The sequence below is a fragment of the Rhodococcus sp. LMD genome (assembly GCF_056108245.1).
In genome coordinates this window covers 5,305,954-5,363,624 of record NZ_CM148557.1, presented here as the reverse complement: position 1 = coordinate 5,363,624, position 57,671 = coordinate 5,305,954, and the positions used below count along the sequence as shown (strand labels likewise).

Sequence of the window (57,671 nt, the reverse complement as noted above, 5' to 3'; positions counted from 1 at the left end):
AGTCCGGCGCCGAGCGGGGGACCGAGCGGCCGGGACGCGCGGGCACCTCGTCCCCGTCCGCCCCGGACGTCCGGAAAAGCAGTTTCCCACAAGATATCCGGTCCGGGACCTTGGTCCCGGCCGACGTCCGGCGCTCAGTCGTCGAACACGACGACCTGACGTACGGCCAGGCCGTCGGCGAGCTGGTCCATGGCCTCGTTGATGCGCGAGAGGGGGATCCGGGAGGAGATCAGTTCCTCCACCGGCAGCCGGCCCTCGCGCCACAGGCGCGCGTACTCGGGGATGTCGCGGCGCGGCACGGCCGAGCCCAGGTAGCTGCCGACGATCGTGCGGGCCTCCGCGGTCACCGTCAACGGGGAGATCACGGCCGTCGCCGTCGGGGCGGGCAGGCCGACCGTCACGGTCGTGCCGCCGGGTGCCGTGAGGGCGAACGCGGTTTCGAACGCGCGTGCGCTGCCGGCACATTCGACGACGTACCGGGCTGCGACGCCCCGCTCGAGCGCCTCGCCCGGGGTGTAGGTCTCGTGCGCCCCCAGTTCACGGGCGCGGGCGAGCTTGTCGTCGAGAGTGTCGATCGCGACGATGCGCGAGATCCCCTGCGCGACGGCCGTCAGGAGAGCGGCCATGCCGACCCCACCGAGGCCGACGATCGCGATGCTGTCCTGCGGCCGCGGCCGGGCCGCATTGAGGACGGCACCCCCACCGGTGAGCACGGCACAGCCGAGCACCGCGGCGACGTCGGGCGGCACGTCGTCGTCGACCGCGACGGCCGACGCGCGGTCGATCACCGCGTGCGTCGCGAAACCCGAGACCCCGAGATGGTGGTGCACCGGGTGACCGTCGCGGTGCAGGCGCCGGCCGCCGTGCAGGAGTTCGCCGGCGTTGTTGGCGGCGGACCCGGCGGTGCAGGGCAACCGGCCGTCCTCGGCGCAGTTGTCGCACGCCTCGCACCGCGGCAGGAACGACATGACCACCCGCTGCCCCACCCGGAAGTCGTCGACGGCCGAACCGACCTCGACGATCCGTCCGGCCGCCTCGTGTCCGAGCAGCATCGGCACCGGACGAACCCGGTTGCCGTCCACGACGCTCAGATCGGAGTGACACACCCCGGCCGCCTCGATCCGTACCAGGAGCTCGGTCGGTCCCGGCGGATCGAGCTCGAGTTCGGACACGCTGATCGGCTTCGACTCGGCGAACGGCCGCGGCCGGCCGATCTCCTCCAGGACTGCGCCGGTGATCCTCATCTGCCGCTGCTCCTCGGGTCCGTCGGACGGTTTCCCCGACCACGGTATGGCCTGCGCGGGCCGGCGGAAAACACCACCGTCGGCCCGCGTCACCCGACCGGTCGGGAAACGAGTGCCGCCGCGAGCCAGTACCGGGCCGCGCCCGGGTCGTCGGCGGTGCCGCCGTCCAGGCCGAAGGCGAGTGCGCGCCCCACGTCCTCCGGTCCTCGCAGCGGCCAGCCGTGCATCTCGTAGCCCAGGCCCCGGACGCGGTCGACCAGGGCGGCGGTCAGGCCGTCCCAGCCGCAGAAGAAGGCGCTGCACCCGGTCTCGGCCAGCACGGCCTCGATCCCGCCCGGATGCCGCTGCGCGTCCGGGTAGCCGAGCGTGATCAGCCCGCGCGGCACGGTCGGGGCATGCTCGGCCAGCAGCCGCAGGTCCTCCGGTCGAAAGCTGGTGAAGCGGACACGGGCGGTGTCGGCGGGCCGGGCGGCGACGATGCGTGCCACCTCGGGCACCACGGCGGGTGTCTTGATCTCGACCTGCAGGGTCACCGTGGTGGCGTCGAGCGCCTCGTCGAACGTGAGGACCGGATGCCCGGAGTCGAGCTGCACGGCGCGCAGCCGGTCGAGGTCCAGGTCCGCGACCGGGCCGAGACCACGCCCCGACTCGTCGGCGGCGACCCGGTCCAGCGTCGCGTCGTGCAGCACGATCGCGGCGCCGTCGGCGGTGAGGCGGACGTCGAGCTCGATCTCGTCGGCGCCGAGTTCCTCGGCGAGCAGGAACGACTCGACACTGTTCTCGGGGGCGTGCGCCATCGCGCCGCGATGCCCGACGATCGTGAAGGGGCGGGCGGGTTCGGGCGCGGGCATCAGGCGACCATCTCCTCGTACCGGGGGCGAAGGATGTCGGCCTCGACGCGCAGCTTCTCGGCGGTCTGCCGCAGGGTCGTCGCCGCGTCGGCGTTCTCGGTGTAGAGCTTCTGGATGGCGGTGCGCATCTCGACTATGGCGCTCGAGACGTAGCGGCGAACGGCGTCGGGCTGCCGGGCGATGTCGAGTTGTTCGACGGCGAGCCGGTAGTACGGATTCTCGGCCATGCGCTGCTGCACGGTGGCGGATTCGGCCGCGCCGATCGTCGCCGGGAGGTAGCCGGTGCCGACGGTCCAGTCGGCCGACGGTTGCGGCCGGGACAGGTATGCGAGGACCTTCGCGGCAGCCTCCTTCCGTTCGGGGGCGGAATGTTTCATGATCGACAGTCCGCCGCCGCCGGTGGGTACCCCGGTGGTGGTGGCCGTGGGCAGGAAGCCGGCGCCCACCTCGAAGTCCGCCCCGGAGATCAGGCCGGTGAGCGAGCCGGTGGAGTTGGTGATCGTGGCGACGAGACCGTTGGTGAAGTCGTTGTTCATGCTCTGCGCGAGGTAGCCGATCCGGTCGTCGTTGACGATCGCACGGTCGAACTCGGCGGCCGTGATGCTCTCCGGCGTGTCGAGCACCACGTCGAGACCCTCGGAGATGCCGCCGCCGAAGTTCCACAGCAGGCCCTGGAAGTACCAGTCGTCGGTGCCGGTATAGGCGCGCATCTGCAGTCGGTTGCCCCGGTAGTCGCGACCGGTGATCTCCTTGCCCCAACCGCGGAACTCCTCCCAGGTGGCCGGTGCCCGGTCGGGCAGACCGGCCGCGGCGAAGACCTCCTTGTTGTAGTAGAACAGCGGTGTCGAGCGGCCGTAGGGCACCCAGAACGACTGTCCGCGCACGACGCCCTCGTCGAACAACCGCGTGTGGAAGGTGGCGGGTCCGAAGTCGTCGGTGAAGTATCCGTCGAGGGGTTCGAGGCTGCCGTTGAGGAAGAAGATGTTCCAGTGCACATCGGAGAACACGGCGATGTCGGGAATCTGCCTGGCCTGCAGGCCCGCGGCGAGCTTCTCGGACACCCCGTCGTAGCCGTTGAACGTCTGGATCTCGGCGTAGATCTCGGACTGGGAGTCGTTGAAGTCCTTGATGATCGTGGCGAGCCGGTCGCCGTTGTTGCCGGTCCACGGACTCCACATCACCACGTTGGTGCGGCCGGCGTATTCGGCCGGCGGTGCGACCTCGGGTTGGCCGAACGAGGCCGAGGATCCGGCAGTGGGGCTTCCGCAGGCCGACAGGATCGGCACGGCGGCGGAGGCCATCGCGGCGACGGTGAGGAACCGGCGCCGGCTCAGGCGTGCCGAGGTGAGCGGCGAGGGGCGGGAAATCGGGGACATGATCTCTCCTGGAGGGGTTTTCGTGATGCGGAAGAAGGGTGAGGTCAGCGGCGGACGGCGGCGCCGGCCATTCCGCTGATGATGTAGCGCTGGGCGAGCAGGAACAGCAGCAGCATCGGCACGACGACGAACGTGGTGCCGGCCATGATCGAGCCCCACTGGTCGACGCCTTCGGTCTCCTTCAGATACATCAGGCCGATCGGCAGCGTGCGCATCTGCACGGAATTGGTCACCAGTAGCGGCCAGATGAAGTCGTTCCACTCGTCGATGACGGCGATCAGTGCGACGGTGATCACCGCCGGCAGCGACATGGGCAGCACGAAGTGCACCAGCCGGCGCAGGTGCCCGGCGCCGTCGAGCTCAGCGGCCTCGAGGACCTCCGGGGCGATCCCGCGGAAATGCTGACGCAGCAGGAAGGTTCCGAACGCACTTGCCAGCCCAGGTAATACGATGCCGGCATAGGTGTTGATCAAACCGAGGTTGCCGACGGTGATGTAGTTGATCAGCAGGGTCACGTGGCCGGGTACCATCAACGCACCGAGCACCGCCACGAAGAGCAGGTTCCGTCCGGGGAAGGACAGGAACGCGAACGCGTAGGCGCCGAAGACGGCCAGGACCACCTTGAGCGTGGCGCCGACGGCGGTGACGACGAGCGAGTTGATCAGGAACCGGTCGAACGGGGCGGCCTCCCAGGCGCGGGCGAAGTTGTCGAGGACGAACTCGCTCGGGAGCCACTGCAGCGGCCACCGGTAGATCTCGGCCTCCGGCTTGAAGGCCGAGCTGAGCATCCACAGGAAGGGAGCGGCGAACACCAGGCCCGTCACGACGAGCGCGGGCAGCGACCGCAGTCGCGCGATGCGGCGGGGAACGAGGGTGGCCATCAGTAGTGCACCTTCTTCTCGACGTAGCGCATCTGGAACACCGTCGTCGCCATCAGCACCACGAACATGATCATCGAGCCGGCCGCGGCCGACCCGGCGTCGAACTCGCGGAATCCCTGCTGGTAGATGAACCAGCTGAGGGTCGTCGTGGCGCCGGCCGGCCCGCCTCCGGTCATCATCGCGATCAGGTCGAACGACTGGAATGCGGCGATGACCTGGGTGACGAGCAGGAAGAACGTCGTGGGTGAGAGCAGCGGAAGGACGATGTGCCGCAGCGACTGCCACCGGCCGGCGCCGTCGAGCCGGGCCGCCTCGAGTACTTCGGACGGAATGGACTGCAGGGCAGCGAGGTAGACGATGGCGACGAAGCCGACACCCTTCCACACCGCGACGATGATCAGGGCCGGCAGGGCCCACCGCCCGGACGTCGTCCAGTGCGGAGAGTCCGCGCCGACGACGGAGAACAGGACGCGGGACAGACCGTAGTTGGGGTCGAACATGAACAGCCAGATCGCGGCGACGGCGGCCCCGGAGAGGATGTGCGGGGAGAACGCCAGTGCGGTGACGGCGCCGCGGCCGGGCAGGCGCACGTTGAACAGCAGGCCGAGCGCCAGTCCTCCGCACAGGCTGGTGCCGACCACGCAGACCACCCAGATGCCGGTCAACCGGAGCACCCGCAGGAACGCGGGGTCGGTGAACAGAGCGAGGTAGTTGTCGAGACCGACGAACAACGGTTGCGGGGCGATCATGTCCCACCGGGTCAGGCTCAGATAGGCGTTGCCGACGATCGGCCAGTAGGCGAATACGACGATCAGCGCGAGGTTGGGCAGCGCGAACAGCGCGAACAACAGTCGCTCGCGGCGCCTGCGCCGGGTGCGGCCCGGCCGAGGTGCCGAGGCCGGGATGTCCGGGGAGCGGACCGCCGGGTCCGTCTCGCGCCGGGTCAGTGTCACGGACACGTCCACCGTCCTTGTCGAAATAACATCGAGTAGTTAAGAACCGAAGCGGCCGGGACGATGGTGGCACCGGTTCCGGCGCCCGGTCAAAACGGGCCGGAAGGTCTCCGGTACGCGGTCGCGGAATCCAAAAGTGCGCGAAAAAATCTGCAAAGCAATGTTTTTGGATCTCCAAGTCGGGGAGGGTTCCCGTCCGGGTTGCTTGCGGTTGGTGGCCCGTCGGCCATCATTTCCCGGTCCGTTCACGCGGAGTTAATAACACGACTGGTGATATAAAGTCCGTGTCGATCATCAGAACGAGAGGAGGTGATGCGCGATGTCCAGAGCGAGCCGCAACCCCCGCCAGGAAAGGCTCGACGCGATCCTCGAATCGCTGCTGGCGGACGAACGTGCCACGGCCCAGGCCCTTGCCGAGCGGTTCGGTGTGTCGCTGATGACGGTGCACCGCGACCTCGACGAACTGCAGCGCCGCGGCGTCGTCCGCAAGTTCCGCGGCGGTGTCAGCATCGAGCGCACCGGCACCTACGAGATCGCCGCGGCGGTCCGGCGCCGCCTCGCGCTGCCGCAGAAACTGGCGCTCGGCGCCGCCGCGGCGCAGACCGTCGCCCCCGGCACGTCGATCATGCTCGACGACTCGACCACCGTCGCGACGATGATCGACCACCTGGCTGGTGCCGAAGACCTGCGGGTGGTCACCAACTATCTGCCGGGCCTCGCCGCCCTCGCCCGTCACGCCGCTGTCGAGACCGTGGCTCTCGGCGGCACATACGACGTCGGGCACGAGTCGTTCCTGGGCGCCGGAGCGCTCGCCGCCGTCCGCGGCGTGCGGGTGGACACCCTGTTCCTGTCCACCACCACCGCGGACGCGGACGGGCTGTACCACCAGGAGGATTCGATCGTCTCGCTCAAGGCCGAGATGCTGCGCGTCGCCGACCGGCGCGTCCTGCTGCTCGATTCCGGAAAGATCGGCCGCCGATCCTTCCATCTCGTCGCCGGCTGGGACGCGATCGACGACGCGATCGTCGACGACGCCGCACCGGCCCACTTCGTCGACGCTCTGCGCACCCGCGGAATCCGGGTCCAGGTCGTCCGCGTACCGCCCACCCCGAACCCGGATCAGGAGTAGCCCCGAATGCACACATCCCCCGCCGTCCACGCGGTGCTCTGGGACATGGATGGCACCCTCGTCGACACCGAGCCCTACTGGTTCCGCGCCGAGCGGGAACTACTGGCCGCGTTCTCGATCCCGTGGAGCGACGGGCAGGCAGCCGAACTCGTCGGCTGCGCGCTGCCCGAGACCGCCCGGGTGCTGCAACGTGCCGGGGCGGACCTGCCCGTCCGCGCCATCGTCGACGGGCTCGTCGACTCGGTCGTGACCCAGGTGCGGCAGGCGGTCCCGTGGCGGCCGGGTGCGCGGGAACTGCTCGGCGAGCTCGCCGCGGCGGATGTGCCGTGCGCGCTCGTCACGATGAGCGAACGGCCCCTCGCCGACGAGATCGACCGCCTGCTGCCCACCGGCACGTTCCGGTTCCTGGTCACCGGCGACATGGTGAGCAACGGCAAGCCTCACCCCGAGCCGTACCTGCGGGCCGTCGAGGCGCTCGGTGACGACCTGGGCGCACCGCTCGACCCCGCACGCATCGTCGCGATCGAGGACTCGTTGCCGGGACTGGCGTCGGCCCGCGCCGCCGGCGTCGTGACGCTGGGGGTACCGAACGTGGTTCCGCTGCCCGAGAACCCGGGGCACACCCTGTGGCCCACCCTGGCGGGACGCTCGATCGCGGACCTGAACGACCTCGTCTGCCCGAACTGAGCGGACCGAACCGGTGGCGGAGCGAGCCCGTTCCTGCTCCGCCACCGCACGAGTCAGGCGCTCAACCGCATACCGGTTTCGGCGTCGAACACGTGCACCCGCGCCGGGTCCGGTTGCAGTCGCACCACCGTGCCCGCCGGCGGCGGGTTGTGTCCGTCGGTGCGGAACACCACATCGCGGCGGTCGCCCTCGACCGCGGCGCCACCGTAGACGTAGGCGTCCGCCCCGAGTTCCTCGACCATGTCGACGGTCACGTCGAATCCGGAGTCGCCCGCGGACAACGCCAGGTGCTCCGGGCGAAGGCCGATCGTCACCGTGGCACCCCGCGCGGCGGCGAGCACGTGCCGCGGCACGGGCACGAGGTGCCCGCCGATCCGCACCCCGCCGTCGGCGATCGGCGCCTCGAACAGGCTCATCGCCGGAGAGCCGATGAAGCCGGCGACGAAGGCGTTCGCCGGCCGGTCGTACAGCGCCCGCGGCGTGTCCACCTGCTGGAGCCGGCCTCCGTCGAGCACGGCGACCCGGTCCCCCATGGTCATGGCCTCGACCTGGTCGTGCGTGACGTACACCGTGGTCACGCCGAGCCGCCGGGTCAGGCGCGCAATCTGGTTACGGGTCTGCACGCGCAGCTTCGCGTCGAGGTTGGACAGCGGTTCGTCCATCAGGAAAACCTGCGGGCTGCGCACGATGGCCCGGCCCATCGCCACCCGCTGCCGCTGCCCGCCCGACAGGGCCTTCGGCTTGCGGTCCAGGTAGGCCGTGAGATCGAGCATCGCCGCGGCCTCCCGCACGCGGGCGACGCGCTCGTCCTTCGGGACCCCGGCGATCTTCAGCGCGAAGCCCATGTTCTCCGCGACGCTCATGTGCGGGTACAGGGCGTAGTTCTGGAACACCATCGCGATGTCGCGGTGGCGCGGTTCGACGTCGGTGACGTCGCCGGCGCCGATGAGCAGCCGCCCGGAGTCGACGTCCTCGAGCCCGGCGAGCATCCGCAGCGAGGTCGACTTGCCACACCCGGAGGGGCCGACGAGGACGAGGAACTCGCCGTCGGCGATGCGCAGGTCCAGCGCATCCACTGCCGGGGACTCGGCCCCCGCGTAGTGCCGGGTGGCGTGGTCGAAGGTCACTGAAGCCATTGTCTCGAAATCCCTTCACGGGCAGGAACGTGCCCGACGATCCGTGGTGAACGGACGAATGTCCACCGGCCAGTCCACCCGGTACAGGTGACGGTCCGGTACCGCCCGGGCCAACGGGTGGTGTCCGCTCGGCGTCCGGGACCGCGCCCCGACGCGCGCCGAGGGCCGGGCGGTCGCACAATGATGCGATGCCGGACCGCGGATTCACCCACACCCAGCTCGCCGCGCGGGCTGCCTATCTGCTGCGCGGCAACGACCTCGGCACGATGACCAGCGCCGCCCCGAAGCTGTACCCGCACATGTGGAGCTGGGACGCGGCGTTCGTCGCGGTGGGGCTGGCCCCGTTGAGCGTCGAGCGGGCCGTCGTCGAACTCGACACCCTGCTCTCCGCGCAGTGGCGAAACGGCATGATCCCGCACATCGTGTTCGCGAGCGGGGTGGACGGCTACTTTCCGGGACCGGCGCGGTGGGCCTGCACCGACCTGGCCGCCGCTGCCCCGCAGGGGCCGCAGACCTCCGGCATCACCCAGCCACCCGTGCACGCCATCGCGGTGCAGCGGATCCTCGACCACAGCCGACGGCACGGGCGCACCACCCGTGCCGTCGCCGAGGAGTTCCTGGACCGTCGCTGGCCCGACCTGGTGCGCTGGCACCGGTGGCTGGCCCGGGCCCGCGACCTCGACGGCAACGGCCGCATCGCGCTCTACCACGGCTGGGAATCCGGCATGGACAACTCGCCCCGGTGGGACGCGGCGTACGCCAACGTCGTCGCGGGGGCGGTGCCGACGTTCCGGCGCGAGGACCTCGCCCATGTCGGCGACGCGAGTCAGCGGCCCACCGACGCCGAGTACGCCCGCTACCTGTGGCTGCTCGAGGAGATGAAGGAGGTGCGCTACGACGACGACGCCCTGGCCACGGCCATGAGCTTCGCCGTCGAGGACGTGTTCGTCAGTGCCGTGTTCGCGCTGGCGTGCGAGGTGCTCGCCGTCATCGGGGAGGAGCATTCGCGCCCGAATGCGGACGTGCGTGAGCTGCACGAGTACGCGGACCGGTTCCGTCGCGGCGTGCTCGACACCACCGATCCGCGTACCGGCGCCGCCAAGGACTTCGACCTGCGCAGCGGCCGCTGGATGGCCACCGACACGATCGCGATGTTCGCGCCGTTGCTGTGCGGGGGTCTGCCCCGCGGCACCGAACGGGCCCTGTTGCGCACCTTCGAGGGCCCGAAGTTCTGCGGGCACCCCGACCTGCGCTACGCCGTGCCACCTTCGACGTCCCCCGTCTCCCGGGACTTCCGTCCGCGCGAGTACTGGCGGGGACCGGTGTGGCCGGTGATGACGTGGCTGTTCTCGTGGACGTTCGCCCGCCGCGGCTGGGCGGAGCGCGCCCATCTGCTGCGAGCGGAGGGCTTGCGGCAGGCGAGCGACGGCTCGTTCGCGGAGTACTACGAGCCGTTCACCGGCGAGCCGCTCGGCAGCATGCAGCAGTCGTGGACCGCGGCCGCGGTGCTGGACTGGCTGGGCTGAGCCGCCCGGGCCGGCAGCCGCGCGCCCGCCGGTCGGCCGCGTGGGCACTCGACGCGGCGAACGACCGAGGGTTGCGCGGCTGCCGGACGGATCACCGGTCGCTCACAACGCCCCCAGTGCCTCGCAGGCCTTGCGAACTCCCTCACCGTAGGCCGGATCGGCCTGCGTGCAGTTGGCGATGTGCCGTTCGATCGTCGTCACCGATGCCCCGGTGATCGCGCGCGCGGTGTTCTCGAACAGCACGGTCTGCTGCTCGGCGGTCATGGCGCGGAACAGGATCCCGGGCTGCTCGAAATAGTTGTCGTCGTCTGCGCGGTAGTCGAACCGGTCCGCGACGGCACCGACGGTCAGCGCCGGGTCGGCGTACCCGCGTTGCTCCTGGAATCGGCCGTACGAGTTCGGCTCGATGCTCGGGACGCTGCCCTGGTTGCCGTCCACCCGCATCGCGCCGTCGCGGTGGAAGGAGTTCACGTGGGCGGCGGCCCGGGGGCAGTTCACCGGGATCTGGTGGTGGTTGACGCCGAGCCGGTAGCGTGCGGCGTCCCCGTACGAGAAGAGCCGGCCCTGCAGCATCCGGTCGGGCGAGAACCCGATGCCCGGGACGACGTTCGCAGGGGAGAACGCGGCCTGCTCGACGTCGGCGTGGTAGTTGTCCGGGTTGCGGTTCAGCTCCAGCTCCCCCACCTCGAGGAGCGGATAGTCCTTCTTGGACCACACCTTGGTCAGGTCGAACGGGTGGTAGCGGTAGGTCGCCGCGTCGGCCTCGGGCATGATCTGCACGTACAGCGTCCATTTCGGGTGGTTCCCGGCCTCGATCGCCTCGTACAGGTCCCGCTGGGCGGATTCGCGGTCGCCGGCGATCACGGCCGCAGCCTCCTCGTCGGTGAGGTTCCGGATGCCCTGCTGGGTGCGGAAGTGGAACTTCACCCACGACCGGGCGCCCGCGGCATCGACGAACGAGAAAGTGTGCGAACCGAATCCGTGCATGTGCCGGTAGCCGTCGGGGATGCCGCGGTCGGACATCACGATCGTGATCTGGTGCAGGGCTTCCGGCAGATTGGTCCAGAAGTCCCAGTTGTTCTCGGGGTCGCGAAGGTTGGTCCGCGGATCGCGCTTCACGGCATGGTTGAGGTCGGGGAACTTGAGCGGATCGCGGAAGAAGAACACCGGGGTGTTGTTGCCGACGATGTCCCAGTTGCCCTCCTCGGTGTAGAAGCGGACGGCGAAGCCGCGGATGTCGCGTTCCGCGTCGGCGGCGCCGCGCTCGCCGGCGACGGTGGAGAACCGGACGAACACCTCGGTCTGCTTGCCGATCTCGGAGAACAGCGCGGCCCGGGTGTGCCGCGTGATGTCGTGGGTGACGCGGAAGGTGCCGAACGCACCGGAACCCTTTGCATGCATGCGCCGTTCGGGGATCACCTCACGGTCGAAGTGCGCGAGCTTCTCGAGGAACCACACGTCCTGGAGGAGCATGGGTCCGCGGGCCCCGGCCGTGAGACTGTTCTGGTTGTCCGGCACAGGTGCGCCGGCAGCGGTGGTGAGTCCGTTGTGGTCGGTCATCGATCACTCCTGTCTGGTCACCCCGGTGGGGTGAACGTCTCTGCGCTCAGCAGTGTTTCGTGCGGAGCAGTGTCCCGTCGTCTCAATTTGACACGCACACTCGGAATCAGAGGGTGATGCCGAATTCTCGGATCTTGCGGTAGATCGTCGCCCGCGACATGCCGAGGGCCTTCGCGGCGGCCACCTTGTCGCCGCCGTGCAGCGCCAGCGCCTCCACGATCGCGTCCCGCTCGAGGGACTCGAGCCGGGTCAGACTCCGGCGGGTCGTCGCCCGGCACTCGGCGGGCAGGTCGGCCGGCTCGACGGTCCCGGATCGCCGCCGCCGGCAGAGCTCGTCGAGGACGCCGCGCAGATGGGTCACGTTGCCGCTCCACGACAGCCGCATGAGCTGGTTCGCCGCGGCCGGGGAGAGCGTGAGGCCGGAGGCGCCGGCGGCGTCGAGCAGGAACCGGACCAGGTCGGGCACGTCCTCGAGTCGATGCCGCAGCGGGGGAACGGAGATCGTCTTCGGGAAGAGGCGGAGCAGCGCGTGGGTGTCGCTCTGCCCCTGCGGCGGCTGCATGGTCAGGGCGACCCACGGCGCGGGCGCGCGCGTGTCCTGGGCGACGGCCTGCAGGAACGACTCGAGCGCCGCGAACTGGTCGTCGCCGAGGACGTGGGCGTGCAGCACGGCGAGGTCGCCACCGTCGTCGAGGGTCGCAGCCGCGCGTTCGGGCAGCTCGTCGCCGTCGAGCTGGACCGCGTCGAGGACCGTCAGGGCGTGCCCGGACCGGACGTGGTCGTGCGCCGCCTGGATCAGGGCGGCCTTCCCGACGCCCGGCTCACCGTCGAGGACGAGCCATTCGCCGCGCCGGCACGCCTCGACGACGCCTTCGACGGTGCGCTGCCACTGGGCGCTGCGGCCGGCCAGGGCGCGCGGCGCGGGTGGGGCGACGGCCCGGGTGGACCGGCTCCGGGCGACCTGTTCCTTGATCCGCACGACCCCGCCGGCGAGCCGGTCGTCGACGAAGGTGGGCTGGTAGGACAGCCGGGCCGTGGTCCCGCTCGGCAGGTCGGCGAGCAGGGTGAACGGCTCGTGCCGTCCCCGCGCGTCGCGGGTCCGGTCGATGATCGCGGCCTGGTCGCGCGAGTCGAACCGCTGCTGGGTGAGGGCGTTCATCATCAGGACCTCGTCGCCGATCGCGATGACCGGACGGCCCGAGTGCTGGCATGCCGCGTGGTAGTCGTGCAGCAGCGCCCGGTCCAGCTCGTTGGCGTCCTCGAGGATCCGCTCCCGGATGCGGGTGGCGGCGAGCTTGGCGAACGAGAGCAGCAGCGAGTTCGTGTTCTCGGCCTCGGTGGTCAGGTCCACCACGCCGAGCAGGGCCCCGGTGACGGGATGGGTCACGAGTGCGCCCGCGCAGGAGAACTTGCGCAGATGCCCGCTGTAGTGCTCGTCGCCCCGGATGAGCAGCGGCGCGCCGACCTCGAGCGCGGTGCCGATGCCGTTGGTGCCGACCTGGGACTCGGAGTACCGGAACCCCGGTGCGAGGTGGACCCGGTCCAGCGCGCCGAGCAGGCGACGGTCGCCGCCGTAACGGCTGAGCACGGTGCCCTTGCCGTCGGTGAGGATCAGGCTCACCGGTTCGTTCTCGATCTCCGCCGCCAACGCGCGCAGCACCGGCCGGGCCGCCCGGGTGAGGACGGTGTCGGTGGGAAGGGCTTCGACGTAGTCCGCGGCCGGGCGATCGGCGTCGACCTTGGCCTCCCGGGAACGCACCCAGGACACCCGCAGCCAGTTGCGGACCCGCCGATCGCCGAGATCGGGGAAGTCGCCCGCACGGACCGATTCGCCCGATTCCTGAAGCGAATGCCCGTCCCGGGACCCGCTCCGGTTGTGTTCACCCACCTCGATCTCCCGGTCGTCCGGAGTTGTCACGCCACCTTCTCCTCGGATCTCGCAAGAGCAAAGGTAATCACATCGATTGTGACCTGAGTCTCACATTGAGACAGATCGGGGTTGCACACCGGGGTTGTATCGGCACCCACACCCCACCGTCCACGGCTGGCACAGAGCCGGCTCCCGATCCAGGAGGCGCACATTGAGTAGGCAGAGCCTGACCAAGGCCCATGCAAAGATCACCGAGCTGACGTGGGAACCGACGTTCGCGACGCCGGCCACCCGCTTCGGCACCGACTACACGTTCGAGAAGGCCCCCAAGAAGGACCCTCTCAAGCAGATCATGCGGTCCTACTTCCCCATGGAGGAGGAGAAGGACAACCGGGTCTACGGCGCGATGGACGGCGCGATCCGCGGCAACATGTTCCGCCAGGTCCAGCAGCGCTGGCTGGAGTGGCAGAAGCTGTTCCTCTCGATCATCCCGTTCCCGGAGATCTCCGCGGCCCGCGCGATGCCGATGGCCATCGACGCGGTGCCCAACCCCGAGATCCACAACGGTCTCGCGGTGCAGATGATCGACGAGGTCCGGCACTCGACGATCCAGATGAACCTCAAGAAGCTCTACATGAACAACTACATCGATCCCGCCGGGTTCGACATGACCGAGAAGGCGTTCGCGAACAACTACGCGGGCACCATCGGCCGGCAGTTCGGGGAGGGCTTCATCACCGGTGACGCGATCACCGCGGCCAACATCTACCTGACCGTGGTCGCGGAGACCGCCTTCACGAACACCCTGTTCGTGGCGATGCCCGACGAGGCCGCCGCCAACGGTGACTACCTGCTGCCCACCGTGTTCCACTCGGTGCAGTCCGACGAGTCGCGCCACATCTCCAACGGCTACTCGATCCTGCTCATGGCCCTGGCCGACGAGCGGAACCGGCCGCTGCTCGAACGCGACCTGCGCTACGCCTGGTGGAACAACCACTGCGTGGTCGACGCCGCGATCGGCACGTTCATCGAATACGGCACCAAGGACCGCCGCAAGGACCGCGAGAGCTACGCCGAGATGTGGCGGCGGTGGATCTACGACGACTACTACCGCAGCTACCTGCTCCCCCTCGAGAAGTACGGGCTCACCATTCCGCACGATCTCGTCGAGGAGGCGTGGAAGCGCATCACCGAGAAGGGTTACGTCCACGAGGTGGCCCGGTTCTTCGCCACGGGCTGGCCGGTGAACTACTGGCGGATCGACGCCATGACCGACGCGGACTTCGAGTGGTTCGAGGAGAAGTACCCCGGCTGGTACTCCAAGTTCGGCAAGTGGTGGGAGAACTACAACCGCCTCGCCTACCCCGGCCGCAACAAGCCGATCGCGTTCGAGGAAGTCGGATACCAGTACCCGCACCGCTGCTGGACCTGCATGGTGCCGGCCCTGGTCCGCGAGGACATGGTCGTGGAGAAGGTCGACGACCAGTGGCGGACCTACTGCTCGGAGACGTGCTACTGGACCGACGCGGTCGCCTTCCGCGGTGAGTACGAGGGCCGGCCCACGCCGAACATGGGCCGTCTCACCGGTTTCCGGGAATGGGAGACCCTGCACCACGACAAGGATCTCGCCGACATCGTGCAGGACCTCGGGTATGTGCGCGACGACGGCAAGACCCTCGTCGGCCAGCCGCACCTCGATCTCGACCCGAAGAAGATGTGGACCCTCGACGACGTGCGGGGCAACACCTTCCAGAGCCCGAACGTCCTGCTGAACCAGATGACGGACGAGGAGCGCGCAGCGCACATCGCGGAGTACCGCGCCGGCGCCACGCCGCTCTGACACCGGGCCCGGCGGGCGGCGCCGCACCACATCCGGCGCCGCCCGCCGACACCACCAGCACAGAAATTCACGAGCCCAGGAGACACCCCCGTGGCCGACACGCACCGTATCAACTTCGAGCCCGTCGACATCGAGATGGAGGTCGGCGAGGACGAGTACATCCTCGACGCCGCCTTCCGGCAGGGCATCCACCTGATGCACGGCTGCCGCGAGGGTCGCTGCTCGGCCTGCAAGTCCTTCGTCCTCGACGGCGACATCCAGATGGAGGACTACTCGACGTTCGCCTGCAACGACGCCGAGACCGACGAGGGGCACGTGCTGCTCTGCCGTTCGACGGCCTACAGCGACTGCACCATCGAACTGCTCAACTTCGACGAGGACGAACTCCTGGGTGGTATCCCCATCCAGGAGGTGCGCACCCGGATCACCGCGATCGAGCCGATGACCAAGGACATCGTGTCGCTGCAACTGCAGCCCGTCGAACCCACGGAGTACGACTTCAAACCGGGTCAGTACTCGGACCTGCAGATACCGGGAACCGAGGAACATCGGTCGTTCTCCATGGCGACGACCCGATCGACGCCGGGACACGTCGAGTTCCTCGTCAAGAAGTACCCCGGCGGAAAGTTCGCCGGCCTGCTCGAGGACGGTATCGCGGTGGGCGACGAGATCGCGCTCACCGGGCCCTACGGATCCTTCACCATCAAGGACGGTCACGTCCTGCCGATCGTCTTCGTCGGCGGCGGCGCCGGCATGGCCCCGATCCTCTCGCTCCTGCGGCACCTGAGCGAGACCGGCAGCACGCGACCCGTCCGGTTCTACTACGGTGCCCGCACGCCGGCCGATCTGTTCTACCTCGACGAGATCCTCGAACTGGGAAAGACGCTGACGGACTTCGTGTTCACGCCCTGCCTCTCGGAGTCGTCGGAGCCGGCACCGTCCGGCCTGCCGGACGTCGAGGAGGGCAACGTCACCGACGTCGTGGGCCGCCGCGAACCGGAGATCCACCGGTGCGAGGTCTACCTGTGCGGGCCACCGCCCATGGTCGACGCGGCTCTGGAACTGCTCGAGGTGCACAACACCCCGAAGGACCAGATCTTCTACGACAAGTTCACCAGCCCGGCCTTCGAGTAGGCGCCGTAGGAAACCACACCGCTCCTTCACCGACAGAAGTGAGATACGAGATGACCGCAACCACCGAGTCCAAGCAACGCAGTTTCCCGAAGATCGAGTTCACCGACTCCGAGGCCGGCGCGCTGGAGTTCCCCAGCTCCCGCAGCCGCACCTTCACCTACTACACGCCCGCCAAGAAGCGCTCGACGATGTACGAGGACGTCACCGTCGACGTGCAGCCCGATCCCGAACGGCACCTGTCGCAGGGCTGGATCTACGGCTTCGGCGACGGGCCGGGCGGATACCCCAAGGAATGGACGACCGCGAAGTCGTCGAACTGGCACGCCTTCCTCGACCCCAACGAGGAATGGGACCAGACGATCTACCGCAACAACGCGGCGGTCGTGCGCCAGGTGGACCTGTGCCTGCAGAACGCCAAGCGTGCCCGCGCCTACGACGGCTGGAACACTCCGTGGCTGAAGTTCATCGAGCGCAATCTCGGCGCCTGGATGCACGCGGAGAACGGTCTGGCGCTGCACGTGTTCACCTCCATCCAGCGCTCCGGCCCCACGAACATGATCAACACCGCGGTGGCGGTCAACGCGGCGCACAAGATGCGGTTCGCGCAGGACCTGGCGCTGTTCAACCTCGACCTGTCCGAGGCCGGGATCCCGTTCGAGGGGGCCGCCCACCGGGAGGTCTGGCAGTCCGCACCGGAATGGCAGCCCACCCGCGAGGTCGTCGAGCGGCTGACCGCGGTGCCGGACTGGTGCGAGCTGCTCTTCGCCACCAACATCGTCTTCGAGCAGCTCGTCGGCTCGCTGTTCCGCACCGAACTGATCATGCAGATCGCCGCCCGCAACGGCGACTACATCACGCCGACGATCGTCGGCACCGGAGAGCACGACTACGACCGGGATCTCGCCTACACGCGCAACCTCTTCCGGATGCTCGTCCGCGACGAGCAGCACGGGGAGTCGAACAAGGAGTTGTTCGGGACATGGCTGGCGACGTGGGTGCCGCGCTGCCTCGACGCGGCCCGCGCCCTGCAGCCGATCTGGTCCCAGCCGGCGGACAAGGCGGTCACGTTCGCCTCCAGCCTCGACGCCGCCGAGGCGAAGTTCCGTTCCCTGCTCGAGGATCTCGGGCTCGACATCCCGAAGGAGTTGGACCAGTGAGCATGCAATTCGGATCGGCCACCGAGTTCTCCAACATGTGTGGCGTCACCCTGATGAACACCCCGATCGGACGCGTCGTCGCCGACGTCATGGGCGCCAAGGAGGGAGTGGAGCTGACGGAGTACCCGTCGATGATCCGCGTCGACGGCGTGAACCGCCTCGAATTCGACTACGCCGAGCTCACCGACGCCCTCGGTGAGGACTTCGACGGATCGATCTTCGAGGAGATCAGCTCCACCCACTACGGGCGCATGGTGCATCTCGACGACAAGACCATGCTCTTCGCCAGTCCCGAGGACGCCGCCGAGTACATCGGATTCGATCTCACGGCGCACTGACCGCAGCCGTCCGGGCCCGCCCGCCGGGCCCGGACGGCTCCCGATCCACCACCGGCACACGACAGAACGAGGGAAGCGATGTACGAGAAGGACGGCCAGCAGTACTTCATCGTGGACGGCCACGTGCACATCTGGGACGGCCGCGAGTCGAACCAGAAGAACGTGCACGGACGGCAGTTCATCGACTGCTTCTACGACTACCACAAGAACCTCAGCCCCGAGGAGGAGGTGTGGGACTACGACACCTACACCTACTACGGTGGCGAACGCCTCATGAAGGACCTCTTCGTGGACGGGCACGTGGATCATGCGATCTTCCAGGCCACCCTGCTGAGCGAATTCTACCACAACGGGTTCGGGCAGACCGAGGAGGCGTTCGAGCTCACCCGCAAGCACCCGGACAAGCTCACCTACAACCATGCCTACGACCCCCGCCACGGCGAGGCCGGACTCGAGCAGCTGCGCCGGGACGCCGAGCGGATGAACCTTCAGGGCGTCAAGCTGTACACCGCCGAATGGCACGGTGACTCCCGCGGATACAAGCTCGACGACCCGTGGTCGAGGCGTTACCTCGAGGAGTGCATCGAGCTGGGCATCAAGAACATCCACGTGCACAAGGGCCCGACCATCCGCCCGCTCGACCGGGACGCCTTCGACGTCGCCGACGTGGACAAGGTCGCCACCGACTACCTCGAGCTGCGGTTCGTCGTCGAGCACGTGGGCCTGCCCCGGCTCGAGGACTTCTGCTGGATCGCGACCCAGGAATCGAACGTGTACGGCGGTCTGGCCGTGGCGATTCCGTTCATCCACACCCGCCCCCGGTACTTCGCCCAGATCATCGGCGAACTGCTCTACTGGCTCGGCGAGGACAAGATCCTGTTCTCCAGCGACTACGCGCTGTGGACACCGAAGTGGCTGATCGAGAAGTTCGTGGACTTCCAGATCCCCGAGGACATGACCGAATACGCGCCGATCACGATCGAGCAGAAGAAGAAGATCCTCGGTCTCAACGCCGCGGCGCTCTACGACATCGACGTTCCGGAACACCTGCGGCTGCCCGAGCCCGCCGGACAGGAGGGCGTGGAGGTGGCGGCGGGAGCTCGAGAGGCGGTGTCGTCGTGACGGCCGCACCGGTGTCGGGCAGCGATGTGCTCGCCGCGCTCGGCACCGTGGTCGACCCCGAACTGGACGAGCCGATCACCGATCTCGGTTTCGTGCGGTCGGTGGTGCTCGACGACGACGGGGTCACCGTGCACCTGCGGCTGCCCACCGCGTTCTGTTCACCGAACTTCGCGTACCTCATGGCCTCCGACGCCCAGGACGCGCTGCGCGCGATCGAGGGCATCGGCGAGGTGCGGATCCTGCTGGACGACCACCACGACAGCGCCAAGATCAACGCGGGGCTCGCCGCCGACGCCGGCTACCGGGGCACCTTCGGGTCCGAGGCGGAGGAGAACCTCGACGAGCTGCGCCGCACGTTCCGGCGCAAGGCGCACCTCGCCGCGCTGGAGCGCTGCCTCGAATCCCTGTTGCAGCACTCGTCCCTCACCGTCGACGACATCCCGTCGCTCACCCTGAGCGACCTGCCGCCGGGCCGGCACAAGTCGGCGCTGATGCGGCGACGGTTCGACATCGGCCTGAGCCTGTGCCCGGCCGGCCGGGTGTTCGTCGACGACGACGGGCGGCCGATCCCCCACGAGGCGGTGCCGATGCGGCTGCGTTTCGCGAAGTCCGTGCGGATCTCCATGGAGGGGAACGCGCATTTCTGCCGGGGCCTGCTGGCCACCCGGTACGCCGACGACGGCGAATCGGCAGCGCCCCGGGTCGCCGACGTCCGTTGTTCCGAAATCGTCAGGAGAGTGTCATGAAGGCCGTGCAGGTCGTGGGTTACCACACCAAGCTTCAACTCGACGACATCCCCGAGCCGAAGGTCGAAGGCCCGCTCGACGTCATCGTCCGCATCGGCGGGGCGGGGGTGTGCCGCACCGACATCCACATCCTCGAGGGGCAGTGGGCCGAGAAGAGCGGCGTCGTCCTGCCGTACACCATCGGCCACGAGAACGCCGGCTGGGTGCATGCCGTCGGCGACGCGGTCACCAACGTCGCCGTCGGTGACAAGGTCATCCTCCACCCCCTCATCACGTGCGGGCTCTGCCGCGCGTGCCGGTTCGGCGACGACGTGCACTGCGAGAACAGCCAGTTCCCCGGCATCGACACCCACGGCGGCTACGCCGAGTACCTGCGCACCACCGCGCGCAGCGTGGTCCGGATCGACGACTCGCTCGAGCCGTCCGACGTCGCGGCGCTCGCCGACGCCGGGCTCACGGCCTACCACGCCGTCGCGAAGGCGGCGCGTGCGACGCGGCCCGGCGACGTGTGCGTCATGATCGGCGCCGGCGGTCTCGGCCACATCGGCATCCAGGTGCTCAAGGCGATCTCCGCGGCCACCCTGATCGTGGTGGACCGCAATCCGGCCGCGGTCGCCCTGGCCGTCGAGATCGGCGCCGACCACGGCATCGTCGCCGACGGCACCCACGTGCAGCAGATCCTGGAACTGACCGGCGGGCGCGGCGCCGAAGCCGTCGTGGACTTCGTCGGGGAGGGCGGCGCCACGAAGGACGGTGTCGCGATGCTGCGCCGCGCCGGCAACTACTACGTCGTCGGCTACGGCGAGAACATCGACGTGCCCACGATCGACGTGATCTCCACCGAGATCAACTTCGTCGGCAACCTCGTCGGCTCCTACAACGACCTGCAGGAGCTCATGGTCCTCGCCGCGCAGGGCAAGGTCGCGCTGCACACGACCAAGTACCCGCTCGAGCAGTTCCAGCAGGCGATCGAAGACCTCGACGCGGGACGGGTCCGCGGCCGCGCGATCCTGGTCCCCTGAACCGCATCCACCGGTCGGCACGAAAGGAAACCCAGTCATGGCAAAGGATCTGCGGTTCGCTCAGGAAGCACGCACCCTGCTCGAGTACGGCGTCAACGCCCTCGCCGACGCGGTCAAGGTGACGCTCGGTCCGAAGGGCCGCAACGCGGTGCTCGAAAAGCTCACCGGCCCACCCACCATCACCAACGACGGCGTCACGATCGCCCGGGAGATCCAGCTGCGGGACCCGTTCGCCAACATGGGTGCGCAGCTGGTCAAGGAAGTGGCGATGAAGACCAACGGCGTGGTCGGTGACGGCACCACCACCGCGACGGTGCTCGCGCAGGCCATGGTCCGCGAGGGCCTGCGCGCCGTCGACGCCGGCGCGAACCCGATGCGGGTGCGCCGCGGCATCGAACGCACCGTTCCCGTCGTCGTCGAGGCGCTGCGCGACCGGTCCGTGCCGGTGGAGGACCGCGCGGACCTGCGGCGCGTCGCGACGCTGGCCGCCAGCGACGACGAGTCCATCGGCGAGGCCATCGCCGAGGCCGTCTCGTACGTCGGCAGGTCCGGCATCGTCACCACCGAGGAGAGCGACACCCTCGGGATGTCGGTGAGCGTCGTCGACGGCATCGAATTCGACCACGGCTACATCTCCGGCTACATGGTCACCGACCCGGAACGCATGGAAGCGGTCCACGACAATCCGCTGATCCTGCTCACCAACAAGAAGATCAGCCAGGTGCAGGACATCATGCCGAGCATCGAGGCCGCCAAACGCGCCGACCGGCCCCTCGTCGTGCTCGCCGAGGACGTCGACGGCCCCGCCCTGCAGCTCCTCGTCGGCGGCAACATGCACAAGACGATGCAGTCCGTCGTCGTACGCGCGCCCGGATTCGGTCACCGGCGGGTCGCCGAGTTGCAGGACCTCGCGGTGGCGCTGGGCGGGCACGTGATCGCCAAGGACACCGGCGTCGAGCTGTCCGAGGTGACACGCGAGCATCTCGGGTCCTGCGACCGCATCACCGTCACCGAGAACGAGACCACCATCGTCGGCGGCCACGGCGACGCGAAGCTGCTCGAGGCCCGGATCGCGCAGCTCGAGACGCAGCTGGACCGCGCCCGGATCGACGCCGACCAGGACAGCCTCCAGCTGCGCATCGCCCGGCTCACCGGGCGGGTCGCGGTCATCCGGGTGGGCGGCGCCACGAGCGTCGAACTCAAGGAGCGCATGCTGCGCGTCGAGGACGCCCTCGCCGCCACCCGGGCCGCCCTCGAGGACGGCATCGTCGCCGGCGGCGGCACCGCGCTCGGTCAGGCGCACCGCGCGCTGGCCGATCTCGAGTTGCCCGGAGACGAGGCCATCGGCCGGGACGTCGTGCGGCGGGCCCTGCCCGAGCCGCTGCGGTGGATCGCGGTCAATGCCGGCTTCGACGGTGACGAGGTCGTCGAGGTCGTCGCGGGCCTGCCGTCGGGGCACGGCTTCGACGCCCTGACCGGTGAGTACGGCGACATGTTCGACGAGGGCATCGTCGACCCCCTCAAGGTCACGCGCGCCGCGCTCGAGAGCGCCGCGTCCATCGCGGCGCTGCTCATCACCACCGAGACCGCGATCGTGGAGGAGGTCGTCGGCAATCCCGGCGCTATCCACGCGCCCGGCTTCGGGGACCTGGCCGAGGGCATGGTCCGCCCGTCCAACATCTACTGAGCGCGGGGGGACGGTCTCGGCGGCGGCCGGGCCCCGTCGGTCGCTTCCCTCCGGGGCGACCGGCCGCCGCCGTGTCCACCCGGCAGAATCGGAGTACGCAATGATCTTCATCGTGGTCAAGTTCCGGGTCCGTCCCGAGTACCGGGACGACTGGCTTTCGCTCACAAGGGAATTCACCGAGGCGACCCGGGCCGAACCCGGAAACCTGTGGTTCGAGTGGTCCCGCAGCGTGGACGATCCGTCCGAGTACGTGCTCGTCGAGGCGTTCCGCGACGGCGAGGCCGGCGCCGCGCACGTCGGTGCCGACCACTTCCGCAAGGGACTCGACGCCATGCGCCCCGCGCTGAGCGAGACGCCGAGGATCCTCAACACCGAGCTCCCCGGCGTCGAGTGGGCCCGCATGGGTGAACTCGAGATGGCCGGCTGAGGCGGTCACCGCTCCGTCGCGCGCACGAGCAGGCGCAGTTCCGCGCCGAGGGTGCACGCCCGCGGCAGATCGACGGGCCCGTTCTCACGCAGCTCGGTGGTCAGGCGCGTGACCCGGGCGATCGCGTCCGGGACTCGCGCCTGCCACCGCGCCAGGACCTCGTCGACGTCCGCCGGGCCGGTCGGCGCGCCGTCCCGGCGCAGGATCGCGGCGACGAGACCGTGGTGGCGATCGGCGAGTTCGTCCCGCGCGGTGGCGATCGCCGTGCTGTCCCACCAGGTGTGGGATCCGGTGGACAGGTCCGGTGACATCCCCTCGATCCCGAGCAGCGATCCCGTGGCGGCGTGCACCCGGGCGACGAGGCGGGCCGGGCAGTCCAGCGTGTGCGCGGTGTCGACCAGGGCCGGGCACTCGGCGAGAAACCCGAAGTCGGGGCCGTCGCCCGGCGCGGCGTCTGCGAGCAGATCCTCGACCCCGGCACGCAGCCGCGCGATCTCGGCGGTCACGTCGAGCGGCGACGGCCGCAGCCGCAGGATCCACGAGGCCGCATGCTCGACGAATCCCTGCACGGCGCCGAGCCGCTCCCAGCGGTCGGCGCCGTCGCGTGCCTCGGCCCACCACCGGTCGGTGTCGAACACCGCCCGGATCACCGCGTACGCCCGGGCGACCGCCGGGGTGCGCACCCCGAGCCGTTCCTCGAGCTGATAGATCATCCCCGGACCGACGTGGTCGACGAGATCGGAGGCGATCCGGGTCGCGACGATCTCGCGGCGCAGGGGATGGTCCCGGATCTCGTCCCGCAGCACGGCGCGCATGCCGGCGGGGAAGTACTCGAGGGCGACGTCGGCGAAGACGGGGTCGTCGGGCACGTCCGACTCGAGCAGATCCCGGCACACGACGTTCTTCGACCGGGCGAGCAGCACCGCGATCTCCGGCCTGGTCAACCCGCGGCCGGCGCCGGCGCGGGCGGCCAGTTCCTGCACGGTGGGCAGCACCTCGGTGCTGCGCCGGAGTCCGCCGCCGGTCTCGAGGTGGATGATGAGCCGCTCGTGCCTGCCGAGCAGCCGGGCCGCGCGCGAGACGGCGAGTCCGAGCGCCACCGCCTGGTCCCGGTTCGTGCGCAGCACCGTCCGGGCCACCTCGTCGCGGGCGTCGTCGAGCAGCCGGTTGCGTTCCTCGAGGGTCAGACCTCCCCTGCGCCGGGCGGATTCGAGGGCGATCTTCAGGTTCACCTCGGCGTCGGAGGTGGCCACGCCGGCCGCGTTGTCGATGAAGTCCGCATTGACGCGCCCGCCCGCGGCCGCGAATTCGATGCGGGCCCGCTGCGTGAAACCGAGGTTCCCGCCCTCGCCGACGACGCGGCACCGCAGCTGCGAGGCGTCGACACGGACGGGGTCGTTTGCCGGATCCGCTGCTTCGGTGTGGCTTTCGGAGGATGCCTTGACGTAGGTGCCGACGCCGCCGTTCCAGAGCAGATCCACCGGGGCCGTCAGCAGCGCCTTGATCAACTCGTCCGGGGTGGTGGTCGGGTGGGACAGTCCGAGCAGGCGCCGTGCCGGTTCCGGGACGGTGACGGACTTCGCGGAGCGCGGCCACACGCCGCCCCCGGCGGAGAGGGCGTCGCGGTCGAAGTCGTCCCAGCTCGATCCGGGAAGCTCGAACAGCCGCCGGCGCTCCGCGTAGGCACGGGCGGTGTCCGGGTCGGGGTCGAGGAAGATGTGCCGGTGGTCGAAGGCGCCGACGAGGCGCAGGTGCGGCGAGAGCAGCATCCCGTTGCCGAACACGTCGCCGGACATGTCCCCGATCCCCACCGCCGTCACCTCGGTGGTCTCGACGTCGATGCCGAGGTCGGTGAAGTGCTCGCGGACCGCGACCCACGCGCCGCGCGCGGTGATGCCCATCGCCTTGTGGTCGTATCCGCTCGATCCGCCCGAGGCGAAGGCGTCGCCGAGCCAGTAGTCGTACTCCGCGGCGATGGAGTTCGCCAGGTCGGAGAACCGGGCCGTGCCCTTGTCCGCGGCCACCACCAGATAGGCGTCGTCCCCGCCGTGGACGACGGTGCGGTCCGGATGCACGATCCGACCGTCGACGATGTTGTCGGCGAGGTCGAGCATTCCCCGGACGAACGTCGAATATGCCTGGGCGGGAGAAGTATCCGGGTTTCTGCGGACGAACGCGCCCTTGGCGCCGACGGGGACGATGGGGGCGTTCTTCACGACCTGGGTCTTCATCAGGCCGAGGACCTCGGTGCGGTAGTCCTCCGGACGGTCCGAGAACCGCAGCCCCCCGCGGGCGACGGTGCCGCTCCGCACGTGGATGCCCTCCACGTCGTCCGAGTGGACGAAGATCTCGCGGTGCGGAACGACCGGTCCGGGGTCGGCCAGACGAGCGGAATCGAGCATGAATGCCCCGTACGGTTTCGCCGCACCGCGATCGTCGCGCTGGTACCAGTTGGTGCGCACGGTGGCGGTGACGAACGACTCGAGGCTGCGCAGGATGCGGTCCTCGTCGAGGCTTTCCGCCGCGCCGCGCCGTTCGGCGAGCGCCTGTCCGGCGGCGACGTCCCGATCGTGCCGGTCCGGGTCGAAGCGCGCGGCGAAGCAGGCGACGAGTGCCTCGACGAATCCGGCATGCCGGCAGAGCGTGTCGACGACGTACCGTTCCGACATGATCAGTCCCGCCTGGCGGGCGAAGCGGGCGGCGGCGCGGACCAGGGCGATGTCCCGCACGCCCACCTCGGCGACGACGGCGAGGCGGGAGTACCCGTCGACGACGGTGCGGCCCTGTGCGTGGGCGTCGAAGACCGCCGCCACCCGGCGCGGCGAACCCGGTTCCCACTCCGGGGGCGTGACGAACGCGAATCGATGCACCCGGCGGTCCGCGTCGCCGGTGGTCAGGAGTTCGTGATCGTCGATCCGCAGGCCGAAGTGCTCGAACGTGTGGACGGAGTCGGCGAGCAGCGGGTCCCGGCCCGGCCATCGCATGACGGCACAGGCGGTGCCGTCGGAGGACGAGTCCTCCACGAACAGCAGTGCCGGTCCGGCATCCTGTGCGCGCGCGAGGCGCCGCGCGGCCCCGGCGACGTCGGTGGGCGCCGGTTCGTACGGGTGCGTGGGGGCGGTGGTCATCGGTATGTCCTTTCGGTCACCCGGTGTGGGCCGTGGTGTGCCGCCAGTCTGCGGCGGACCGCCGAGAACGGACATGTACTCGATGTCCATGCAGACGGCTGAACTTGTACTCGAGGTCCATCAGAAACCCGGGTCTGCGCTCCTACAGTTCGAGGAAACCGACGAAGGGAGAAGGACATGACCGCAGTCGAACTCGTACGGGGTGGCCCCGGGCTCGAGCAGGCACGTCGCATCGTGACGGAGATCCCGGGACCCCGGTCCCGCGAGCTGGCGCAGCGCCGCGCCGCCGCGCTGCCGGCGGGCCTGGCCAGCGGCGCCGAGATCTACGCGGCCGCCGGGGGCGGGGGTGTGCTCGTCGACGTGGACGGGAACTCCTTCATCGACCTCGGCTCCGGCATCGCCGTCACCACCGTCGGCAACTCCGCGCCGCGGGTCGTCGAACGCGCCACCGCACAACTGCAGCAGTTCACCCACACCTGCTTCCTCGCCACCCCCTACGAGCCGTACATCGAGGTCGCCGAGACCCTCAACCGGCTGACCCCGGGCACGCACGCCAAGCGCACGGCCCTGTTCAACACCGGCAGCGAGGCCGTCGAGAACGCCGTGAAGTACGCCCGCGCGGCGACCGGCCGGTCCGCCGTGGTCACGTTCGACCACGCCTTCCACGGCCGCACGCTGATGACGATGACCATGACGGCGAAGAACCAGCCCTACAAGCACTCCTTCGGCCCGTTCGCCCCGGAGGTCTACCGCGCGCCGATGGCCTACCCCTACCGGTGGCCGAGCGGGCCCGACCGCGCCGCGGACGAGGCGTTCGAGCAGTTCCGGCTGCTCGTCGACGCCCAGATCGGCGCGGACCAGGTGGCGTGCGTCGTCGTCGAACCCATCCAGGGCGAGGGTGGGTTCATCGTCCCCGCCGACGGCTTCCTGCGGCGCGTCGCCGACTTCTGCCGGGACCGCGGCATCCTCGTCGTCGCCGACGAGGTCCAGACCGGAATCGCCCGCACCGGAGCGTGGTTCGCGTGTGAGCACGAGGGCCTCGTGCCGGATCTGATCGTCACGGCGAAGGGACTCGCCGGCGGGCTCCCGCTCGCGGCCGTCACCGGCCGAGCCGAGATCATGGACCGTGCCCATCCGGGCGGCATCGGCGGCACCTACAGCGGCAACCCCGCCGCGTGTGCCGCGGCGCTCGGCGTCTTCGAGACGATCGAGGCCGAGCATCTGCTCGACCGCGCCCAGGAGATCGGCGCGCTGATGCTGCGGGAACTGCGCGAGATCGGCACCCGTCACCCCGCCGTCGGCGACGTCCGTGGCCGCGGCGCCATGGTCGCCGTCGAACTCGTCGAGCCCGGTACGACCACCCCCAACCGCGAAGCCGTCGCGGAGATCGCCCGGTACTGCCAGGCCCACGGAGTCCTCACCCTGACGGCCGGCACCTTCGGGAACGTGCTCCGGTTCCTGCCGCCGCTGTCGATCTCCGACGCACTGCTCACCGAGGCGTTCTCGGTGCTGCGCGACGCATTCGCCGCCCTCTGACCACCCCTACTTCCCCCCGAGGACCAGCACATGACCACCACCGCACCCGCACGCACGACCGGACCCCTGCGGCCGCTCGAACTCCTCGGCGCCGACACCCTGCTCGACGCCGACGAACGCGACATCGCCGCCACCGTCCGGCGCTTCGTCGAGACCCGGCTCGCACCCGAGGTCGGCAACTGGTTCGAATCCGCCACGCTGCCCAAGGAACTGGCGAAGGAGTTCGGCGCCCTCGGCGTCCTCGGCATGCACCTGGACGGATACGGGTGCGCCGGCACCAACGCCGTCAGCTACGGCCTGGCCTGCCTGGAACTCGAGGCCGGCGACAGCGGATTCCGCAGCTTCGTCTCGGTGCAGGGCTCGCTGTCGATGTTCTCGATCCACCGCTACGGCTCCGACGAACAGAAGGAGCACTGGCTGCCCCGGCTCGCCTCCGGCGACGCCATCGGATGCTTCGGCCTGACGGAACCCGACTTCGGTTCCAACCCCGGGGGAATGCGCACCCGCGCCCGCCGGGACGGGTCGGACTGGATCCTCACCGGCACCAAGATGTGGATCACCAACGGTAATCTCGCGGACGTCGCCACCGTGTGGGCCCAGACCGACGAGGGCGTGCGCGGGTTCGTCGTGCCCACCGACACCCCCGGCTTCACCGCCAACCCGATCCACCGGAAGCTGTCGCTGCGGGCCTCGGTGACCTCCGAACTGGTGCTCGACAACGTGCGTCTGCCGGCATCGGCCGAGCTGCCGCTCGCCCGCGGACTCGGCGCTCCCCTGTCCTGCCTCAACGAGGCCCGGTTCGGCATCGTGTTCGGCGCGCTCGGCGCCGCCCGCAACAGCCTCGAGACCGCGTTGGACTACGCCGCCTCCCGGGAGGTCTTCGATCGGCCGCTCGCCTCCTACCAGCTCACCCAGGAGAAGCTGGCCGACATGACACTCGAGCTCGGCAAGGGCTTCCTGCTCGCGCTGCACCTCGGCCGCCTCAAGGACGAGTCCGGGGTCACTCCCGAGCAGATCAGCCTCGGCAAGCTCAACAACGTGCGCGAGGCCCTGGCCATCGCCCGCGAATGCCGGACCATTCTCGGCGCCAGCGGAATCACGCTCGAGTACTCGCCGCTGCGGCATGCCAACAACCTCGAGTCGGTGCTGACCTACGAGGGCACCAGCGAGATGCACCTGCTCTCGATCGGCCGCGCCCTGACCGGTCACGCCGCATTCCGCTGACCCGCACCGTCGACGCGTCGAAGGGACACACGATGACGACACCCGTTCTGCTGCAGCACTACATCGACGGCGAGTGGTTCGACGGCGAGGCCGATGCCCTGGTGAGCATCAGCCCCGCCGAGCCGGACGTCACCGTCGCGCACGGCCGCGCGGCCACCGGCGACGACGTCGACCGGGCCGTCGCCGCCGCGCGGGCCGCGGCCCGGCACTGGGCGCGGACCCCGGCGCACGAGCGCGGTGCCGTCCTGGCCCGGGCGGCCGCCGTCGTCGAATCGTCCGCGTCACGGTGGGGTGCGGAGCTCGCCCGGGAGGAGGGCAAGACGCGGGGCGAGGGCGTCGCCGAGGTGCTCCGCGCGGCCCAGATCCTGCGCTTCTACGGCGGCGAGGGCGACCGGGAGGCCGGCGAGGTGTTCGCCTCCCCGCGCCGGGGGGAGCAGATCCTGGTCGCGCGCAAGCCCGTCGGCGTGGTGGGGGTCGTCACCCCCTTCAACTTCCCCATCGCCATCCCCGCCTGGAAGATCGCCCCGGCACTGACCTACGGCAACACCGTGGTGTGGAAGCCGGCAGGCACCGTGCCGCTGCTGGCGATGCGGCTCGTGCAGGCCCTCGCCGATGCGGGCCTGCCGCCGGGGGTGCTCAACCTCGTCATCGGCGGCCGGGAGGTCGGCGCCGGCATCGCCGACCATCCGGGGATCGACGCGCTGACCTTCACCGGTTCGACCGCGGTCGGCCGGAGCCTCGCGGCGGCCGGGGCCGCGCGGGGCGTGCCCGTGCAGGCGGAGATGGGCGGCAAGAACGCGGCCGTCGTGCTCGGCGACGCGGACCTCGATCTCGCCGCCGAACAGGTGCTCCTCGGCGCGTTCCGGTCGTCGGGGCAGAAGTGCACGGCGACCTCCCGGCTGATCGTCACCGACGACGTCGCCGACGAGTTCGTCGGTGAACTCGTTGCCCGGATCGGCAAGTGGACCGTCGGCAATCCCCTCGACGAGCACGTCCACATGGGTCCGGTGGTCGATGCCGCGGCGCGGACCTCGATCCAGGCAGGTGTCGACGAGGCGGTCCGGCAGGGTGCCCGCGTGCTGTGCGGCGGCCGGCCGTACGAGGACGGTGCACTCGCAGCCGGGTTCTACGTGCCGCCCACCGTGCTCGAACTGCCCGGCACCGGGCTCGACGTGTGGCGGGAGGAGTTGTTCGGACCCGTCCTGGCCGTGTGCCGCGCGGCGGACGCCGAGGCGGCGTTCGCGCTCGCCGACGACAGCGACTACGGCTTGTCGGCGGCCGTGTTCACCCAGGACCTCACCCGCGCGCTCGGGGCGCTCGAGGACCTGGACGTGGGCATCCTGCACATCAACTCCGAATCCGCCGGCGCCGATCCGCACGTCCCGTTCGGCGGCGCGAAGAAGAGCGGCTACGGCCCGAAGGAACAGGGCCGCGCCGCGCGGGAGTTCTTCACCCACACCACGACCGTCTACCTCCGCGGCGGGAGGCCGATCGCATGAGCCAGGGCGCACTCGACGGCATCGTCGTCGCCGATTTCACCCGGGTCCTCGCCGGCCCCTACGCCACGATGATGCTCGCGGACATGGGCGCCGAGGTCGTCAAGATCGAACGTCCCGGCACCGGCGACGACACCCGCGCGTGGGGACCGCCCTACGACGACGCGGGCTCGGCCACGTACTTCAACTCGGTCAACCGCAACAAGACCTCCGTGGTCCTCGACCTCGCGTCGGAGCAGGGCCGGGCCGAGGCCCGCCGGATTGTCGCGCGCGCGGACATCGTGGTCGAGAACTTCCGCGCGGGCACCATGGAGCGGCTCGGCCTGGGCTACGACGACCTGCTCGACGTCAACCCGGGGCTGATCTACTGCTCCGTCACCGGGTTCGGGAGCGGCGACGGAGCGGCCCTGCCGGGTTACGACCTGCTCGTGCAGGCCGTCGGCGGGCTCATGAGCATCACCGGACCCGAGGCCGGCACGCCGACGAAGGTGGGCGTCGCGGTCGTCGACGTGCTCACGGGCCTGCACGCCCTCGCCGGGATCCTCGCTGCGCTGCACCACCGGCAGCGCACCGGCGAGGGGCAGCGCGTCGAGACCAATCTCCTTGCCGCGCTGCTGTCGTCGCTCGTCAACCAGGGCTCGGCGTACCTCGGTGCCGGGGTGGTGCCGGGGATTCTCGGCAACCGGCACCCCAGCATCGCCCCGTACGAGGTGTTCCCGACCAAGGACCGGCCGCTGGCGCTGGCGGTGGGCAACGACAAGCAGTTCACCCGGCTCGCCGAGACGATCGGCGCGCCGGAACTGGCCACCGACCCGCGGTTCTGCAGCAACCCGCTGCGGGTCGCACACCGCGAGGAACTGTGCGAGGAGATCACCTCGATCCTCGCGACGGCCGGGGCCGACCACTGGTACGACGAACTCGCCCGCGTGGGTGTTCCGGCCGGACCCATCAACGACGTCGCCGAGGCCTTCGAGTTCGCGCGGCGACTCGGTCTCGACGCCGTCGTGTCGGTGCCCGGAAGTGCCACACCACAGGTCGGAAACCCGTTGACCTTCTCCAGGACTCCGGTCCGGTACCGGTCGGCTCCGCCACCCCTGGGTGGAGCCGCGGACTGACCGGAGCGGCCCGGAGGAGTGCCCGTCCCGTCGCGTCCGGCCGCGGCGGGACGGGCGTCGCGCGCCGACGGGACCGCCGCCGGATCAGGGATGCGCGACGGCGCGATCCTCGGGCGCGGGAACGGCGGGCCGGCGGATCCCGAAGGACTCGAAACCGACGACGTACAGAAGAGTCACCAACGCGAACAGGTCCATGAACCCGAGGGCATTGCCGTGCAGGCCGTCGGCGACGGCCGGTTCGTGCAGCACGATCTCGGCGACCACGTAGTAGTACAGGACGAACGTGGTCACGGCGAGGGCGAACGTGATCGCCGCGCGGGACACCAGATTCGCTACGGCCCCGGCTGCCGTCGGCTTGTTACCGAAGGCGTTGGCCCACAGAATCATCCAGGCGACCCAGCACACGCCCAGCTGGGCCGGGAACTGATCGAGCGGGAAGCCCGGGTCGGCGGCCGTGCCGGAGCCGACGAGCACCGCACACACGGCGCGCAGTGCCACGAACAACACGGTGCCGAGCGCGATGTTGCCGATCGTCGAGACCAGCGCGACCCGCATGCGGCTCCCGGCCAGTCGCCACGGCCAGTTCTCCAGGGTCTGCCCGGTGAGCACGATCGCGACGATGATCGAGTAGTACCAGCCGAGCAGTGTGTCGACGTCGAGCAGTGCTGTGCCCTCCCGAACCGTCTCCGAGACCGCGGGTACCCCCAGTACGAAATAGAGCAGTGCGGTGGGGACGAGGAGGGTGACGATCTCGCAGGCACCGACCCACGGCTGTTTCAGGCCCAGATCGGTCCACGGCCAGTGCCCCCAGTTGAGCACCACCAGAACCCACGTGGAGAAGCCGAACAGGACGAACAGCGCGCCCGTGAAGTAGCCCAGGCCGTCGGGACGGTCGGCCGCGTAGTCGGGATACAGGTGGCCGATCCCGCTCGCCAGGACGTAGGTGACGACGACGGCGAAAACCGAGGTGGCGCCGAGGAACACCAGTCCGCGCCACGGCTGCCGTAGCCGGTCGAATCCCCAGAACTCGAGGTTGAATCCGGCCCACACGACGAACAGGAGCGCCCAGAACAGGAGGGCATTGAACGGTAGCGGATACAGGTCGAACGGACTGAACTGCGGGTCGGCGAGCAGATACCACGCCGCGACGGAGACGGTGAGGACCACGGCGGTGTTGACGACACCGAATCCGAGCCACCCCGGGGACGTGTCGGCGTGCGAGCGTTCGGGCATGGGATACCGGAACCTTCTGTGATGCCCTCGAATCGAGGGGTGAGGGGAACGTCGGCCGAGGAGATCGGTGAGTGGCGTGGTGGCCGGAGCCGGCTGCCGGATCGCGGACCGTGTCCTCGACGGTTCTTCGTCAGCTCCGGCGGCGCAGTTCGGGACCGGCCGTGGGAGCGTGGAGCATCGGAGTGTCCTTCCCGTGAGGATGCGACTCGTGAGAATGTGACTCGGAGCACACTCGAAACGATCACGCGTCACAACCGTTGCGCCGCGTTGCATTCCCCGCCCGGGTCCGGATCGTCCGCCACCGCCGGCATCTGCCGGACCTCGACGGCCGCTCACCACTCCGTCGGGGTGTGGATCGCGTCGAGTTCCCGGCCACATCGTTCGCGGTGTGCGCGCTGTCGGTCACCCCGGACAACTCCCACTCTCACCTCACTAACAGCGCGATACACTGTTAGTGACTGTTAGGAGGTGGTGGGGATGGCCGACACGGAAGACCGCTACCTGGCCGGTGACGTCGACTTCGAAAGCGCCGCCGCCGACGCGCTCGGCACCCCGAGCATCGATCGCCGCGATCTGTTGCCCCTGTTGCGTGCGCTGCGGGCCGCGAAGCGTCCCGCAGCGTCCCTGCCCGCCCATGAAGCCGACCTCCTCGACGCCGGCGACGCACCCGAATCGCTCCTCGCCCTCGCCACCGCCGTCGCCGACCGGACCGCACGGATGCGCCGTCTGCTCGAGAACACCCTGACCGTCGAGCAGGCCGCCGAACGACTCGGCGGTGTCGGCCCCTCGCGCGTCCGACAGCGCGTCGGCGACCGCAGCCTGTGGGCGCTCAAGCGAGCGAACCGACTGCTGCTCCCCGCCGTGCAGTTCACCGACGACGGCCAGGTGCCCGGCCTCGACGCCGTCCTGCAGGCCCTGCCTGAGAACATGCAGCCCCTGTCGATCCACGGTCTGCTGACGACGCCGCAACCGTCCCTTGTCGTCGACGGTGCACCGACCTCGGTCGTCGACTGGCTGCTCACCGGCGGCGCCGTCGAGGACGCCCTGTCGGTCGTCGACCAGTACCTGACGGCCTGAGCCGCCGATGCCCCCAGCTCTGCCCCATCCGCCGGGCGTGGAGGCGCTCCGCGCGGCCGAAATCACCCCTGACGAATACCTGATCCTCGACACCGACACGATCGTCTGGCGGGTGCACTCCACGAGCGGCGACCACGTCCTGCCGTGGAACACCCCGCGCACCTTCGGGCCGGTCCTGCGGTTCGACCCGCACCCGATGCCGCGCCGGGACCACGCCCGCCACGGGGTCTGGTACGGCGCCGCCGATGTGCCCGGTGCGTTGGCCGAGGCGTTCCAGACCACCCGGGTGATCGATACCCGCACCCGCGTCCCCTACCTGACCGCGGTGCGGTTCACCCGTCCCCTGCACCTGCTCGACGTCGCCGCCCACGGTCCCGGCCGACGGCCGACTCGCGTCGGAGCGAATTTCGCGCTCTCGACCGCAGCACACGGCATCGCCCAGCACTGGGCGCGCACCATTCGCGCCGCCCACCCGGATCTCGACGGGCTCGCCTACCGCGGCCGGTTCGCCGGTGGACTGTGCGTTGTGCTCTTCACGCCCGCCGCCCGGGCGTTCCCGGATCAGCCTGAGATGACCATCCCCCTCGACCACCCGGGATTCGCATCCCGGTTGGCCGGAGCTGCCGACCGAATCGGCTACGCGATCGAATAACCGGCCGATCCACTCCAGTGCCTCGCTCGCCCCGCGCCTGCTCTGTCCCGCCCTGGACGGCTGTATCCCCGGGAGGCGCAGACGCGATGCCTCTGCTCTGGTGCCGGACTCTTCGTGTGGTAACTCGGACGCCGGCACCTATCCACCACGGCCGTCCAGCATTTCCCTAGCCTTGACGGCCAGCCACCACTCCATGCGGGTGTGGATCGAGTCGAGGTCGCGGCCGGTGAGTTCGGTGATGCGGGCGAGCCGGTTGCGCAGGGTGTGCCGGTGGATACCGAGGGCAACGGCGGTGCTCTCGGCCTGACCGTTGTGCTCGAGGTACGCCGCAAGGGTCTCGACCAGTCGTCCACTCGCTCCGTGCTTCTCGTCGTAGGCATCGAGTGCTTCGAGACCCGAGTGGGCGATGGCCTGCAGCGCATCCGGATCCTGCATGCCCAGCAACACGGAGAAGGTGCCCAGCTCGGCGAACACCACCGGTGCCCGGCTGCCGTCCCGCGCCGCGCGTGCCGCCGAGAGCGCCTGATGCACACTGCTGTTCGCGTCCGTCACGGCGCCCGGACCACCCAGCCCGCACCGGACCGGGCGGCCGAGCTGCGCGCGGACGCGGTCCTGGACCCGGGTCGCGACCTCGCGTGCCCGGTCGGCCGGCAGGACCACCGCGACATCCGCACCGATCGACGCCGTGAGGTGGGGGATCCCCTCGGCGGCGAGGGCGGCGCCGACCTGCCGTTCCGCCGGCAGCAGCGGACCGACGTCGGTCAGCACGGCGACCGCGACGGTGTCGGTCGGTTCGAACCCGAAGTACCGGAGCAGGCCGGCGTCCATGCGTTCGGGTGCGTCGAAGAGGGTCCGGGTGACGACGGCCCGCAACCGCTGCTCCGCGCTCTGCACCTTCGCGGGCTTGCCGAGTTCGATGGAGATCAGCGACACGGCGTGGGCGAGGAGCAGACGGTCGGCCGGCGGGAGCGGTTCCGCGGTGCCGACGGCGAGGTATCCGTAGAGGTCCTGGGCGGCCGCGATGCTCTGCACGGTGTAGTGCCCGCCGTCGTCGGCCAGCACCTTGCTCAGCTGCCGCCGCCGCGGGGATCGGGACGCCGACTCCGACACCGCGCGGGCGTGCCGGATCGCCCGGCTCGTGTCCGATCCGTACTCCGCGAGCACGCGATCGTCGGGGTCGACGACGGCGACGACGCCGGCGAGCGCCTGGCCGAGCGCGGTCACCACCGCGGGCACGCCCCCGCGCAGCGTGGCCCGGGCCAGCCGCTCCTGCTGGTCGACGACCCGCTGCACCGCCCGCACCTGATCGGCGGTCAGTTCGTCGATGACCGCCCGGGTGATGGCGATGAACGGCGTCGAGGCGGGCACGGCGAGCACCGGGAACCCGAGCGCGTCACCCGCGGCGCGCAGACCGTCGGGCACGCGGTCGAACCGGGTGCCGGTGTCGAACGCCAATGCCACGCAGCCGGCTCCGACCAGGCCCTGGAGGTACGCGAACTGCGCGTCCGCGTCGGCGCCGATCTCCAGGCCGGTGGTCATCACGAGCTCTCCGCCCGAGAGCCACGGGGTGGGGTCGGGAAGCTCGATCGGATGCGCCCACTCGATGACACGGTCGGCGCCGTCGCGACCGGCCACGAGAGTGAGCCCGAGATCCGGCAGCGTCGTGAGCCGACGCACGGTGACAGCCATGACGACGATCCTTCCGCACACCGGGCGACTATGAGGTGGGGCGTTCGGCGAGGACTTCGAGGGCCAGGTGGAGGTCGGTGACGTCCCGCGGGGAGCGCAGGGACCGGCCCAGCAGGTCCTCGACGCGTTTCACCCGGTGCCGCACGGTGTTCGGGTGCAGATTCAGCTCCCGTGCCGTGCGTCCCACGTCCAGGTCCCGGGCCAGGTGCAGCACGAGGAAATCGACCAGGTCGTCGTGGCCGTCGAGCAGGGGACCCAGCACCGCGGTGGCGCGCCCGAGGGCCTGCTCCGGGTCGCGGCCCGCCAGCAGCCAGTCGGCGAGGCTCACGTCCTCGAAGCGCTGGGCGGTCCTGCCGAGCCGCTCGGCGGACCGTCGTGCCCAGCGCGCCTCCCGCAGTTTGCCGGGCCCGCGCGCGGGATCGGTGAACGGCTCGCTCGAGCCGCACGTCAATCCCTGCGGGAGGTTGTGGGACCACGACTCGAAGGCCTCGGCCCGGGCCGGGACCACTCCGATCAGGCCGCCGTCGCCGCGGGCGAGCAGCAGGGTCAGCCCGATGTCGCGGGCCAGACCGGACACGTCCGACTCGACGGCGTCGAGCAGGGAGTTCGCCCGGAACACCCATCGGCGGTTGTCGTAGTCGGGGGCGGCGGACAGGACCAGCATCCGCATGTCGGGTTCGGGGCCGAATCGGAGCATCTCGAGCTGATCCAGGACGGTGTCGGTGTCGGATGGATCGCCCGACGCCAGTGCCCGCACCAGTGCGGCGTGCCGCGCACGGTTCTCGACGGTGGCGCGCTGGCGGGTGCGTTCGATCGTGTTGAGCAGCCGCAGCGACACCTCGACCGCGGGTGCGGTGAGCGGGTCGGCGAGTTCGTTGCTCTTGGACGCGAGGGCCAGCCAGTAGTGCTGGTCGCCCGGCGAGATCGAGTGCGCGCTCACCGACCAGCGGCCCACCCGGAACAGCAGCCGCCCGTCCCGGCCGCGCAACTGATTGCGGATCAGGTGCACGGGCGCGCCGCCGGCCGAGGCCACGACGTCGCCGACCTCGTTGTAGAGAACCACGCTGCTGCGGAGCAGTCCGGTGAGACGGGCCACGAGGTCGGCCTCGGGGGACTCGGCGGTCATCGCCTCGAGCAGGTGGTTCTGCATCTGCAGCGTACGTCGCAGCAGCATCGAGTCCTGCGCCTGCACTGCCGCATTGACGCGTCCGACCACCTCCATGAACGGCAGCTCCGGCGGGATCGCCACCACGGCGAACCGGTGGCGTTCGGCCTCGTCGAGCAGGGACCGGGGAATGTCGCCGGTGATCACTCCCACGCCGTACCCGAGTGCGGTGATGCCCGAACCGACGAGTTCGCGGATCAGCTCGCGGCAGGCCTGCTGCGGGTGCTCGAGGCTGGGAAAGCGCGAGCCGGTGGTGAGCATCATCGACCCCGGCCGCAGCCACCGGGTCGGGTTCTCGATCTCGATCGGGTGCGCTCCGGTGATTCCCACGTTCGGGTCGGCGTCGGTCACCAGCCGGAGCCCGAGATCGGGTTCGAGCAGCAGGTCGACGAGCCGGAAACGGTCCGGAAGCATGCCCGACATCTTTCCCCCTCCGATGTGAGAATCTCCAACGATTCGCCGAACTCGATTCACTTTCTCCAATTGATGAGGCGTCGACCAGGCCGAATACTGAGTCCACCCGATTCAGGAGTATGACGATGATCACATCTCGCAACCCCCACCTGCGCGTCGCCGTGGACGTCGGCGGCACTTTCACGGACGTGTGCATCTTCGACGAGAGCGCATCGACCACCCGCATCGCGAAGGTCCCCTCGACCCCCGACGACCCCATGCGCGCCGTGGTCGACGGTGTGCGCACCGCGGGCATCGACCTGACCGAGGTGACCCTGTTCTCCCACGGCACCACCGTCGCGACCAACGCGCTCATCACCCGCAACTTCCCGCCCGCCGCCCTGGTCACCACCCGCGGGTTCCGCGACGTGCTCGAGATCCGCGACGGCACCAAGGACGAGCTGTGGGACACGTACGTCGACGTCGGCACCCCCTACATCCGCCGCCGTGACCGGTACGAGGTCACCGAACGCATCGACTACGCCGGCGAGGTCGTCACCCCGCTCGACGAAACCGAGGTCCGCGAGATCGCCCGGATCCTGCGCCGCAAGGACATCAAGACCGTCGCGGTGTGCCTGATCAACAGCTACGTCAACAGCGCTCACGAGCAGCGTGTACGGGCCCTGCTCGAGGCCGAGCTGCCCGACGTCACCGTCTCGACGTCGAGCGAGATCCTCCCCGAGATCTTCGAGTACGACCGCGCCTCCACCACCGTCGCCAACGCCGTGCTCGCCCCGCTGGTCAGCGGATACGTCAACCGGCTCGAAGCGCAGTTGCGCACCGACGGGTACGACGGCGACCTGCTCCTGCTCCATTCCGGCGGCGGTTCCATGACCCCCGCGATGGTGGAGAAGTACCCCGTCCGGCTGGCCGCCTCGGGCATCGCCGCCGGCGCGATCGCCGTCGCGGACATCGCGACCCGCTGCGGATACCCCAACGCGATCGGCCTGGACATGGGCGGCACCAGCACCGACATCTCGCTCGTCTACGACGGTGAGGTCCGCACCACCAAGCAGTGGCAGGTCGAGTACGGCTTCCCCATCTCCTTCCCCAGCATCGAGGTGCTCACCATCGGGGCGGGCGGCGGCTCCCTGGCCTGGCTCGACGAGGCTGGCTCGCTGCGCAACGGGCCGCAGTCCGCCGGCGCCTCCCCCGGCCCGGCCTGCTACCTGCGCGGCGGCACCGAGCCGACCAACACCGACGCGAACGTGCTGCTCGGCCGCCTGGGCACCGCCCTCATCGGCGGCGGACTCACCCTGGACGTGGCGGCCGCGGAGAACGCGATCAAGCAGAGCGTGGCCGGACCGCTGGGTCTCGACGCCGACACGGCGGCGAGCAACATCATCCAGGTGGCCAACGCGAACATGGCGGATGCGGTGCGGCTGTTGTCGATTCGCCGGGGCTACGATCCACGTGACTTCGTCCTCGTCGTCTGCGGCGGCGCGGGCGCCCTGCACGGCGCGGCCCTCGCGAAGGAACTGTCCATTCCCACCGTCGTGGTGCCGCCCCATCCGGGCATCACCTCGGCGCAGGGCTGCCTGCTCGTCGACATCCGCCACGACCTGTCGGCGATGTTCCAGGGCCGCGTCGACGAGATCGACACGACCGCACTCGAACGCGAGTTCCTGCGCCTCGAGCAGGAGGGCACGCAGCGTCTGCGCCACGAGGGGGTCGCACCCGAACAGATGGTCCTCGACCGTCACATCAGCATGCGCTACGCGGGACAGTGGCGGTCGCTCACCGTCACCGCCGGCAGCGGTCCCGGCTTCCTCGCGGAGGCCGTCGAACGATTCCACGAGGAGCACGAGCGGGACTACTCGTTCCGGCGCGACGACACGCCTGTGGAGATCTACCAGATCGGCCTGCGCGCGGTGGGTACCACACCGAAGCCGAACTTCCCCCGCACCTCCGAACCCACCACCGCGGAGCCGGTGCCAGTGGAACGGCGCAGCGTCTACTTCGACGAGGCGCACGGACGGCTCGACACACCCGTCTTCGACCGCGACACCCTGGAGTTCGGTACGCGCATCCCCGGCCCTGCCGTGATCACCCAGCTCGACTCCACCACCGTCGTCCCCCCGGGGACCACCGCCACCATCGACGAGTGGGCGAACATCCGCATCGACATCCAGGAGTCCTGATGACCACCACCTCCCCCACCCTCGATCCGGTCACGTTCGAGGTCCTCAAGAACGCGTTCGCCACGTCGGTCGACCTGATGTCCGAGCAGATCCTGCGCACCTGCTACTCGTTCGTCATCTACTCGCGGGACTTCTCTTCCGCGCTCTGCGACGCCGAGGGCAACACCGTGATGCAGGGCAGCCAGGACATCGCCGTCCACGTCGGCACCCTCCACTTCCAGTGCAAGGCCGTGCTGGAGGAATTCGGCTCCGACATCAACCCCGGCGACATCTTCATGGTCAACGACCCCTACAGGGGCGGCACCCACCTCAACGACGTCAGCTTCATCCGGCCCATCTTCGCGGACGGGGTCCTCATCGCCTTCGCGCAGAACAAGGGACACTGGGCCGACATCGGCGGCAGCGTCCCCGGATCGTTCGATGTGACCGCCACCGAGCACTTCGGTGAGGGCCTGCGGATCACCCCGGTGCGGGTGTGGCACGAGGGCCGCTTCCTCGCGGACGTCGCGAAACTGCTCGTCGCGAACACCCGGTCGCCGGAGATCAGCATGGGCGACCTGCACGCCCAGGCCGAGGCGACGGGCGTGTGTGAACGCGAGATTCACCGGCTGGTGGACAAGTACGGTCGCGGCACCGTCACCGACGCGATGCGCGAGGTCCAGGACTACGTCGAGCGCATCGTCCGCAGCCGGGTCGCCGACCTGCCGGACGGCACCTGGACCACCGAGGACTACCTCGACTCCGATCCGGCGCGTCCCGAAGGGCTCGTCCCGATCCGCGTCACCATGACGATCGAGGGCGACCAGCTCAGCTACGACCTGACCGGCAGTGCGCCCGCCGTCGCCAGCTTCCTCAACAGCGGCTACGGCACCGCGTTCTCCGGGATCGTGGCGGGTACCAAGTCGTTCTTCCCCGACGTGCCGCTGAACTCGGGTCTGTACAACGCGATTCACACCGACCTCGGGCCGGAGGGCACCGTCGTCAACGCGGGCTGGCCGCACGCGGTGACCGGGTTCTGCTCCGGTCCCTACGAGAAGATCATGAACGCGATCTTCGAACTGTGGTCGAAGGTCGTGCCCTCCCGGGCCATCGCCTGCTCGTTCAACCTCGAGTACCTGCTCGTCGGCGGGCGCGACGCCCGCACCGAGGAGCGGCCGTTCTTCATGTGGTACGACTGGATGGCCGGCGGCTGGGGAGGCCGCAGCTCGAAGGACGGATCGAGCGCCACGGCACCGGTGTTCGGCATCGGCCTGGCCGTGCAGCCGTGCGAGGGACAGGAACGCCTCACCCCCGTGCTCACCACCGAGCACGCCATCATCACCGATTCCGGTGGGCCCGGCGAATACCGCGGTGGGTGCGGCCTGTCCAAGGGCGGCGTCCTCACCGACAGCGACAACAGCGTGATGTCGTACTGCTGTGACCGTTCCCGCTCGGTCACGTGGGGCATCGAGGGTGGTCTGCCGTCCATCCCGCACGGCGTCTGGCTCAACCGCGGCACTCCCGAGGAGCGCTTCCTGGGGTCCGTGTTCTCGAATGTGCCGGTCCAGTCCGGGGATTCGTTCGAGCGGCCGTCGGCGGGCGGTGGGGGGTACGGGGATCCGCTGCAGCGGGACCCGGAGGCCGTGCTCGAGGACGTGATCGACGGCTACGTTTCCGTCGAGCGCGCTGCCCTGGACTACGGCGTCGTCGTCGTGCCGGTGGACCCCGAGATCGACCGCTACGAGCTCGACGACGACGCCACCGATCGGCTCCGCACGGAGATCCGTGCATCGCGCGAGGGCTGGCTCGGCGAGGACCCCGAAGCCGTCGCCGCCCGCTACCGCAGCGGGGAGCTGTCCATGCTCGACCTCGTGCGCCGTTACGGCGTGATCGTCGACTGGGGCACCGGCGCGCTGCTGCCCACCACCACCGCCCAGTTCCGCGACCTGCTGCGGACCCGCTCCGTCGCGCACTGGTCCTGACGCGTGAGGCGGGGCAGCGATCCCGCTGCCCCGCCTGAGGTTTCCCGCTCTCCCCTCCCCGAAGACTCTCCCCTCCCCGAAGACTCCCCTTGCCGAACCTCCCGTGCCGCGGGCGGTCGAGCGCCCCTGCGCCGGTTCGGATTCCCTCCCCTCGAGAGGCGACCCCCATGTCCGATCACCTCACCGACTCCGCCCCCGAATCCCCCGTGGACCGCGATCGCGTGCCCGAATCCGGCCGGCTGTCCCGCTGGTCGCTGACGATGGCCTGGTGGGCCATGTTCAGCGCCATGTTCTGGCTCTACATCGCGGTCGCCTCGGCCGGCGCGGTCGGGGTACCGGCCACCCTCGCCGGGATGGCCGCCTCCATCGCCACCTTCGGCGTCGTCAATCTGCTGCTCTCCCGCTATGCGATCCACACCGGCCTGTCCGTCGAGCTGCTGTCCCGGCGCATGTTCGGCGCCGTCGGCTCGCTGCTCGCCCCGGCGCTGTTCGCGGCCACCGCGCTCTACTACGGGGTCTTCGAAGGCTCCATCGTCGCGGTGGCGCTGCAGGAGTACTTCGGCGGCGACATCCGGCTGTGGTACCTGCTGTGCACGGTGTACATGATCCCGGTGGTGATCGGGGGCGTGGCCGCATGGCTCGACAAGCTCAACGGGATCCTGCTGCCGTTCTACCTCGTCGGCATGGTCGCCGTCGTGGTGGCTGCGACCGTGCAGCAGGGTTACCCCACCGGGTGGCTCACCGCCACGGTGGCCTCGGGTCCGCTTCCGGGCTGGCTCACCGCCTACCTCGTCTACATGGGCGTCTGGGTGCTGATGATGTACACCTTCGACTACGCGCGGCTCGGTCGCCGCGCCGACGCCGGCTTCCACGGCACCGTCACCTTCGGCTGGGTGTTCTACGCGCTGACCTTCGGCGTCAACGGACTCGTCGGGCTCTACCTCCTCGGCGCCTGGGACATCGCCGGCACCGAGACCGGCGTGGTCGAGGCGGTCGTCGGCTCCCTCGGCTTCGCTGGGGTGCTGCTGATCATCGTGTCCCAGACCCGCATCAACTCGGCCAACTTCTACCTCGCCTCCACCAACCTGCAGGTGTTCGTCCACCGGGCCCTGCGCCTCGACGTGCCCCGGGCGGTGTGGGTGGTGGTCACCGCCGTGCTCGCCTACCTGCTCATGCTCACCGACGTGCTGGGATACCTGCTGCAGGCCCTCGCCTGGCAGGGCGTGCTCATCACCGCGTGGGTGGCGATCGCGGTGGTCTACGTGCTGCGCGATCGGGGGCGCATCATGCCCCGCACCGCGTCCGGCGGCGCGCTGGCGTGGCTGCTCTCCTCCGTCGCGGGCATCGTGCTCACCGTGCAGGAGGTCAGCGCGACGTGGGCGCAGCTCGCCCCGGTGGTGACGGTGCTGCTGGCCGCGGGCAGCTACGTGCTGCTCACCCCGACGGATCGTGCGCCCTCGGAACCCGAGGCGGCGCAGGGACCCGAAACGCCGCAGGGACCCGAAACGCCGCAGGGACCCGAAACGTCGCAGAAGCCCGAAACGTCGCAGGCACCCGAGGCGGCGCCGGACGAGGCGCAACCGGTCTGAATCCGACGGACAATCGCCCCGACGGCGGGTGTGACTCACGATTGTGTACATCACGGACATGTCGTGGGTCACATCGCGGTCGTAGGGTTCTCCCATCCGAGCGACAGCGCCGCCGGGACGCCGGAACCGGCACCCCACGGCGCCGCACACCAGGTCTCGAAGGGAGTGCCGTGCACACCGATTCACCGGCCGAAAGGTCCGACACCCTGGGTCACGCGCTGAAGAGGCGTCATCTCACCATGCTGTCCATGGGCGGGGTGATCGGCGCGGGATTCTTCGTGGGCATCAGCGCGATCATCGGCCAGGCCGGCCCCGGCGCGATCCTCACCTGCCTGATCTGCGGACTCATCGTCTTCCTGGTCATGCGCATGCTCGGGGAGATGGCCGTCGCCAAGCCCTGCACCGGCTCGTTCACCGAGTACGCCCGCGACGCCATGGGCAACTGGGCGGGCTTCGCCACCGGCTGGCTGTTCTGGTACTTCTGGGTGGTCGTCGTCGGAATCGAGGCCGTGGTCGGGGCCACCCTGCTCGGCCGCTGGCTCCCCGGTGTTCCGTTGTGGCTCATGGCGGCCGGCCTGCTGTTGATCATGACCGTGGTGAACCTGTTGTCGGTCGGCAACTTCGGTGAGGCCGAGTACTGGTTCGCCGGAATCAAGGTCGCGGTGATCATCGCGTTCCTCGTCCTGGCCGGCCTCTACGTGCTGGGCGCCTGGCCGGGGGCCGACCTGTCGTTCGGCAACCTGACCGCCCACGGCGGTTTCCTGCCGAACGGCTTCACCCCCGTCCTGGTCGGAGTGGTCGCCGTCATCTTCTCGATGACGGGAGCCGAGCTGGTCACGATCGCCGCGGCGGAGTCGAAGGAGCCGGCCGCGGCGATCCGCCGCGCCACCAGCACCGTCGTGTTCCGGATCCTCGCGTTCTTCGTCGGCGCGACGTTCCTGCTCGTCACCATGCTGCCGTGGGACAGCTACGTCGTCGGCGAATCCCCGTTCGTGTCCGCCCTCGAGGTCCTGGGTATCCCCGGCGCGGCCGAGATCCTCAACTTCGTGGTGCTGGTCGCCGTGCTCTCGTGCCTGAACTCGGGGCTCTACACCGCGTCGCGCATGCTGTTCGTGCTCGGTGCCCACCGCGACGCCCCCGCCTGGATGACGGCCGTCAACTCCCGCGGTGTCCCGCTGAAGGGCGTGCTGTCGTGCACGTTCGTCGGATACGTGTGCATCGTCGCCGCCTACGTCTGGCCCGACACGATCTTCCTGTACCTGGTCACGTCGTCCGGTGCGATCTGCCTGTTCGTGTACATCATGATCTGCCTGTCGGAGCTGGTGCTGCGTCGCCGCTGGGAACGCACGTCGCCCGAGATCCTGCAGTTCCGGGTGTGGCTCTACCCCGTCCTGCCCGTCGTCGTCACGGCCGTCATCGTCGCGATCCTCGTCGGCATGTGGTTCACCGGCGCCCGCGCCGAACTGGTGCAGTCGCTGATCGCGCTCGCCGTCATCGTCGCCGCGTACCACCTCAAGACCCGGTACCTGCGCCGGCGTGGTGCCGCACGGACCGCTGCGCCCGAGGAGGCGGCACTGGCCCGGGCGATGCACGTCGAGGCGGCACCGCAGCCCGCCGCCTCGGGCGATCCGGCCCCCTGACGATCCGTTCCGCGCCGCCGGCTGCCTTCCGCAGCCGGCGGCGCGGTGTTGTGCTCGGAGGACAACACCCGGCCGGAACTCGAGCCCGCGAGGCCGTAGCCGGGACGTGATCCCCGTCACTACCGTCGTGGTCAGCCGAAAACGAGAGGACCGACGGTAGTGACGATCGAATACCTGGTGTGGCACCGCGAATCGGACCGGCCCTGCGTGCGGGACGACAACCGGCAGCTCACCTACGCCGAATTCGCCCGCAGAGTCGACGGTTTCGCGGCGCAGCTCCAGCAGCACGGCATCGCGGCGGGTGACGTCGTCGCGGTGATGCTGCCCAACCGGGCCGAACTGCTCGTCGCCCTCATGGCGGCGTGGCGGCTGCGCGCGACGGCCACCCCCGTCAATCCGGCGTTCACCGCGAGCGAGGCCGGGTACCAGATCGACGACGCCGGAGCCGCACTCGTCGTGAACGCCGGTCCCGGCGCCCCGTCGGGCGGCCGACCGGTGATCCACGTGGACGACATGGCCGTCGCCGCTCCCGCCGGATGGGCGGCCGGCGCCGACCCGGAACCCGACGACACCGCCCTGCTGATCTACACCTCCGGCTCCACGGGCCGGCCGAAGGGCGTGCAGCTCACGCACGCGAACCTGCAGTTCATGGCGGACTCCTTCCGCACGCACCTGCGGCTGACCGAGACCGACCACTGCCTGCTGATCCTGCCGCTGTTCCACGTCAACGCGATCGCGGTCAGCTTCCTCGCGCCCCTGCTGGCCGGTGCTCAGCTCAGCATCACCGGCCGGTTCTCCCCGGACCGCTTCTTCGGCGACGTGGCCCGGCTGCGACCGACGTACTTCTCGGCCGTGCCCACCATCTACGCCCTGCTGGTCTCCCAGCCGCAGGACACCCCGGTGGACACCTCGTCGCTGCGCTTCGCGATCTGCGGCGCGGCCCCGATCTCGAAGGAACTCCTCGACCGCGTCGAGCAGCGCTTCGGGCTCGTCGTCGTCGAGGGCTACGGGCTCACCGAGGGCACCTGCGCGTCGGCGTGCAACCCGGTCGACGGCCCCCGCAAGCTCGGCACGGTCGGCCCCGCGCTGCCCGGTCAGCAGATCGCCGTCGTTGGACCCGACGGCCGGCACCTGCCGCCCGGCGCCACCGGCGAGGTGCTCATCAAGGGCCCCAACGTGATGCGCGGCTATCTCGGCCGGCCCGAGGAGACCGCCCGCACCGTCGTCGACGGCTGGTTGCACACCGGCGACGTCGGCCGGCTCGACGAGGACGGCTACCTCACCCTCGTCGACCGCATCAAGGACATGATCATCCGCGGCGGGGAGAACCTGTACCCCAAGGAGATCGAGAACGCACTCGCCACCCACCCCGCGGTCCTCGAGTCCGCCGTGATCGGCGCGCCGCACGAGGTGTACGGCGAGGTCCCCGTCGCGTACGTCGTGACCTGCCCCGGCCGGACCGTCACCGGGGCCGAACTGCTCACCCACGTCGCCGAGCGGCTGACGAGGGTCAAGGTGCCCGCCGAGGTACACGTCGTCGACTACCTGCCGCGCAACCCCGTCGGCAAGATCGACAAGCCCGGTCTGCGGCGCAGCCACGGGGCTCCCGTGCACGCCTGACCGCTCCCCGAGACACCACACGCTCCGACTCGCCGGCCCCGGGCCGGTGGGGCGGCCGCCCCTACCCGAAAGGCGAATTCCCATGGGTTTCAAGACCGGCCACTTCCCGGAAGTGGATCCCGCCACCTTCCGTCAGCTCCCGTTCCGGGATCGGCTGCGGGCCATGTCGACCCACTGGGTCGACCACGGATTCGGCACCCGAAGATGGTGCACACCGTCTACATCCTCAAGCTGCTGGTCCTCTACGTCGGCGCCGGCACCGCCCTCGCGACGCTGACCTCGGGCCTGCCCTGGCTCGACGTGGCGTCGTGGTGGAACCAGCCGATCGTCTACCAGAAGCTGATCCTGTGGACGGTGCTGGTGGAGGCGCTCGGCGTCGGCGGCTCGTGGGGCCCGCTCGCCGGGCACTTCAAGCCGATGACCGGCGGATTCCATTCCTGGCTGAAGCCGGACACGATCCGGCTCCCACCGTGGCCGGGCAAGGTGCCGGGCACGGCCGGTGACCGCCGCACCGCCGGCGACGTCGCGCTCTACGCCGTCCTGCTCGTCAATCTTCTTGCCGCCATCGTTCTTCCGGGTGTCCACACCGCCTCGGTCGACGCGGTGATCGCCGACAACGCCGGACTGGTCCGGCCCGCGGTGGTGGCACCGATCGTCGTGCTGCTCGTCCTGATCGGCCTGCGCGACAAGGTGATCTTCATTGCGGCGCGCAGCGAGCAGTACCTGCCCGCGCTGGTGTTCTTCACCTTCCTGCCGTTCGTCGACATGATCGTCGCCCTCAAGCTGCTCATCGTCACCGTCTGGGTCGGCGCCGGCGTCTCGAAGTTCGGTCACCACTTCTCGATGGTGATCCCGCCGATGATCAGCAACACGCCGTGGATGCTGTCCAGGACGATCAAGCGCGCGCACTACCGCAGCTTCCCGAACGATCTGCGCCCGTCCGTGCTGGCCGGCGGCGTCGGGCACGTCCTGGGCACCCTCGTCGAGATCGCCACGCCGCTCGTGCTGCTGTTCTCCACGAACCGCACCCTCACGCTGCTCGCCGTGCTGCTGATGGTGGCGTTCCACTTCTTCATCGCGTCGACCTTCCCGCTCGCGGTGCCGCTGGAATGGAATCTGCTGTTCGCCTACGCCACGGTCTTCCTGTTCTGGGGCTTCCCCGCGTGGGACGGTTACGCCGTGACCGACATGTCGTCGCTGTGGCTGGCCGGGGGGATCACCGCCGGGTTGTGCTTCTTCCCGGTGCTGGGCAATCTGCGTCCCGACCTGGTGTCGTTCCTGCCGTCGATGCGGCAGTACGCCGGCAACTGGGCGTCCGCCACCTGGGCGTTCGCGCCGGGCGCGGAGGAGAAGCTGAATCGGCACATCGTCCGCGGTGCGCAGAACACCCGCACCCAGCTGCTCGCCACCTACCCCGAGGACGTCGCGGACGTGGTGATGCACCAGCTGCTCGGCTGGCGGTCCCTGCACAGCCAGGGCCGGGCACTGTTCTCCCTCATGATGCGGCACCTCGGGGACGACATCGACACCTACGACCTGCGCGAGGCCGAGTTCTCCTGCAACTCGATCGTCGCCTTCAACTTCGGGGACGGTCACCTGCACAACGAGCACCTCATCGCCGCCATCCAGCGCCGCTGCAACTTCGCCCCCGGCGAGTTCGTCGTCGCGTGGATCGAATCGCAGCCCATCCACCGGGGCACCCAGGAGTACAAGGTGATCGACGCGGCCCTCGGCGTGATCGAACGCGGCACCTACAGGGTGGCCGACGCCGTCGCCGAGCAGCCCTGGTTGCCCAACGGACCCATCCCGTTCGACGTGCAGTGGACAATGGACCGCACAGACGCCGAACAGCTGGAGGTGCAGGCGTGAGTACGGCGGTCGTGGTCGGCAGCGGGCCCAACGGGCTCGCCGCCGCCGTCCACCTCGCCCGTCGCGGCGTGGACGTCCAGGTCCTCGAGGCAGCCGAGGAGATCGGCGGCGGAACCCGCTCCGGGGAGCTCACCGTCCCCGGCCTGGTCCACGACCACTGCTCGGCCTTCCATCCGATGGGTGCCGGCTCCCCCTACCTGCAGACCCTCGGCCTCGAACGGTACGGCCTGCGGTGGCGGTGGCCGGAGATCGACTGCGCCCACCCCCTCGACGGGGGTGAGGCCGCCCTGCTGCACCGCTCCCTCGACGTCACCGCGGCCGGTCTCGGCGCGGACGGGCCGCGGTGGCGGCGGATGTTCGCCGACCTCGCATCCGGGTTCGACGCGCTCGCCGCGGACCTGATGCGGCCGGTGCTGAACGTCCCCCGCCACCCGCTGCGGCTGGCGGGGTTCGGGCCGCGGGCCCTGCTGCCCGCGACGGCCGCGGCCCGCTGGTTCCGCACGCCGAAGGGACGGGCCCTGTTCGGCGGCGTCGCCGCCCACGCCTACCACCGGCTGGACCGCCCGGCGACGTCCGCCGTGGGGCTGATGATCACCGCCGCGGGCCACCGCTACGGGTGGCCGGTGGCCGAGGGCGGCTCCGCGGCCATCGCGCGCGCACTGACCGCCCAGCTCGCCGAGCACGGTGGCAAGGTGCACACCGGCGTCCGGGTCCGTCGCGCGGCGGACCTGCCGCCGGCGGACGTCGTCCTCCTCGACGTCGCCCCCGGCGCCGCCCTCGACATCCTCGGTGACGCGGTGCCGTCGCGGATCGCCAAGTCCTACCGCAAGTTCCGTCACGCTCCCGGCGCCTTCAAGGTCGACTTCGCGATCGACGGCCCGATCCCCTGGACCGATCCGGACTGCGGGCGGGCCGGGACCGTCCACCTCGGCGGCGAGTTCGCCGAGATCGCCCGGGCCGAACGCGACGTCGCGACGGGCCGCATGCCGGCGAAGCCGTTCGTGCTGCTCGGTCAGCAGTACGTCGCCGACCCGACCCGCTCGGCGGGCGGCCTGAACCCGGTGTACGCCTACGCCCACGTCCCGGCCGGCTACACCGGTGACGCGACGGACGCGATCGTCGCGCAGATCGAGCGGTTCGCCCCGGGGTTCCGGGACCGCGTCGTCGCGACCTCGACGACGGCACCGGCCGACCTCGCGCGGCAGAACCCCAACCAGATCGGCGGGGACATCGTCGGCGGTGCCAACGCCGACCTGCAGGTGGTCTTCCGGCCACGAATTGCACTGGACCCCTACAGCACCGGGGTTCCGGGTGTCTACCTGTGCTCGGCTTCCACCCCGCCCGGGGCGGGCGCGCACGGAATGTGCGGTTACAACGCCGCCGAGTCGGCGCTGCGGCACCTGCGGAGCACGGGCCGTGGCTGAGCCGGTGGTCTCGGGGCGGTCGACGGGTGCACCGTCGGCCGTCGACGACGTCCGGCGCGTCGTCGCCGAGGTCGCGCGCCGCTTCGACGCCCGCCAACGGGAGATCAGCCGTTCCATGACCGCGATGATGGCGCGCGAGATCGCCCACCTCGACGAGGATCCGCAACTCGTCGAACTCCTCGAGGCGAGCGTGCACGGCAACATCGCGACGATCATCCACGTGCTCACCAACGAGATCCCTGCCGACCACCTCCAACCCACGACGGCGGCAGTGGAATACGCGCTCCGTCTCGCGCAGCGCGACGTGCCGTCGCACTCCCTCGTCCGGGCGTACCACATGGGGCAGAACGACCTCATGCGGCTGTGCTTCGACGAGGTGCGGTCGATGAACCTGCCGCCGCAGGTGACCCTCGACGTCGTCGAGTACATCTCCGCGGTGGTCTACCGGTACATCGACTGGATCACCCTGTACGTGTTCGACGCGTACGAGAAGGAACGTCGCCGGTGGTCGGCCGTGCGCGGCAACGTGCACTCCGCCCTGATCCACGGCCTCGTCGACGGATCCGAGACCGACGCCGCGGCGTTCGAGGCGGAGACCCGGTACCGGCTCGACCGCTGTCACGTCGGGGTGATCGCCTGGACCACAGTCGAATCCGCGGACGGTGCCATCAATCCGCTGGACCGGCTGGTGCGTGCGGTGGCGGTGCATCTCGGGTCGGACGCCCCGCCGATCCTCACCGCCATCGACCGGCGCACGGTGTGGGCGTGGCTTCCGTTCGATCGGCGCCGGCCGGTGATCGACACGGCGGCGCTCGACGCCGTCGTGCGCTCCCATCCGGCCGGCCGTCTCGCGGTGGGCCTGCCCGGTTCCGGCCTGGCCGGCTTCCGGCGCTCGCACGAGCAGGCCGAGGCCGCGTATTCGATTGCGGTGGCGCAGACCACGTGCACCCGGCGGGTCGTCGGCTTCGGGGATCGGGGCGTCGCGGTGGTGTCGCTGCTCGCCCGCAACCTCGACGCCGCGCGGGCATGGGTGGGCGAGATCCTCGGTCCGCTCGCCGACGACACCGAACAGGCCGCGATGCTGCGGGTCACCCTCGGCACCTACTTCGCCACCGGTGAGAGCCACCTGCACACCGCCGAACGGCTGAACCTGCACCGCAACACCGTCAAGTACCGGATCAACAAGGCGCTCGGCGACCCGACCGGGGCACCCGCGGTGCACGACAAGCTGGACATCGCGCTGGCGCTGCAGGCGTGCGAGTTCCTCGGGGCGGCGGTGCTGCGCTGACGCGCACCGGCCCGGCGGTGCTGGATGACGTGCACCGGCCCGGCGGTGCTGGTTGACGTGCACCGGCCCGGCGGTGCTGGGAGGATGCGGCGTATGAGCATCTCCGGGGTGAAGGCACTGGTCTTCGACGTGTTCGGCACGGTGGTGGACTGGCGCACCAGCATCGCGCGGGAGGCGGCGCCCCTGCTGGCCCGCTACGACGAGTCGATCGACCCGGTCGTCTTCGCCGACGCCTGGCGGGCTCGCTACCAGCCGGCGATGCAGGCGGTGCGAGCGGGCACCCGGCCGTTCGTGCGGCTGGACGTGCTGCACCGAGAGAACCTGGACGCGGCGCTGCGTACGGTCGGCATCGATCCGGCCGCCGTGCCGGGGACCGATCTCGATCGGCTCAATCTCGCCTGGCACCGGCTCGATCCCTGGCCCGACGCCGTCGAGGGACTGACCCGGCTGAAGCAGCGTTTCGTCGTCGCCCCGTTGTCGAACGGCAACATCGGCATGATGGTGGACATCGCCAAACGGGCGGGCCTGCCCTGGGACGCCGTCCTCGGTGCCGAGGTCGCGCGAGCCTACAAGCCCATGCCCGAGGCGTATCTGCGCACGGCCGACATCCTGGGCCTGGAGCCGGGCGAGGTGTGCATGTGCGCCGCCCACAACGAGGACCTGGCGGCCGCGCGGTCCTGCGGCCTGAGGACCGCGTTCTTCGCGCGACCCACCGAGCACGGCCCGGCCCAGACCACGGACCTGCGCGCGGAACAGGACTGGGACGTGATCGCCGACGACCTGATCGACCTCGCCCGCCGCCTGGGCGCCTGACGGCACCCGTGCGCGCTTCTGGTAGCGGCTGCTACCAGAAGCGCGCACGGGGTCAGGCGCCGATCAGGCCGTCGGACTTCCAGGCCGCGACGACGGCCGGGCGCGGCTGCGAGGTGCCGCCGTCGGGCCAGTGCGACGACGGGGCGTCCCACGTGGCGTCGTCGGTCTCGCCCGGGTGCTGCACACACACGACGACGCGGTTCTCCTGCACGATCGGTCCGCACGTCTCCGCACCGACGGGCACGGTGAGGAACTGCTTGGTCTCCCCGCGGCGCGGGCCGTCGAGCGCGACGCTGAACAGTCCGTCGTTGGACTTCAGGGCGTTGCCGTCGGTGGAGATCCACAGGTTGCCGTGCGGATCGAAGGCGAGATTGTCCGGGCACGAGATCGGGCTGACCTGCGCCTTGTCGAAACCACCGAAGTACGTGTCGGCGGCCTCCGGATCGCCGCAGACCAGCAGCAGGCTCCACGTGAACGACGTGCCGGCGTGGTCGTCGTCGATCTCGAGCACCTGCCCGTTCTTGTTGTTGTTGCGGGGGTTCGCGACGTCGGCGGCGGCCTTGCCGTCCTCGCCGCGCTTGGTGTTGTTGGTCAACGCGACGTAGACCTTGCCGGTGACGGGGTTCGGCTCGAAGTCCTCCGGCCGGTCCATCTTGGTGGCCCCGACCTTGTCCCCGGCCAGACGGGTGAACACCGCGACCTCCTCGGCGGTCATGCCGTCGACCAGGGACTCGCCGCGGCCGTCCTCGGCGGTGCGCAGCAGGGGAATCCACTCTCCCGTGCCGGTGAACGTGCCGGAAGCGGGAAGCGCGCCGCTGCCGTCGATCTCGTCCGGTGATTCACCGGTCAGCTTGGCCACGTACAGGGTGCCGGCGTCGAGCAGCGTCATGTTGTGCCGCATCGCCGCCTGCGACGTGCCGGGCTGCATCTTGCGGGAGGAGACGAACTTGTACATGTAGTCGAAGCGTTCGTCGTCGCCGCTGTAGGAGACGACGGTGCCGTCGCCCGTGACGTGGATCGTCGCGGCCTCGTGCTTGAACCGTCCGAGGGCGGTGTGCTTGACCGGCACGGACGTCGCGTCCCACGGGTTCACCTCGACGACCCACCCGAACCGGTTGACCTCGTTGGGGGTGGCGACGATGTCGAAACGCGGGTCGAAGCGCTCCCACAGGCGTTCCGACGCGCCGCCCTCGAGGCCGTAGCGTGCCAGTCGCTCGGCGGCGACGGGGTCGGTGACGTTCTCGGCGTTGGCGAAGTACTGGTTGAAGTTCTCCTCGCCGGAGAGCACCGTGCCCCACGGGGTGAGACCGCCGGCGCAGTTGTTCAGGGTGCCGAGCACGCGGGTGCCGGTCGGGTCGGCGGCGGTCTTGACCAGGTCGCTGCCCGCGGCGGGACCGGTGAGAACGAACTCGGTCAGACCGGTGATACGCCGGTTGTGCGGGCCGAATTCGGGTGTGAGACGACCGGATCCGGCCTCACCCTTGACCTGCACGACGGACAGCCCGTGATTGGCCCATCCGATGCGCACCTGCTCCTCGGTGGGGTTGTCGGGATCGTAGCCGGCGAACATGAAGGGCTCGGACGTGTACTCGTGGTTGACCACCAGCAGGTAGGTGTTCGGCACGCCGTCGACGGGCAGCAGCCCCGCGAAGTCGTTGTTGTAGCCGAACTGCTTCTCCTGCGCGGCCGCGGTCTGGTTGCCGATGTCGAAGGCGGGCGCATCCGGCAGCACCGGGTCACCCCACCGGATGACGACGGACTGGTCGTAGCCCTCGGGAACGGTCACGACGTCGTCGGTGTTCGGGACGACGGCGGTGAAGTCGGTGCCGGTGGGCGCGGGGCCGAGGTCCGCCGGGCCCGACGTCGTGGCGCCGCCGGTGCTGCCCGCGTCGTCGGCACACGCGGCGAGCACACCGCCCGCACCGACCGCGAGCACCGCCATCGCGCCGCCGCGCAGCACGCCGCGCCGGCTCATGGCGGTGCGCACGACGTCACCGAAGTACTCGCCCCCGGAGGTGTTGGGCACGGCGTGGGAACACGCGTTGCCGCACTTGTAGCGGCAGGTGACGGCGGCGCGTGACGATTTGCCGTCGTGCGTGACGATCAGCGGCAGGGGCTTCGGACTCACAGGTACTCCCTCGTCGAATCGGTTCAACGCGGGCACCGTAGGAGACCGAAACCAGGCGAAGGGAAAGACGAGGTGAACGTCCGGTGTGCCCTTTGGGCTGCCCCAGCCGCCCAAAGGACACACCGGCCGCGGAGCGGCCTACAGGACCTGCGACAGGAACTGTTGCAGGCGCTCGGTTTTCGGGGCGTCGAACAGTTCCTCGGGTGGGCCGGTCTCGACTACCGCGCCGTGGTCCATGAACACCACGGTGTCCGACACCGAGCGGGCGAAGCCCATCTCGTGGGTGACGACCACCATCGTCATGCCGCCCGAGGCGAGGTCGGCCATGAGGGCGAGCACCCCCTTGACGAGTTCCGGATCGAGCGCCGAGGTGGCCTCGTCGAAGAACATCACCTGCGGGGCCATCGCGAGGGCGCGGGCGATCGCGACGCGCTGCTGCTGCCCGCCGGACAGGTTGCCGGGACGGGAGTCGGCCTTGTGTTTCAGCCCGACCAGGTCGAGCTGTTCGAGGGCGAGCGCGCGGGCCCGTTCCTTCGACAGCCCCTTGAGCTTGTGGGGGCCGAGCGCGATGTTCTCGGCCACCGTCTTGTGCGGGAAGAGGTTGAAGTGCTGGAACACCATCCCGATCCGCTGCCGCAGCTCGTCGGGGTTGTCCTTCAGCACCGAGCGGTCGTCGAGGAGGATGTCGCCGGCGTCGGGTTCGTGCAGCCGGTTGAGCACGCGCAGCAGGGTCGACTTGCCCGAACCGGACGGGCCGACCACGGTGACGGTCTTCCCGGCGTCGACGTGGATGTCGACTCCGCGCAGCACCCGGTTGGTTCCGAAGGCCAGGTGCAGCCCGGTCCCGGTGAGGGACACACTCTCGGGGACGGTGGTCGGCATCGGTCAGCCCCTCTCCACGACGAGTTCCTGTTCGAGCGGGTCGAGGGTGGCCTCGGGCCGGCCGGTGCGCAGGCGGTGGTCGATGTAGTTCACGAGGTGCGTCAACGGCACCGTGAGGATCAGGTAGAACAGGCCCGCCGCGACGAGCGGGGAGAGATTGCCGGTCTGGGCGTTCAGGTCGCGGCCGACGGCGAACAGTTCCCGCTGGGTGGCCAGCAGGCCGAGGAAGTAGATGAGCGACGAGTCCTTGATGAGCGAGATGAACTGGTTCATCAGCGCGGGCAGCACGCGCCGCACCCCCTGGGGGATCACCACCAGCGTCAGCGCCCGGCGGTAGCTGAAGCCCAGGGCGCGGGCAGCCTCCATCTGCCCCGGTTCGACCGACTGGATGCCCGATCGGAAGATCTCCCCGATGTAGGCGGCCGCGAGCAGCGCCAGGGCGGCGGCGCCGAGCCAGTACGGGTTGTTGCCCGTCAGGCCCTGCACCACCGGTCCGGCACCGAGGCCGACGAGGAGGATGATCACGACGGCGGGCAGCCCCCGGAAGATGTCGGTGTAGACGCGGGCGGGCCAGCGCAGCCAGCGGGTGCGGGAGATCCCGGCCATGGCGAGCAACATCCCGAGGATCGTCCCGGCGACGCCCGACGTGACGGCGAGGATCAGGGTGTTGGGCAACCCGGTCTTCAACAGATCGGGGAAGGCGTGCCGGTACAGCTCCCAGGAGAAGAACGTCTCGCGCAGCTGCTCGAGCGTGGACTTCGGTGCCGTCGCTCCCGGTTCCTCGCCGGCGTTCTCGGCGGCCAGCGCCGCGAAGTCCGGTAGGTCCGGTTCCGGCGCGGCCCTGCTGCCGGGCTTCCAGCCCTCGGGCAGTTCCCGGGGCACCCATCGGGTGTACAGCTCGGCCCAGGTGCCGTCGGCGATCACCGCGTCGAGCCCGGAGTTCAGGGCGTCGATCAGCGGCTGGTTCTCCCTCGCGACGGCCCAGCCGACGAAGTTGTTGAGGCTGAAGGTGTTCTGCACGATCGACGTGGGATCGCCGGGGGCGATGGCGCCCTCGGCCTGCTGCGACGGCGCCACCCACGCGTCGATCTGGCCGGTCTTCAGGTTCGCGTAGGCGGTGTTGTAGTCCGGGAACTTCACCGGATCGAGGCCGAGGGTGTTGACGACGTAGTCGTCCTGCACGGTGCCCTGCACGACCCCGATGCGCGTGGCGGCGTTCAGGTCGCCGAACCCGCGGATCGGGCTGCCGTTCTGCACGACCAGCGAGAAGTACCCGAAGTCGTAGCCGTTGGTGAAGCCGACCAACTGGCGCCGTTCGTCGGTGGTGGTGATCGACGACGAGCCGACGTCGAAGCGCCGGCCGGCCACCTGGGCGAGCAGGCCTGCGAACTCGGTGCCCACGAACTGCACACGCAGCCCGAGCTTCTCCGCGACAGCCTTCAGCAGTTCGTTGTCGTAGCCCGTGAACTCGCCGCTCGAGTTCACGCAGATGCTCGGTGGCGCGTCGGAGAGCGTGCCGACGGTGAGCACGCCGGGGGTGACGAGGTTCAGCCCCGCGACGTCGACCGAGTCCAGGGACACCACGTCCGGCGTCGTGTACCGGTCCTCCGCGGCGGCGGCCGACGTGTCCAGGTTCGCCGGCGCCGCGGACGCCGAGCCGACTCCGGGCGGGGAACACAGATCCTGGGGAGCAGACGGTCGATCACCCCCCGACGAGCAGGCCGTCGCAGTCAGCGCCAGGAGCACCGCCAGGAGCAGCGCCGCGACGGTGCTCCGTTTCGCGATCACGGATTCGGGCATGGTGGGAGCCTAATCCGAATCGAGCCGCCGGACGGGCGGGTCAACCGCCGGACGGCTCGATCGAGACCGTGGAGGCCCGCAGCCGCTCCCCGCAGTGACTGCACGTCAGGACAGGGGTGAAGGTGTGGTCGCACTCGCGGTGACACAGGACGATCGCGGGTCCCTCCGGTGCGCGGAACCAGCGCAGCCCCCAGTCGATCATGCAGGCGACGACGGGGAAGAACGCGCGCCCCTTGTCGGTCAGGTGATAGGTCACCCATGCCGGGCGGGCGGGATTGGGCAGTTCCTCGAGCACGCCGAGTTCGGTGAAGCGCCGGAGCCGGCCGGCCACCACCGCCGGCGGCGCACCCATGCGCTCGGCGAACTGCCCGTAGCGGGTGGCGCCGAGGAACGCCGCCCCGAGCAGTGCCGCCGACCACCGGTCGCCGAGCAGTTCCATCGTGTGCGGCAGGATCTCGGGCGAGCGAGCGCGGCCGGACCGGCGGCGCCCGGTCGCCGCGGGCACGCTCCGCGACCACTGCCCGCTGGGGCCGAGCTGCGCCTCGACGTCGGGTGCGCCGACGGGACGGTCGCAGTGGCCGCACACGAGGACCGGGGTGAACCGGGCGGCGCAGCCCGTGTGCCGGCGGGCCGGGAGCCGGCCCCTGTGGTCGGGCGCCCACTGCTGCTCCCACGCCCACATGGTGAGCAGGACCGGCCACACGCCGTGGCCGCGTGCCGTCAATCGGTACTCGTGCCGGGCCGGCCGCGCCTGGTATTGCACCCGCTCGAAGAGTTCCGCGTCGGTGAGGCGGGTCAGCCGCGCGGTCAGCACCGCGTTGGAGATCTCCCCCCGCTCGATCCAGTCCCGGTAGCGGCGGTCGCCCTGCAACGCGTACCGCAGGATCCACAGGTTCCATTCGTCGCCGAGGATGCCGAGGGTGACCGCGATCGCGTTGTCACCGCCCGGCTCGAGTTCGGTGACCGTGCCGGAACCTGCCATCGACACATGATCATAGGTTCAGGACGTCGCCGGCCCGGTCCGCGTCCCGCCACCCCGGCAGGTCCGAACCCGCCGCCCAC

Annotated in this window: 43 protein-coding genes and 1 pseudogene (1 of these 44 running past the window's edge); 27 read left to right on the top strand and 17 right to left on the bottom strand. The window is 70.0% G+C overall.

All coding sequences use genetic code 11. The features are described 5' to 3' along the window. Positions 1-134: 134 nt before the first annotated feature. The 5 genes from ACWPQI_RS24605 to ACWPQI_RS24585 all read right to left on the bottom strand — a co-directional run bounded on the left by ACWPQI_RS24605 (position 135) and on the right by ACWPQI_RS24585 (position 5,311). A complete protein-coding gene (locus ACWPQI_RS24605; RefSeq protein ID WP_017681903.1) occupies positions 135-1,244 on the bottom strand; it encodes an alcohol dehydrogenase catalytic domain-containing protein in 1,110 nt (369 codons plus the stop codon). Between the two features lie 89 nt (positions 1,245-1,333). After that, positions 1,334-2,095 (bottom strand): glycerophosphodiester phosphodiesterase, encoded by a 762-nt coding sequence (locus ACWPQI_RS24600; RefSeq protein ID WP_017681902.1) that lies wholly within the window; start codon positions 2,093-2,095, stop codon positions 1,334-1,336. Next, positions 2,095-3,471 (bottom strand): ABC transporter substrate-binding protein, encoded by a 1,377-nt coding sequence (locus tag ACWPQI_RS24595; RefSeq protein ID WP_017681901.1) that lies wholly within the window; start codon positions 3,469-3,471, stop codon positions 2,095-2,097. Before ACWPQI_RS24595 ends, ACWPQI_RS24600 begins: the two co-directional genes overlap by 1 nt. 44 nt (positions 3,472-3,515) lie before the next feature. Then, entirely contained in the window at positions 3,516-4,352 is an 837-nt protein-coding gene (locus ACWPQI_RS24590; RefSeq protein WP_059174568.1) for a carbohydrate ABC transporter permease, read from the bottom strand. Then, entirely contained in the window at positions 4,352-5,311 is a 960-nt protein-coding gene (locus ACWPQI_RS24585) for a carbohydrate ABC transporter permease (RefSeq protein WP_026138035.1), read from the bottom strand. Before ACWPQI_RS24585 ends, ACWPQI_RS24590 begins: the two co-directional genes overlap by 1 nt. A gap of 313 nt (positions 5,312-5,624) precedes the next feature. Between ACWPQI_RS24585 and ACWPQI_RS24580 the strand changes: the two genes are divergently transcribed. Both ACWPQI_RS24580 and ACWPQI_RS24575 read left to right on the top strand, forming a co-directional pair. Continuing rightward, entirely contained in the window at positions 5,625-6,434 is an 810-nt protein-coding gene (locus ACWPQI_RS24580; RefSeq protein ID WP_017681898.1) for a DeoR/GlpR family DNA-binding transcription regulator, read from the top strand. 6 nt (positions 6,435-6,440) lie between these two features. Further along, entirely contained in the window at positions 6,441-7,121 is a 681-nt protein-coding gene (locus ACWPQI_RS24575) for an HAD family hydrolase (protein WP_017681897.1), read from the top strand. 53 nt (positions 7,122-7,174) lie between these two features. On the opposite strand, the gene ACWPQI_RS24570 is transcribed toward ACWPQI_RS24575, so the two are convergent. Further along, positions 7,175-8,257 carry an ABC transporter ATP-binding protein gene (locus tag ACWPQI_RS24570; protein WP_040273054.1) on the bottom strand — a complete coding sequence of 361 codons (1,083 nt, stop codon included), beginning with the start codon at positions 8,255-8,257 and terminating at the stop codon, positions 7,175-7,177. Positions 8,258-8,445: 188 nt separating this feature from the next. Here ACWPQI_RS24570 and ggh point away from each other — a divergent pair, with 188 nt between their 5' ends. Continuing rightward, positions 8,446-9,783 carry a glucosylglycerate hydrolase gene (gene ggh / locus ACWPQI_RS24565; RefSeq protein WP_017681895.1) on the top strand — a complete coding sequence of 446 codons (1,338 nt, stop codon included), beginning with the start codon at positions 8,446-8,448 and terminating at the stop codon, positions 9,781-9,783. Between the two features lie 102 nt (positions 9,784-9,885). On the opposite strand, the gene ACWPQI_RS24560 is transcribed toward ggh, so the two are convergent. Together ACWPQI_RS24560 and ACWPQI_RS24555 are read right to left on the bottom strand one after the other, a co-directional pair. Continuing rightward, positions 9,886-11,343: a catalase gene (locus ACWPQI_RS24560; RefSeq protein ID WP_048771197.1), complete on the bottom strand. Its 1,458-nt coding sequence runs from the start codon at positions 11,341-11,343 to the stop codon at positions 9,886-9,888. 106 nt (positions 11,344-11,449) lie between these two features. Continuing rightward, on the bottom strand, positions 11,450-13,261 hold the full coding sequence (locus tag ACWPQI_RS24555; RefSeq protein WP_010596328.1) for a sigma-54-dependent Fis family transcriptional regulator: 1,812 nt from the start codon (positions 13,259-13,261) through the stop codon (positions 11,450-11,452). Positions 13,262-13,424: 163 nt separating this feature from the next. Here ACWPQI_RS24555 and ACWPQI_RS24550 point away from each other — a divergent pair, with 163 nt between their 5' ends. The 9 genes from ACWPQI_RS24550 (at position 13,425) to ACWPQI_RS24510 (ending at position 22,686) form a co-directional block, all read left to right on the top strand. Then, complete coding sequence (locus ACWPQI_RS24550) at positions 13,425-15,053, top strand: ferritin family protein (RefSeq protein ID WP_010596327.1); 1,629 nt, start codon at positions 13,425-13,427, stop codon at positions 15,051-15,053. A 90-nt stretch (positions 15,054-15,143) separates the two neighbouring features. Further along, on the top strand, positions 15,144-16,187 hold the full coding sequence (locus ACWPQI_RS24545) for a 2Fe-2S iron-sulfur cluster-binding protein (protein WP_304434009.1): 1,044 nt from the start codon (positions 15,144-15,146) through the stop codon (positions 16,185-16,187). Positions 16,188-16,237: 50 nt separating this feature from the next. Further along, positions 16,238-17,344 (top strand): aromatic/alkene monooxygenase hydroxylase subunit beta, encoded by a 1,107-nt coding sequence (locus ACWPQI_RS24540; RefSeq protein WP_040273022.1) that lies wholly within the window; start codon positions 16,238-16,240, stop codon positions 17,342-17,344. 2 nt (positions 17,345-17,346) lie between these two features. Continuing rightward, a complete protein-coding gene (mimD, locus tag ACWPQI_RS24535) occupies positions 17,347-17,682 on the top strand; it encodes a propane 2-monooxygenase effector subunit MimD (RefSeq protein ID WP_085997962.1) in 336 nt (111 codons plus the stop codon). Positions 17,683-17,760: 78 nt separating this feature from the next. Continuing rightward, complete coding sequence (locus tag ACWPQI_RS24530; protein WP_010596322.1) at positions 17,761-18,804, top strand: amidohydrolase family protein; 1,044 nt, start codon at positions 17,761-17,763, stop codon at positions 18,802-18,804. Further along, positions 18,801-19,550 carry an iron-sulfur cluster assembly protein gene (locus tag ACWPQI_RS24525; protein WP_010596321.1) on the top strand — a complete coding sequence of 250 codons (750 nt, stop codon included), beginning with the start codon at positions 18,801-18,803 and terminating at the stop codon, positions 19,548-19,550. The genes ACWPQI_RS24530 and ACWPQI_RS24525 overlap by 4 nt, the downstream gene beginning before the upstream one ends. Continuing rightward, complete coding sequence (locus tag ACWPQI_RS24520) at positions 19,547-20,572, top strand: NAD(P)-dependent alcohol dehydrogenase (RefSeq protein WP_010596320.1); 1,026 nt, start codon at positions 19,547-19,549, stop codon at positions 20,570-20,572. The genes ACWPQI_RS24525 and ACWPQI_RS24520 overlap by 4 nt, the downstream gene beginning before the upstream one ends. Before the next feature lie 37 nt (positions 20,573-20,609). After that, the gene (gene groL, locus ACWPQI_RS24515; protein WP_010596319.1) at positions 20,610-22,259 is read left to right on the top strand and encodes a chaperonin GroEL; all 1,650 of its coding nucleotides are present in this window, start codon (positions 20,610-20,612) and stop codon (positions 22,257-22,259) included. Positions 22,260-22,359: 100 nt separating this feature from the next. After that, entirely contained in the window at positions 22,360-22,686 is a 327-nt protein-coding gene (locus tag ACWPQI_RS24510) for a putative quinol monooxygenase (protein ID WP_010596318.1), read from the top strand. Between the two features lie 5 nt (positions 22,687-22,691). Here ACWPQI_RS24510 and ACWPQI_RS24505 read toward each other — a convergent pair whose 3' ends face one another. Continuing rightward, complete coding sequence (locus ACWPQI_RS24505; RefSeq protein ID WP_304434010.1) at positions 22,692-25,814, bottom strand: NAD-glutamate dehydrogenase domain-containing protein; 3,123 nt, start codon at positions 25,812-25,814, stop codon at positions 22,692-22,694. Positions 25,815-25,991: 177 nt separating this feature from the next. On the opposite strand from ACWPQI_RS24505, the gene gabT reads away from it, so the two are divergent. The 4 genes from gabT to ACWPQI_RS24485 are packed head-to-tail and all read left to right on the top strand — an operon-like array spanning position 25,992 to position 31,185. After that, positions 25,992-27,350, top strand: coding sequence for a 4-aminobutyrate--2-oxoglutarate transaminase (gene gabT, locus ACWPQI_RS24500; RefSeq protein WP_474738549.1), 1,359 nt, complete (start codon positions 25,992-25,994; stop codon positions 27,348-27,350). A 30-nt stretch (positions 27,351-27,380) separates the two neighbouring features. Continuing rightward, a complete protein-coding gene (locus tag ACWPQI_RS24495; protein WP_003934993.1) occupies positions 27,381-28,574 on the top strand; it encodes an acyl-CoA dehydrogenase family protein in 1,194 nt (397 codons plus the stop codon). Between the two features lie 32 nt (positions 28,575-28,606). Then, a complete protein-coding gene (locus tag ACWPQI_RS24490; RefSeq protein WP_010596314.1) occupies positions 28,607-30,073 on the top strand; it encodes an aldehyde dehydrogenase family protein in 1,467 nt (488 codons plus the stop codon). Then, positions 30,070-31,185, top strand: a complete 1,116-nt coding sequence (locus tag ACWPQI_RS24485; protein WP_017682277.1) for a CaiB/BaiF CoA transferase family protein — start codon at positions 30,070-30,072, stop codon at positions 31,183-31,185. The genes ACWPQI_RS24490 and ACWPQI_RS24485 overlap by 4 nt, the downstream gene beginning before the upstream one ends. 84 nt (positions 31,186-31,269) lie before the next feature. Here the strand turns inward: ACWPQI_RS24485 and ACWPQI_RS24480 are convergent, their stop codons facing one another. Beyond that, positions 31,270-32,418 carry a hypothetical protein gene (locus ACWPQI_RS24480; protein WP_048771218.1) on the bottom strand — a complete coding sequence of 383 codons (1,149 nt, stop codon included), beginning with the start codon at positions 32,416-32,418 and terminating at the stop codon, positions 31,270-31,272. Positions 32,419-32,895: 477 nt separating this feature from the next. Between ACWPQI_RS24480 and ACWPQI_RS24475 the strand changes: the two genes are divergently transcribed. Together ACWPQI_RS24475 and ACWPQI_RS24470 are read left to right on the top strand one after the other, a co-directional pair. After that, positions 32,896-33,495 carry a hypothetical protein gene (locus ACWPQI_RS24475; RefSeq protein ID WP_010596311.1) on the top strand — a complete coding sequence of 200 codons (600 nt, stop codon included), beginning with the start codon at positions 32,896-32,898 and terminating at the stop codon, positions 33,493-33,495. Positions 33,496-33,502: 7 nt separating this feature from the next. Next, the gene (locus tag ACWPQI_RS24470; RefSeq protein ID WP_474738548.1) at positions 33,503-34,147 is read left to right on the top strand and encodes an RES family NAD+ phosphorylase; all 645 of its coding nucleotides are present in this window, start codon (positions 33,503-33,505) and stop codon (positions 34,145-34,147) included. A gap of 138 nt (positions 34,148-34,285) precedes the next feature. On the opposite strand, the gene ACWPQI_RS24465 is transcribed toward ACWPQI_RS24470, so the two are convergent. Beyond that, positions 34,286-35,836, bottom strand: a complete 1,551-nt coding sequence (locus ACWPQI_RS24465; protein ID WP_474738547.1) for a PucR family transcriptional regulator — start codon at positions 35,834-35,836, stop codon at positions 34,286-34,288. Positions 35,837-35,864: 28 nt separating this feature from the next. Beyond that, a complete protein-coding gene (locus tag ACWPQI_RS24460) occupies positions 35,865-37,424 on the bottom strand; it encodes a PucR family transcriptional regulator (protein ID WP_010596308.1) in 1,560 nt (519 codons plus the stop codon). Positions 37,425-37,534: 110 nt separating this feature from the next. Between ACWPQI_RS24460 and ACWPQI_RS24455 the strand changes: the two genes are divergently transcribed. The 9 genes and pseudogenes from ACWPQI_RS24455 to ACWPQI_RS24415 all read left to right on the top strand — a co-directional run bounded on the left by ACWPQI_RS24455 (position 37,535) and on the right by ACWPQI_RS24415 (position 51,799). Continuing rightward, the gene (locus ACWPQI_RS24455) at positions 37,535-39,595 is read left to right on the top strand and encodes a hydantoinase/oxoprolinase family protein (protein WP_474738546.1); all 2,061 of its coding nucleotides are present in this window, start codon (positions 37,535-37,537) and stop codon (positions 39,593-39,595) included. After that, entirely contained in the window at positions 39,595-41,556 is a 1,962-nt protein-coding gene (locus tag ACWPQI_RS24450; protein ID WP_048771223.1) for a hydantoinase B/oxoprolinase family protein, read from the top strand. Before ACWPQI_RS24455 ends, ACWPQI_RS24450 begins: the two co-directional genes overlap by 1 nt. A 167-nt stretch (positions 41,557-41,723) precedes the next feature. Further along, positions 41,724-43,145 carry a permease gene (locus tag ACWPQI_RS24445; protein ID WP_040273009.1) on the top strand — a complete coding sequence of 474 codons (1,422 nt, stop codon included), beginning with the start codon at positions 41,724-41,726 and terminating at the stop codon, positions 43,143-43,145. Positions 43,146-43,315: 170 nt separating this feature from the next. Continuing rightward, positions 43,316-44,785, top strand: coding sequence for an amino acid permease (locus tag ACWPQI_RS24440; RefSeq protein WP_061064879.1), 1,470 nt, complete (start codon positions 43,316-43,318; stop codon positions 44,783-44,785). 159 nt (positions 44,786-44,944) lie between these two features. Continuing rightward, complete coding sequence (locus ACWPQI_RS24435; protein ID WP_203011267.1) at positions 44,945-46,405, top strand: class I adenylate-forming enzyme family protein; 1,461 nt, start codon at positions 44,945-44,947, stop codon at positions 46,403-46,405. A gap of 82 nt (positions 46,406-46,487) precedes the next feature. Continuing rightward, positions 46,488-48,274, top strand: a pseudogene (locus tag ACWPQI_RS24430) (DUF3556 domain-containing protein). After that, complete coding sequence (locus tag ACWPQI_RS24425) at positions 48,271-49,698, top strand: phytoene desaturase family protein (RefSeq protein ID WP_017681618.1); 1,428 nt, start codon at positions 48,271-48,273, stop codon at positions 49,696-49,698. Before ACWPQI_RS24430 ends, ACWPQI_RS24425 begins: the two are co-directional and overlap by 4 nt. Further along, positions 49,691-50,986, top strand: a complete 1,296-nt coding sequence (locus ACWPQI_RS24420; protein ID WP_048771234.1) for a PucR family transcriptional regulator — start codon at positions 49,691-49,693, stop codon at positions 50,984-50,986. Before ACWPQI_RS24425 ends, ACWPQI_RS24420 begins: the two co-directional genes overlap by 8 nt. Before the next feature lie 93 nt (positions 50,987-51,079). Beyond that, on the top strand, positions 51,080-51,799 hold the full coding sequence (locus ACWPQI_RS24415; protein WP_059174492.1) for a haloacid dehalogenase type II: 720 nt from the start codon (positions 51,080-51,082) through the stop codon (positions 51,797-51,799). 52 nt (positions 51,800-51,851) lie between these two features. Here the strand turns inward: ACWPQI_RS24415 and ACWPQI_RS24410 are convergent, their stop codons facing one another. From ACWPQI_RS24410 to ACWPQI_RS24390, 5 genes are all read right to left on the bottom strand, one after another. Next, on the bottom strand, positions 51,852-53,927 hold the full coding sequence (locus tag ACWPQI_RS24410; protein ID WP_102031769.1) for a PhoX family protein: 2,076 nt from the start codon (positions 53,925-53,927) through the stop codon (positions 51,852-51,854). A gap of 138 nt (positions 53,928-54,065) precedes the next feature. Next, the gene (locus tag ACWPQI_RS24405) at positions 54,066-54,809 is read right to left on the bottom strand and encodes an amino acid ABC transporter ATP-binding protein (protein ID WP_010596296.1); all 744 of its coding nucleotides are present in this window, start codon (positions 54,807-54,809) and stop codon (positions 54,066-54,068) included. A gap of 3 nt (positions 54,810-54,812) precedes the next feature. Beyond that, on the bottom strand, positions 54,813-56,609 hold the full coding sequence (locus ACWPQI_RS24400) for an ABC transporter substrate-binding protein/permease (RefSeq protein ID WP_017681621.1): 1,797 nt from the start codon (positions 56,607-56,609) through the stop codon (positions 54,813-54,815). A gap of 40 nt (positions 56,610-56,649) precedes the next feature. Continuing rightward, positions 56,650-57,591 carry a winged helix-turn-helix transcriptional regulator gene (locus ACWPQI_RS24395; RefSeq protein WP_172603522.1) on the bottom strand — a complete coding sequence of 314 codons (942 nt, stop codon included), beginning with the start codon at positions 57,589-57,591 and terminating at the stop codon, positions 56,650-56,652. A 10-nt stretch (positions 57,592-57,601) separates the two neighbouring features. After that, on the bottom strand, positions 57,602-57,671 hold the 3' end of the coding sequence (locus tag ACWPQI_RS24390; protein ID WP_474738545.1) for a carotenoid oxygenase family protein. It continues 1,448 nt past the right edge of the window; the window shows 70 of its 1,518 coding nt (coding positions 1,449-1,518); its start codon lies off the right edge, out of view; its stop codon occupies positions 57,602-57,604.

Bases quoted from the DNA above. Each gene is read 5' to 3' on its own strand.
- ACWPQI_RS24605 (WP_017681903.1), bottom strand. From the start codon at position 1,244: ATGAGGATCACCGGCGCAGTCCTGGAGGAGATCGGCCGGCCGCGGCCG.
- ACWPQI_RS24600 (WP_017681902.1), bottom strand. From the start codon at position 2,095: ATGCCCGCGCCCGAACCCGCCCGCCCCTTCACGATCGTCGGGCATCGC.
- ACWPQI_RS24595 (WP_017681901.1), bottom strand. From the start codon at position 3,471: ATGTCCCCGATTTCCCGCCCCTCGCCGCTCACCTCGGCACGCCTGAGC.
- ACWPQI_RS24590 (WP_059174568.1), bottom strand. From the start codon at position 4,352: ATGGCCACCCTCGTTCCCCGCCGCATCGCGCGACTGCGGTCGCTGCCC.
- ACWPQI_RS24580 (WP_017681898.1), top strand. From the start codon at position 5,625: ATGTCCAGAGCGAGCCGCAACCCCCGCCAGGAAAGGCTCGACGCGATC.
- ACWPQI_RS24575 (WP_017681897.1), top strand. From the start codon at position 6,441: ATGCACACATCCCCCGCCGTCCACGCGGTGCTCTGGGACATGGATGGC.
- ACWPQI_RS24570 (WP_040273054.1), bottom strand. From the start codon at position 8,257: ATGGCTTCAGTGACCTTCGACCACGCCACCCGGCACTACGCGGGGGCC.
- ggh (WP_017681895.1), top strand. From the start codon at position 8,446: ATGCCGGACCGCGGATTCACCCACACCCAGCTCGCCGCGCGGGCTGCC.
- ACWPQI_RS24560 (WP_048771197.1), bottom strand. From the start codon at position 11,343: ATGACCGACCACAACGGACTCACCACCGCTGCCGGCGCACCTGTGCCG.
- ACWPQI_RS24540 (WP_040273022.1), top strand. From the start codon at position 16,238: ATGACCGCAACCACCGAGTCCAAGCAACGCAGTTTCCCGAAGATCGAG.
- mimD (WP_085997962.1), top strand. From the start codon at position 17,347: ATGCAATTCGGATCGGCCACCGAGTTCTCCAACATGTGTGGCGTCACC.
- ACWPQI_RS24530 (WP_010596322.1), top strand. From the start codon at position 17,761: ATGTACGAGAAGGACGGCCAGCAGTACTTCATCGTGGACGGCCACGTG.
- ACWPQI_RS24520 (WP_010596320.1), top strand. From the start codon at position 19,547: ATGAAGGCCGTGCAGGTCGTGGGTTACCACACCAAGCTTCAACTCGAC.
- groL (WP_010596319.1), top strand. From the start codon at position 20,610: ATGGCAAAGGATCTGCGGTTCGCTCAGGAAGCACGCACCCTGCTCGAG.
- ACWPQI_RS24510 (WP_010596318.1), top strand. From the start codon at position 22,360: ATGATCTTCATCGTGGTCAAGTTCCGGGTCCGTCCCGAGTACCGGGAC.
- ACWPQI_RS24505 (WP_304434010.1), bottom strand. From the start codon at position 25,814: ATGACCACCGCCCCCACGCACCCGTACGAACCGGCGCCCACCGACGTC.
- gabT (WP_474738549.1), top strand. From the start codon at position 25,992: ATGACCGCAGTCGAACTCGTACGGGGTGGCCCCGGGCTCGAGCAGGCA.
- ACWPQI_RS24495 (WP_003934993.1), top strand. From the start codon at position 27,381: ATGACCACCACCGCACCCGCACGCACGACCGGACCCCTGCGGCCGCTC.
- ACWPQI_RS24490 (WP_010596314.1), top strand. From the start codon at position 28,607: ATGACGACACCCGTTCTGCTGCAGCACTACATCGACGGCGAGTGGTTC.
- ACWPQI_RS24485 (WP_017682277.1), top strand. From the start codon at position 30,070: ATGAGCCAGGGCGCACTCGACGGCATCGTCGTCGCCGATTTCACCCGG.
- ACWPQI_RS24480 (WP_048771218.1), bottom strand. From the start codon at position 32,418: ATGCCCGAACGCTCGCACGCCGACACGTCCCCGGGGTGGCTCGGATTC.
- ACWPQI_RS24475 (WP_010596311.1), top strand. From the start codon at position 32,896: ATGGCCGACACGGAAGACCGCTACCTGGCCGGTGACGTCGACTTCGAA.
- ACWPQI_RS24470 (WP_474738548.1), top strand. From the start codon at position 33,503: ATGCCCCCAGCTCTGCCCCATCCGCCGGGCGTGGAGGCGCTCCGCGCG.
- ACWPQI_RS24465 (WP_474738547.1), bottom strand. From the start codon at position 35,836: ATGGCTGTCACCGTGCGTCGGCTCACGACGCTGCCGGATCTCGGGCTC.
- ACWPQI_RS24460 (WP_010596308.1), bottom strand. From the start codon at position 37,424: ATGTCGGGCATGCTTCCGGACCGTTTCCGGCTCGTCGACCTGCTGCTC.
- ACWPQI_RS24455 (WP_474738546.1), top strand. From the start codon at position 37,535: ATGACGATGATCACATCTCGCAACCCCCACCTGCGCGTCGCCGTGGAC.
- ACWPQI_RS24450 (WP_048771223.1), top strand. From the start codon at position 39,595: ATGACCACCACCTCCCCCACCCTCGATCCGGTCACGTTCGAGGTCCTC.
- ACWPQI_RS24445 (WP_040273009.1), top strand. From the start codon at position 41,724: ATGTCCGATCACCTCACCGACTCCGCCCCCGAATCCCCCGTGGACCGC.
- ACWPQI_RS24415 (WP_059174492.1), top strand. From the start codon at position 51,080: ATGAGCATCTCCGGGGTGAAGGCACTGGTCTTCGACGTGTTCGGCACG.
- ACWPQI_RS24405 (WP_010596296.1), bottom strand. From the start codon at position 54,809: ATGCCGACCACCGTCCCCGAGAGTGTGTCCCTCACCGGGACCGGGCTG.
- ACWPQI_RS24400 (WP_017681621.1), bottom strand. From the start codon at position 56,609: ATGCCCGAATCCGTGATCGCGAAACGGAGCACCGTCGCGGCGCTGCTC.
- ACWPQI_RS24395 (WP_172603522.1), bottom strand. From the start codon at position 57,591: ATGGCAGGTTCCGGCACGGTCACCGAACTCGAGCCGGGCGGTGACAAC.